The 56946-nt window shown below is 41.3% G+C and carries 59 protein-coding genes and 1 riboswitch (1 of these 60 only partly in view); of the genes, 25 read left to right on the top strand and 34 right to left on the bottom strand.

Annotated features, from left to right (window positions below):
* From L4C37_RS02320 to L4C37_RS02305, 4 genes are all read left to right on the top strand, one after another.
* Nucleotides 1–320: the final stretch of a membrane dipeptidase gene (locus L4C37_RS02320; RefSeq protein WP_273293528.1), read on the top strand. It extends 667 nt beyond the left edge of the window; 320 of the gene's 987 nt are visible here — the last part of the coding sequence; the start codon falls outside the window, past its left edge; the stop codon is at nt 318–320.
* A 232-nt stretch (nt 321–552) separates the two neighbouring features.
* Nucleotides 553–2163, top strand: a complete 1611-nt coding sequence (locus L4C37_RS02315) for a BCCT family transporter (RefSeq protein WP_137371763.1) — start codon at nt 553–555, stop codon at nt 2161–2163.
* A gap of 89 nt (nt 2164–2252) precedes the next feature.
* On the top strand, nt 2253–4079 hold the full coding sequence (locus L4C37_RS02310; protein WP_429767761.1) for a hypothetical protein: 1827 nt from the start codon (nt 2253–2255) through the stop codon (nt 4077–4079).
* Entirely contained in the window at nt 4076–4819 is a 744-nt protein-coding gene (locus L4C37_RS02305) for a DUF3726 domain-containing protein (protein ID WP_429767760.1), read from the top strand. The genes L4C37_RS02310 and L4C37_RS02305 overlap by 4 nt, the downstream gene beginning before the upstream one ends.
* 126 nt (nt 4820–4945) lie before the next feature.
* Here the strand turns inward: L4C37_RS02305 and thiE are convergent, their stop codons facing one another.
* The 18 genes from thiE to L4C37_RS02215 all read right to left on the bottom strand — a co-directional run bounded on the left by thiE (nt 4946) and on the right by L4C37_RS02215 (nt 20963).
* A complete protein-coding gene (thiE, locus tag L4C37_RS02300; RefSeq protein WP_429767759.1) occupies nt 4946–5569 on the bottom strand; it encodes a thiamine phosphate synthase in 624 nt (207 codons plus the stop codon).
* A 97-nt stretch (nt 5570–5666) separates the two neighbouring features.
* Nucleotides 5667–6455: a hydroxyethylthiazole kinase gene (gene thiM / locus L4C37_RS02295; protein WP_429767758.1), complete on the bottom strand. Its 789-nt coding sequence runs from the start codon at nt 6453–6455 to the stop codon at nt 5667–5669.
* Nucleotides 6456–6469: 14 nt separating this feature from the next.
* The gene (gene tenA, locus L4C37_RS02290) at nt 6470–7204 is read right to left on the bottom strand and encodes a thiaminase II (protein WP_429767757.1); all 735 of its coding nucleotides are present in this window, start codon (nt 7202–7204) and stop codon (nt 6470–6472) included.
* 93 nt (nt 7205–7297) lie between these two features.
* The gene (locus L4C37_RS02285) at nt 7298–8230 is read right to left on the bottom strand and encodes an ABC transporter substrate-binding protein (protein ID WP_429767883.1); all 933 of its coding nucleotides are present in this window, start codon (nt 8228–8230) and stop codon (nt 7298–7300) included.
* A 132-nt stretch (nt 8231–8362) separates the two neighbouring features.
* On the bottom strand, nt 8363–9178 hold the full coding sequence (locus tag L4C37_RS02280; RefSeq protein ID WP_429767756.1) for an ABC transporter permease: 816 nt from the start codon (nt 9176–9178) through the stop codon (nt 8363–8365).
* On the bottom strand, nt 9171–10097 hold the full coding sequence (locus tag L4C37_RS02275) for an ABC transporter ATP-binding protein (protein WP_429767755.1): 927 nt from the start codon (nt 10095–10097) through the stop codon (nt 9171–9173). The genes L4C37_RS02280 and L4C37_RS02275 overlap by 8 nt, the downstream gene beginning before the upstream one ends.
* Nucleotides 10087–10962 (bottom strand): bifunctional hydroxymethylpyrimidine kinase/phosphomethylpyrimidine kinase, encoded by an 876-nt coding sequence (gene thiD / locus L4C37_RS02270; protein ID WP_429767754.1) that lies wholly within the window; start codon nt 10960–10962, stop codon nt 10087–10089. Before thiD ends, L4C37_RS02275 begins: the two co-directional genes overlap by 11 nt.
* Before the next feature lie 99 nt (nt 10963–11061).
* A riboswitch (TPP riboswitch) is annotated at nt 11062–11173 on the bottom strand.
* A 115-nt stretch (nt 11174–11288) separates the two neighbouring features.
* Complete coding sequence (locus L4C37_RS02265) at nt 11289–12023, bottom strand: hypothetical protein (RefSeq protein ID WP_429767753.1); 735 nt, start codon at nt 12021–12023, stop codon at nt 11289–11291.
* A 30-nt stretch (nt 12024–12053) separates the two neighbouring features.
* Nucleotides 12054–12917, bottom strand: a complete 864-nt coding sequence (locus L4C37_RS02260; RefSeq protein WP_137371755.1) for a LysR family transcriptional regulator — start codon at nt 12915–12917, stop codon at nt 12054–12056.
* A 155-nt stretch (nt 12918–13072) separates the two neighbouring features.
* Entirely contained in the window at nt 13073–13894 is an 822-nt protein-coding gene (locus tag L4C37_RS02255) for a DUF1365 domain-containing protein (protein WP_429767752.1), read from the bottom strand.
* Nucleotides 13891–15156, bottom strand: a complete 1266-nt coding sequence (locus tag L4C37_RS02250) for an NAD(P)/FAD-dependent oxidoreductase (RefSeq protein WP_429767751.1) — start codon at nt 15154–15156, stop codon at nt 13891–13893. The genes L4C37_RS02255 and L4C37_RS02250 overlap by 4 nt, the downstream gene beginning before the upstream one ends.
* A 3-nt stretch (nt 15157–15159) precedes the next feature.
* The gene (locus L4C37_RS02245; RefSeq protein ID WP_137371752.1) at nt 15160–15882 is read right to left on the bottom strand and encodes an SDR family NAD(P)-dependent oxidoreductase; all 723 of its coding nucleotides are present in this window, start codon (nt 15880–15882) and stop codon (nt 15160–15162) included.
* Nucleotides 15882–16316, bottom strand: coding sequence for a nuclear transport factor 2 family protein (locus L4C37_RS02240; protein WP_137371751.1), 435 nt, complete (start codon nt 16314–16316; stop codon nt 15882–15884). Before L4C37_RS02240 ends, L4C37_RS02245 begins: the two co-directional genes overlap by 1 nt.
* A 56-nt stretch (nt 16317–16372) precedes the next feature.
* Nucleotides 16373–17827 (bottom strand): deoxyribodipyrimidine photo-lyase, encoded by a 1455-nt coding sequence (gene phrB, locus L4C37_RS02235; RefSeq protein WP_429767750.1) that lies wholly within the window; start codon nt 17825–17827, stop codon nt 16373–16375.
* Nucleotides 17824–18771: a YbgA family protein gene (locus L4C37_RS02230; protein WP_429767749.1), complete on the bottom strand. Its 948-nt coding sequence runs from the start codon at nt 18769–18771 to the stop codon at nt 17824–17826. Before L4C37_RS02230 ends, phrB begins: the two co-directional genes overlap by 4 nt.
* An 82-nt stretch (nt 18772–18853) precedes the next feature.
* Complete coding sequence (locus L4C37_RS02225) at nt 18854–19615, bottom strand: ChrR family anti-sigma-E factor (RefSeq protein ID WP_137371748.1); 762 nt, start codon at nt 19613–19615, stop codon at nt 18854–18856.
* On the bottom strand, nt 19608–20234 hold the full coding sequence (locus L4C37_RS02220) for a sigma-70 family RNA polymerase sigma factor (RefSeq protein WP_137371747.1): 627 nt from the start codon (nt 20232–20234) through the stop codon (nt 19608–19610). The genes L4C37_RS02225 and L4C37_RS02220 overlap by 8 nt, the downstream gene beginning before the upstream one ends.
* Nucleotides 20235–20303: 69 nt before the next feature.
* Nucleotides 20304–20963: an LON peptidase substrate-binding domain-containing protein gene (locus L4C37_RS02215; RefSeq protein WP_273293543.1), complete on the bottom strand. Its 660-nt coding sequence runs from the start codon at nt 20961–20963 to the stop codon at nt 20304–20306.
* Nucleotides 20964–21090: 127 nt separating this feature from the next.
* Here L4C37_RS02215 and L4C37_RS02210 point away from each other — a divergent pair, with 127 nt between their 5' ends.
* The 4 genes from L4C37_RS02210 to L4C37_RS02195 all read left to right on the top strand — a co-directional run bounded on the left by L4C37_RS02210 (nt 21091) and on the right by L4C37_RS02195 (nt 22925).
* Complete coding sequence (locus L4C37_RS02210; RefSeq protein ID WP_273293544.1) at nt 21091–21333, top strand: Rho-binding antiterminator; 243 nt, start codon at nt 21091–21093, stop codon at nt 21331–21333.
* Between the two features lie 166 nt (nt 21334–21499).
* A complete protein-coding gene (locus tag L4C37_RS02205; protein ID WP_429767748.1) occupies nt 21500–22018 on the top strand; it encodes a DUF2867 domain-containing protein in 519 nt (172 codons plus the stop codon).
* 73 nt (nt 22019–22091) lie between these two features.
* Nucleotides 22092–22505, top strand: a complete 414-nt coding sequence (locus L4C37_RS02200; protein ID WP_137371744.1) for a GFA family protein — start codon at nt 22092–22094, stop codon at nt 22503–22505.
* 33 nt (nt 22506–22538) lie between these two features.
* On the top strand, nt 22539–22925 hold the full coding sequence (locus L4C37_RS02195; protein ID WP_429767747.1) for a tautomerase family protein: 387 nt from the start codon (nt 22539–22541) through the stop codon (nt 22923–22925).
* A gap of 185 nt (nt 22926–23110) precedes the next feature.
* Here L4C37_RS02195 and L4C37_RS02190 read toward each other — a convergent pair whose 3' ends face one another.
* Together L4C37_RS02190 and L4C37_RS02185 are read right to left on the bottom strand one after the other, a co-directional pair.
* Nucleotides 23111–24772: a methyl-accepting chemotaxis protein gene (locus tag L4C37_RS02190; RefSeq protein WP_429767746.1), complete on the bottom strand. Its 1662-nt coding sequence runs from the start codon at nt 24770–24772 to the stop codon at nt 23111–23113.
* A 305-nt stretch (nt 24773–25077) separates the two neighbouring features.
* Nucleotides 25078–25893 (bottom strand): DUF4344 domain-containing metallopeptidase, encoded by an 816-nt coding sequence (locus L4C37_RS02185; RefSeq protein WP_429767745.1) that lies wholly within the window; start codon nt 25891–25893, stop codon nt 25078–25080.
* Nucleotides 25894–26144: 251 nt separating this feature from the next.
* On the opposite strand from L4C37_RS02185, the gene L4C37_RS02180 reads away from it, so the two are divergent.
* The 4 genes from L4C37_RS02180 (at nt 26145) to L4C37_RS02165 (ending at nt 29483) form a co-directional block, all read left to right on the top strand.
* Complete coding sequence (locus L4C37_RS02180) at nt 26145–26858, top strand: CatB-related O-acetyltransferase (protein WP_429767744.1); 714 nt, start codon at nt 26145–26147, stop codon at nt 26856–26858.
* Nucleotides 26859–26964: 106 nt separating this feature from the next.
* A complete protein-coding gene (locus L4C37_RS02175) occupies nt 26965–27321 on the top strand; it encodes a YibL family ribosome-associated protein (protein ID WP_137371739.1) in 357 nt (118 codons plus the stop codon).
* 308 nt (nt 27322–27629) lie between these two features.
* On the top strand, nt 27630–28856 hold the full coding sequence (gene gltS, locus L4C37_RS02170; protein WP_137371738.1) for a sodium/glutamate symporter: 1227 nt from the start codon (nt 27630–27632) through the stop codon (nt 28854–28856).
* 210 nt (nt 28857–29066) lie between these two features.
* On the top strand, nt 29067–29483 hold the full coding sequence (locus L4C37_RS02165) for a hypothetical protein (protein WP_240701680.1): 417 nt from the start codon (nt 29067–29069) through the stop codon (nt 29481–29483).
* A gap of 199 nt (nt 29484–29682) precedes the next feature.
* Here L4C37_RS02165 and norW read toward each other — a convergent pair whose 3' ends face one another.
* The 4 genes from norW to L4C37_RS02145 form a co-directional block, all read right to left on the bottom strand.
* Nucleotides 29683–30837, bottom strand: a complete 1155-nt coding sequence (gene norW, locus L4C37_RS02160; RefSeq protein ID WP_429767743.1) for an NADH:flavorubredoxin reductase NorW — start codon at nt 30835–30837, stop codon at nt 29683–29685.
* A 1-nt stretch (nt 30838) separates the two neighbouring features.
* A complete protein-coding gene (norV, locus tag L4C37_RS02155) occupies nt 30839–32335 on the bottom strand; it encodes an anaerobic nitric oxide reductase flavorubredoxin (protein WP_429767742.1) in 1497 nt (498 codons plus the stop codon).
* A 369-nt stretch (nt 32336–32704) separates the two neighbouring features.
* Nucleotides 32705–33361, bottom strand: a complete 657-nt coding sequence (locus L4C37_RS02150; RefSeq protein ID WP_429767741.1) for a nitroreductase family protein — start codon at nt 33359–33361, stop codon at nt 32705–32707.
* Between the two features lie 461 nt (nt 33362–33822).
* Nucleotides 33823–34689 carry a glycerol kinase gene (locus L4C37_RS02145; RefSeq protein WP_372265149.1) on the bottom strand — a complete coding sequence of 289 codons (867 nt, stop codon included), beginning with the start codon at nt 34687–34689 and terminating at the stop codon, nt 33823–33825.
* A gap of 653 nt (nt 34690–35342) precedes the next feature.
* On the opposite strand from L4C37_RS02145, the gene L4C37_RS02140 reads away from it, so the two are divergent.
* From L4C37_RS02140 to L4C37_RS02130, 3 genes are all read left to right on the top strand, one after another.
* Nucleotides 35343–37229, top strand: coding sequence for a PTS mannitol transporter subunit IICBA (locus tag L4C37_RS02140; protein WP_429767740.1), 1887 nt, complete (start codon nt 35343–35345; stop codon nt 37227–37229).
* Between the two features lie 208 nt (nt 37230–37437).
* Nucleotides 37438–38586, top strand: a complete 1149-nt coding sequence (locus L4C37_RS02135) for a mannitol-1-phosphate 5-dehydrogenase (protein ID WP_429767739.1) — start codon at nt 37438–37440, stop codon at nt 38584–38586.
* Between the two features lie 50 nt (nt 38587–38636).
* Complete coding sequence (locus L4C37_RS02130) at nt 38637–39173, top strand: MltR family transcriptional regulator (RefSeq protein WP_429767738.1); 537 nt, start codon at nt 38637–38639, stop codon at nt 39171–39173.
* A gap of 188 nt (nt 39174–39361) precedes the next feature.
* Here L4C37_RS02130 and L4C37_RS02125 read toward each other — a convergent pair whose 3' ends face one another.
* Nucleotides 39362–39760, bottom strand: a complete 399-nt coding sequence (locus L4C37_RS02125) for a DUF2061 domain-containing protein (protein WP_137371729.1) — start codon at nt 39758–39760, stop codon at nt 39362–39364.
* A 313-nt stretch (nt 39761–40073) separates the two neighbouring features.
* Nucleotides 40074–40874: a glucosamine-6-phosphate deaminase gene (gene nagB / locus L4C37_RS02120; protein ID WP_137371728.1), complete on the bottom strand. Its 801-nt coding sequence runs from the start codon at nt 40872–40874 to the stop codon at nt 40074–40076.
* Nucleotides 40875–41271: 397 nt separating this feature from the next.
* Between nagB and L4C37_RS02115 the strand changes: the two genes are divergently transcribed.
* On the top strand, nt 41272–41529 hold the full coding sequence (locus tag L4C37_RS02115; RefSeq protein WP_137371727.1) for a DUF3081 family protein: 258 nt from the start codon (nt 41272–41274) through the stop codon (nt 41527–41529).
* Nucleotides 41530–41664: 135 nt separating this feature from the next.
* On the opposite strand, the gene L4C37_RS02110 is transcribed toward L4C37_RS02115, so the two are convergent.
* A complete protein-coding gene (locus L4C37_RS02110) occupies nt 41665–42021 on the bottom strand; it encodes a MaoP family protein (protein ID WP_137371726.1) in 357 nt (118 codons plus the stop codon).
* 276 nt (nt 42022–42297) lie between these two features.
* On the opposite strand from L4C37_RS02110, the gene L4C37_RS02105 reads away from it, so the two are divergent.
* Nucleotides 42298–43188, top strand: coding sequence for a LysR family transcriptional regulator (locus tag L4C37_RS02105; protein WP_137371725.1), 891 nt, complete (start codon nt 42298–42300; stop codon nt 43186–43188).
* A 224-nt stretch (nt 43189–43412) separates the two neighbouring features.
* Here the strand turns inward: L4C37_RS02105 and L4C37_RS02100 are convergent, their stop codons facing one another.
* Nucleotides 43413–43616: a hypothetical protein gene (locus tag L4C37_RS02100; protein ID WP_137371724.1), complete on the bottom strand. Its 204-nt coding sequence runs from the start codon at nt 43614–43616 to the stop codon at nt 43413–43415.
* A gap of 223 nt (nt 43617–43839) precedes the next feature.
* On the opposite strand from L4C37_RS02100, the gene L4C37_RS02095 reads away from it, so the two are divergent.
* Both L4C37_RS02095 and L4C37_RS02090 read left to right on the top strand, forming a co-directional pair.
* The gene (locus tag L4C37_RS02095) at nt 43840–45309 is read left to right on the top strand and encodes a DNA-3-methyladenine glycosylase 2 family protein (protein WP_429767737.1); all 1470 of its coding nucleotides are present in this window, start codon (nt 43840–43842) and stop codon (nt 45307–45309) included.
* A gap of 91 nt (nt 45310–45400) precedes the next feature.
* On the top strand, nt 45401–45874 hold the full coding sequence (locus L4C37_RS02090; protein ID WP_429767736.1) for a methylated-DNA--[protein]-cysteine S-methyltransferase: 474 nt from the start codon (nt 45401–45403) through the stop codon (nt 45872–45874).
* A 166-nt stretch (nt 45875–46040) separates the two neighbouring features.
* Here L4C37_RS02090 and nhaD read toward each other — a convergent pair whose 3' ends face one another.
* Together nhaD and L4C37_RS02080 are read right to left on the bottom strand one after the other, a co-directional pair.
* On the bottom strand, nt 46041–47504 hold the full coding sequence (gene nhaD / locus L4C37_RS02085) for a sodium:proton antiporter NhaD (protein ID WP_273297476.1): 1464 nt from the start codon (nt 47502–47504) through the stop codon (nt 46041–46043).
* Between the two features lie 180 nt (nt 47505–47684).
* Complete coding sequence (locus L4C37_RS02080) at nt 47685–47855, bottom strand: hypothetical protein (protein ID WP_167493977.1); 171 nt, start codon at nt 47853–47855, stop codon at nt 47685–47687.
* A 478-nt stretch (nt 47856–48333) separates the two neighbouring features.
* Here L4C37_RS02080 and L4C37_RS02075 point away from each other — a divergent pair, with 478 nt between their 5' ends.
* From L4C37_RS02075 to L4C37_RS02060, 4 genes are all read left to right on the top strand, one after another.
* A complete protein-coding gene (locus tag L4C37_RS02075; protein ID WP_429767735.1) occupies nt 48334–49071 on the top strand; it encodes a nucleoside recognition domain-containing protein in 738 nt (245 codons plus the stop codon).
* Nucleotides 49071–49538 carry a YjiG family protein gene (locus tag L4C37_RS02070; RefSeq protein ID WP_137371719.1) on the top strand — a complete coding sequence of 156 codons (468 nt, stop codon included), beginning with the start codon at nt 49071–49073 and terminating at the stop codon, nt 49536–49538. Before L4C37_RS02075 ends, L4C37_RS02070 begins: the two co-directional genes overlap by 1 nt.
* An 807-nt stretch (nt 49539–50345) precedes the next feature.
* On the top strand, nt 50346–50732 hold the full coding sequence (locus L4C37_RS02065; protein ID WP_429767734.1) for an MAPEG family protein: 387 nt from the start codon (nt 50346–50348) through the stop codon (nt 50730–50732).
* 8 nt (nt 50733–50740) lie between these two features.
* Complete coding sequence (locus L4C37_RS02060) at nt 50741–51301, top strand: DNA mismatch repair protein (RefSeq protein WP_273297261.1); 561 nt, start codon at nt 50741–50743, stop codon at nt 51299–51301.
* Between the two features lie 100 nt (nt 51302–51401).
* Here L4C37_RS02060 and L4C37_RS02055 read toward each other — a convergent pair whose 3' ends face one another.
* From L4C37_RS02055 to L4C37_RS02045, 3 genes are all read right to left on the bottom strand, one after another.
* Nucleotides 51402–52049, bottom strand: coding sequence for an START domain-containing protein (locus L4C37_RS02055; protein ID WP_137371716.1), 648 nt, complete (start codon nt 52047–52049; stop codon nt 51402–51404).
* A gap of 90 nt (nt 52050–52139) precedes the next feature.
* Complete coding sequence (locus tag L4C37_RS02050; RefSeq protein WP_429767733.1) at nt 52140–53183, bottom strand: acyltransferase; 1044 nt, start codon at nt 53181–53183, stop codon at nt 52140–52142.
* 172 nt (nt 53184–53355) lie between these two features.
* A complete protein-coding gene (locus L4C37_RS02045) occupies nt 53356–54312 on the bottom strand; it encodes an AEC family transporter (RefSeq protein WP_137371714.1) in 957 nt (318 codons plus the stop codon).
* 271 nt (nt 54313–54583) lie between these two features.
* Between L4C37_RS02045 and L4C37_RS02040 the strand changes: the two genes are divergently transcribed.
* Both L4C37_RS02040 and L4C37_RS02035 read left to right on the top strand, forming a co-directional pair.
* On the top strand, nt 54584–55171 hold the full coding sequence (locus L4C37_RS02040) for a TetR/AcrR family transcriptional regulator (RefSeq protein WP_137371713.1): 588 nt from the start codon (nt 54584–54586) through the stop codon (nt 55169–55171).
* Between the two features lie 95 nt (nt 55172–55266).
* A complete protein-coding gene (locus tag L4C37_RS02035; RefSeq protein WP_429767732.1) occupies nt 55267–56115 on the top strand; it encodes an alpha/beta hydrolase in 849 nt (282 codons plus the stop codon).
* Between the two features lie 146 nt (nt 56116–56261).
* Here the strand turns inward: L4C37_RS02035 and L4C37_RS02030 are convergent, their stop codons facing one another.
* Nucleotides 56262–56873 carry a DUF2913 family protein gene (locus L4C37_RS02030; protein WP_167493979.1) on the bottom strand — a complete coding sequence of 204 codons (612 nt, stop codon included), beginning with the start codon at nt 56871–56873 and terminating at the stop codon, nt 56262–56264.
* Nucleotides 56874–56946: the final 73 nt, after the last annotated feature.

The raw sequence follows: 56946 nt of genomic DNA, 5'->3' as shown, positions 1-56946 counted from the left end.
ATTTTTGCCAAATGGTGGCGACTACCGCAGACCTTGTCGGTGTTGAACATTTAGGGATTGGTAGTGATTTATGCCTAAACCAACCTCAAGCCGTACTTGAGTGGATGCGTAATGGTCGCTGGTCAAAAGCGATGGACTACGGTGAAGGATCGGCAAATAACTCTGGTTGGCCTGATGCTTTACCTTGGTTTTGTGGAAGTGCGGGTATGGAGAATATTTACAACGGATTAATACGTCACGGATTCAGTGAATCTGAGGCGGGACAAGTACTGGGTGAAAACTGGTTTAACTTTCTTAAACAAGGGCTCAAACCTCTTTAACCAAAGGCTCAAGTTAGTTTAACTAAATGCAAAAACGATTTAACAAGCCGTTTTTGTGTCATAGACCTCTAGTGAAATGGCGGGCCTTTAGTGAAATTAAGGCGAATGCTTGTTTAAAAAGTCACCCGAACATGGACCTCCTGCTCAACAAAAAAATAATAGGGCAGGTGTTAAACACAACCTTTTGTAGCCATTGTTAATGGCGCTGCAAAGAAACCTCTGGAGTCAGAGTATGTCTGATTTAACCAATAGCGTGAAAGCTTCAAATGTAGCAAATGCAAATCTATCTGCGGCAAACCGTTCTGCCTCAGATAAGGCGAGCCAGCCTGAATCAACATCCGATAAACTGGGGTTAAGTAACCCTGCCTTATGGTACAGCGGCGGATTCATCGCTCTGTTTGTTGCCCTCGCTTTATTTGATGGGGAGCTGTTATCAAGCCTAGTGAACTCGGGGTTTGGATGGTCAGTCAAAGTGTTTGGCCCTTATTGGCAAATACTTCTTCTGTTGACATTTCTGATTGGTATTGGCTTGGCAGCAGGGCGAACCGGTAAGGTTATTCTAGGGGGAATCGCAAAGCCTGAAATGGATGGGTTCCGTTGGATGGCGATTATCTTCTGTACGCTTCTAGCCGGTGGCGGTGTGTTCTGGGCGGCGGCTGAGCCTATCGCGCATTATGTTAGTCCTCCTCCATTGTATGGCGCGCAAGAAAATACCCAGCAAGGTGCAGTTAACGCTTTATCTCAATCTTTTATGCACTGGGGCTTTTTAGCGTGGGCAATTGTAGGCAGCTTAACGTCTATTGTGGTCATGCATTTACATTACGATAAAGGTTTACCTCTTAAACCTCGAATCTTGCTTTACCCAGTACTTGGCGAGCGAGCATTGAAAGGTCATACCGGCGCTTTAATTGATGCATGTTGTATTGTCGCGGTAGCGGCCGGCACGATTGGTCCTATTGGGTTTCTTGGCTTACAAGTCAGCTATGCGTTGAACGCTTTGTTTGATATTCCAGACGGCTTCACAACTCAGCTCATCATCATTCTGTTTGCGATTGCACTTTATACGTTGTCAGCTTTGAGTGGTTTGAATCGCGGCATGCAAATGTTGAGTCGTTATAACGTTATCCTTGCAATGGCATTGATGATTTACATCCTGATTTTTGGTCCAACTAACTTCATCTTCAATGGTTACATTCAAGGTGTAGGCAGCATGATTGATAACTTCATTCCAATGGCAACTTACCGTGGTGATGAAGGCTGGTTAAGCTGGTGGACGGTGTTCTTCTGGGGCTGGTTCCTAGGTTACGGTCCGATGATGGCTATCTTTATCGCTCGTATTTCTCGTGGGCGTAGCATTCGCCAATTGGTCAGCACCATCAGCATTATTGCACCATTAGTTACCTGTTTTTGGTTCACGATTGTTGGCGGTACGGGTCTTGCGTTTGAAATTGCAGAACCAGGCACAGTAAGTAAAGCATTCGAAGGGTTTAACTTACCTGGAGCATTACTGGCAGTGACACAGCAACTACCTATGCCGATGCTGATTTCAATCTTGTTCTTGATTTTGACCACAATCTTCATTGTGACAACCGGTGACTCGATGACCTACACCATCAGTGTAGTAATTAGTGGTGAAACTGAGCCAAATGCTGTTATTCGAGTGTTCTGGGGTGTGATGATGGGGGTAACGGCATTAATCCTTATTTCCCTTGGATCTGGCGGTATTTCTGCCCTGCAATCATTCATTGTGATAACCGCAGTACCAGTTTCATTAATCTTGCTCCCTTCTCTTTGGAATGCACCACAAATAGCAATGAAGATGGCAAAAGAGCAAGGGCTATAAACGAAAAGCTGTATAAAAATTCGCTATAAGCCGATAGATCAGAGCTGCAAATAAGCAGCCAATGCAGGAGGCGGGATCGTCCGCCTCCAATGAAATCCAATAACGAGCAATACTCTATAACTATAAAGGTGGTGAGCAAAATGGATGCACATCGTTCTACTTACACTGAAGCACAACTGCGCAATGCAGACATCGTCATGGCACCTGAAAGGCTCGGTGCAATGCACCAAAACCGAATCAGTTTCGTGAGAACTCTGATTCGAAAAATGGCGCAACAGCAATGGAAAGTCACAAAGCATGAATGGCAGCTATGCCCACGCGGTTTTGGCCACGTTATCTACAAATTAGCGACCCCTAACCATGTTTATCATTTAGTCGTATTTTGTGATGAGATTGCCGACGATGAACGCAATGATCGTGTAATTGCTGAAAAGTGGGACGTAACTTTTGCCTTAGTCTATGGTGATGTTGATGTGAGCTTGCTGGAACAACTGCGAGCGAATGTACCGCTTCAAGAAGCGGGGCGTAATCCAAACAATGTTTTGGTGCTAGCGCGTGCAAACAAGAGTGTTCGTGTGTTTGAGCATATTGTTAGCCATTTAGCGAAAGGTGTTCAACCCACTACTAATGAACTTGCTGAAGTTGGGTATATTCTCCGCACAACCGCTGTATATGGTAATGGCAAATTCGGTATTGCTGACTTTAAGATTTTAGAAAATAACCCAGATTTCAATCAGTCATTTAGTGCTCAAATGTGCGCGGTGTATATGCTTCGTGAATTCAGTTTAGACTGGGTTCACTACTTGGCTGAGCAACAAGGTGGTGAGGCTGCCATTCCACTTCACCGAGGCTTACAGCGATACCTTGGTGTTGGTAATGCGACTGGTCTTGGTATGGCGCCTTATCTGATTAATCACCCAAGTGTTGTTGACCAATGGATGACGACCCGTGAAACCGCTTTAGCTGCTGTGCTTGCCTGTGAAAGCGAACCTGCACTGTATGATTCCTTGCTGTCATTGATTCAAAAAGGTATCAGCCATTTAGAGCAAGTCATCACTATCAATGAACACCAAAAAGAGCTGAACGCGATAGCGGTGCACGATTTAAAACAGTTGAATAGCAAATTTGATTCTTTCATGTCTACAAATATTGAATCTAGCCTTAGTTCTAATCCGAACCAAAGCCAAAGTTCAACTTGGAATGATCTTGTTAATAAAACACAGCATATGAGTTTGGAAGCCCAAGAAATCTTGCTCTCGTGCTTGATGGAATTGTACCCAGAATTAGTGGACGCCCATCAAGATAATATGAACTGTGATGAAACCTTGTTTCTACCAAGCGGCAAGAAAATCCAAGATCTACTTGTGACCTTAGAAGATAATTACGGTTGGGCAATCAATACTGATTTCACTAAGCCTGATAATAACTACTGGTTTTGGTATCGCTCACAAGATAAAGAAGAACCAAGGTTAGGAGTACGCGGCGAAGAGCCAGGTGAAGAGCGCGAGCTACCATTAGATATTGGTCGCCAAGCTTATCGTTTGTACCATGCTTTACAGGAACATGCGCCTGAACTATCACTTGCCGAGTTTCTAATACAGAGACCTAAATATCGTGCGATTGCTCGCCGAGTTTGGACATTGGGCCATAAAGCGATGGGTGATATTCAGATGAATGTGTTGCATCAGTCATCTCTACCTATGCATTTGCTACGTTGCAAATTAGCGGTATTTGGAGCCACGAAGTTTGATCCAAGATCGGACCGCTGGGTTCGCGTGACCTTCTTCCAAGGGGCACCATTACTGGATGAAATCAGCGAAGGTGAGTGGTTATTCCCATTGCTTCCGAGCAAGTTGGAATTAGGTCAACAACAGCATCAACAATACCAAGGTATCGTACCGGGGGCAGAGTTATGATTGTTTCTCACAATGAATTGGTGGCTGCGGTAAACAAAGCCTTTTTAGGTATGCGTCGCTCATGCGGTGAAGCCGATGTTATCGCCGGTATGGTGGCTGATCTACAAATGGTAGGGTTAGACGGTGTTCGCCATTTTAATAATGCGAGTGACTTTATGGGGTTGGAAGATGATTGCCCTGTCGATATTTCTGTCACTTCTGACAATGCGATTGAAGTCGATCTACACAAATGCAGCTTAGCGTGCCATTTGCCTGTAATAATGGACTATGCCATCGAAAAAATGATTGGTGTTAAAGCATTAAAGATTGAACTAAATAACTGTCACAACCGTTGGTTGGCTTACAGTGAACTAGTGAAGTTAGCAGCAAAAGGGATCGCATGCACAGCGAAGTGGGATAACGGGACAAGCCCAAAACGCACTTTGTATGTTTTGAACCGTGGTTGTGTTGCACCTGAACTGTTTCTATCTGATTTGGTTATGGAATCAGAAGAGAGCCTACATAATATGACGATTGAATTATCGGTCCATGATTTTGATGTGGTGCATTTATCAAAAGGCTATACGACTCATATAGAGTCTCATAAGCTGGCTGAAAAACAGAAAAAAGCGTGGAATGAAGGGATTTATATTGATGACTCTCAATGGAGTACATTGAAAGAAACCGCAACGGCTATCTTAGTGGAGTCGAGCCAACGTTCTGCACAAGGCGCTGGTGAGCTGTTCACCGCTGAATCCTAGCACTGAGCACTGAATTATAGCCAGAACGCTTATGAGAGCTTAGTTTCCCCTTAGCTAGGCTCTCACTTTGTGATTTAGAGAGTGTTCCTTACTCTCTTTTTTTATTTTATGTTTTTCACTTCCTACTTATTTCGATTTTTCTATCAAAGACAGTAAATGTTCAGAAGCAGATTTCGGATCTTCTGCGTGGCAGATGGCTGAAACCAATGCCAAACCATGGACGCCTGTTTGTGAGAGTTGTGGGATGTTGGATTCATTAATCCCCCCAATACCGACAATCGGTAATTGCGTCGCTTTTAGCGCCATTTCTAACCCTTCAATCCCCCAGTGTTTCTTGGTGTTGGTCTTGGTCGGTGTAGAGAAAATCGCACTTAACCCAATGTAGTCGATTGGCAAAGAATTGGACTCTTCTAACTGCTGCTCATTTTCAATAGACAGCCCAAGTATCTTATTTGGTCCTATTAATTGTCGAGCGACAGTGGCGGGCATATCCGATTGCCCTAAATGAACACCATCGGCATCAACGGCGAGTGCTACATCAACGCGATCATTAATGATTAACGGTACATCAGTGTTCGCTAAAATTGCTTTAACCGCTTGAGCTCGTTCAATAAAGGCGCGCACATCGCCATGCTTTTCACGAATTTGTACCATAGTGACACCGCCTTGCACTGCTTGTTCAATAACAAACCTTAAGGTATCGAGATCTTGTTGGTCATCAGTAACCAGATAAAGTGTGTAAGGGTTCATAGGGACCTTCAAGTCAAAGTTCTGAGAGATGCATTAGCCCTTTCCTCTTTCTAATTTAAGGAGCAGGGCTATATGATTAAGTGCTATTTATTGATGATTAATTTTGTATTTTAAGACGCTGTAGCAATGTTGCTTCATCAAGTTGATAAAGCTCATCAAGTAAATTCATTTGTAGGCTGCCTGGACCGCGAGATTGCTCTGCTGCGATTTCTCCCACTACTCCAAGAATTGCAGCCGCCGCTAGCCCAGTATCATCACCCACCGCGGCGAATGCGCCAGTTAGTGCTGTTAAAGTACAGCCCATACCTGTCACGTAGGGCATCAATTGGTGCCCATTGTTTAGCTTTACGACTTGGTCTTGGGTGACGACATAATCCGTCTCGCCAGAAATAACCACGTTAGCACCGTATTCTGAAACCAAGCATTGCGCAGCTCCTAACGCTGCATCGCTGCTATCTAGGGCATCGACCCCTTTGCTTTGTGCTTGCTCGCCGGCAAGAGCAATGATCTCAGAGGCATTACCCCGAATAATGAGTTTATTCGCTAGTCGAGCGATAGTACGTGCGGTTTCAGTGCGAAGTGCGCTTGCACCGCAGCCAACTGGGTCGAGAATGACAGGTTTATTGTGTAGATTCGCTTGCTCAACAGCGTAGCTCATGCGAGGGATCCATACACTGTCTAGCGTACCAATGTTGATCACCAGTGCGCCTGAAAATGACATCATCTCTGCCATTTCTTGAGTGGAATGCGCCATGATAGGAGACGCACCAATTGCCAATAAGGCATTCGCAGTATTGTTCATTACTACGTAGTTCGTAATATTAACGACCAGTGGCTTTTGTTCTCGAACGGCACTAAGTGCTTGAGTAATTTTTTCGATTAACACGGCTAGTTCCTTATTTATGAATTGCTTGGCTGAGGGTGCTCGGATTGAGCCTGAGATTGGATAGGATGAGACTGGCTGTTAATCGTGCTCAGTATATTGAGCCCTTGCTGCCAAAAAGCCACTTCCATGCGAGTTGCGGTTTTAAATATATGAACGATGTTTTGGCCTCGTTCGCTATCAATATCGATATCCGCGAGCAGCTGGTTGAAGTATTCCGCGCCAGTTGCTACTCCTGATTGGAACTCTTCACCGCCATAAAGGTTTATCCAGCTTGCGTATGGGTTACCTTCCTGCACCGTAGTGTCACTTTCTATTAACGCTTTTCCAATGACCGCATAGCCGATTGAGCAAGGCGCTAAAGCCGCGTAAAGATCAACCAAATCTCCCGTCATTCCCGCGTCTAATACATAGCGGGTATAAGCAACGGTACCGAAATCCTCAGGCTCATTTTCAAGATCACTTTCGGTTAAACCCCATTGCTCGCAGTAAGTCACATGATGGGCAATTTCAGAATCCAACAAAGCATGGACGCTAGGTAAAGCTCGGCGCATATCAGCCAATGTTTTTGCCTTATAAATAGCTAAGGCATAAGCACGCGCATACTGCTTCAGGAACAAAAAATCTTGCTTGAGATAATGTAAAAAACAAGGTTGTTCTAAGGTACCTTTCGCTAACTGAGTAACGAATGAATGCTCGGTATAGTCTTGCCAATCTTGTTCGCAAGCTTGAATTAAATCTTGGTATTTCATGGTGCTTTCCTAATCGAAGTAAGCACCGAGAGCCAGTTCTCGGTACTTATCCAGAATGATTTTATGAGTTCGGCTTAAATTATTGAGATCAGCTTAGTTAAACGTTGGTACGTAGCTTGACGCTTTAGGTAGAGATTTGATGATGCCTTTGTCATACATGAACTGTGCGTAGTCATCGTAACGCTTATGATCGACAGCCGACGGGCGCAAAGCGAAGCGAGTAAGTGTGTCGTTCCATGCGCGCTTGTTGAGTTCGTTGTTCAGTGTGTCTGGCGAGTAAGCTACAAATTCTTTCCACGATTCTTGAGGGTGGTTGACGATGTAAGTCGTCGCTTGTTCTAATGCTTTATTGAATGCTCGAATGGCTTTTGCATCATGTTTATCTGCATTGGCGACAAAAACTAATTCATCGTACGCAGGCACGCCGTGCTCTTCAGGGAAGAAGGCTTTAGCTTTAAACCCTTCTAGTGCTAATTGGTTGGTTTCGAAGTTACGTAATCCGCCCCAAATAGCATCCACTTTTCCAGAAGCAAGAGATGAAGACAGCGCCCAGCCAATATTGATCGTTTCAACATCTTCAAATGCGACATTTTCTTGAGCAAGCATAGTGCCGATCGTCGCTTCTTCATTGCCTGCTATCGCGATACCAATTTTTTTACCTTTTAAGTCGGCTAATGAATCATTCTTGCCGTTATCTAGCACCATTAAAGTATTTAGTGGTGTTGCGATAAGTGTAGAAGCGCGAACCAGTGGTAAGCCTGCTGCCACATCCATGGTTAAGCTTGGTTGGTAAGTAACCGCAAGATCGACGCGACCTGCTGCAACCAGTTTGGCTGGGGTACTTGGATCCGCAGGCTCTTGTATCTCAACTTCGATGCCTTGATCTTTAAAGTAACCACGTTCATGCGCAATAACGATTGGACCATGGTTGGGGTTCACGAACCAATCAAGCATAAGTGTCATTGGCTTTTCAGCTGCTAACGCGTGACCTGAAGTAAGAGAAGTAAGCAGGGCAATAGCACTCATTAGCTTGGTCTTTAATGGCTTAGTCTTTAATAGATTAGTATTTTTCACTTTTGTCATTTCCTTTTGCATTATGGTTGTCTGTGAGATATGTTCTGAGTTTTTACTTTTAAGATTGCTCGCAGCTTGGGTTTATTATTGGTTTTCCCAAGGTATTGCTTTTTTTAGTATTTTGTCGGTGATGAAATAAAGCGAGATGGATAGCACCGCCAGAATGAATAGTGCGGCAAACATTTCATCAATGATCATTCGTGCATTTGCTTGCAACATTAAATATCCGAGCCCGGCACTAGAGCCGACCCACTCGCCTACGACTGCGCCAATTGGGGCAATGACAACGGCGACACGTATTCCAGAGGCTAATGTTGGCAATGCGGCTGGCAATTGAATATGACGGAGTAGTTGCCATTTAGATGCGCCCATGGTTTTAGCAAGATCTAGGTAGCCCGTTGGCGTATTTCTTAGTCCGTCATAACAACATGTGGTGACAGGGAAGAAGATAATGATGGCTGCCATCACGACTTTAGAAGCCATACCATAGCCTAGCCAAAGCATCAAAACTGGTGCGATAGCAAAAACAGGAATGGCTTGGCTGGCAATTAAGATGGGCAATAACCAGCGTTTGAGCGGCTCAAACATCAACATCTGCAACGCGAAAAATAGCCCCATAGAAAGCCCAAGCAGTAAGCCGAATATGATTTCTTGTGCGGTCACCCATGTGTGTTTGAGTAACACGTCATGTCTTTCAATGAGCTTTATCATGACTTCTAGCGGGGCTGGTAATATGAAGCTCGGCATGGCAAATACCGTTACAACGAGCTGCCATAAACCTAACACCACGGTGCCACTTATCAGCAAACGTACCGCTGGGTGGGTGCCTTGTTTTTGGTTAAACGTCGTTTCAACTGATGCCGTATTCTGTAATGCGTTATTACTGGTTTGGTTACTCATAATCACGCTCCAGCTGATTGAGTATCGCCTGTTGGAGCTCTGCGCATTTCGCATCCAATATTCTTGGAGGACAAGTCGAAGGTACTGAAAGAGGGTGAGCATTAGCTGGAGTGCCTTGTAATACATACAAGTTATTTGCTAAACGGACCGCTTCTTGGGGATCATGAGTAATCAGCACAACGGTTTTATCTTGAAGCAATTCACTGGCGAGTGTTTGTAACTTATGTCTGGTGACAGCATCAAGCGCTGAAAATGGCTCATCCATCAATACGACGGGTTTGTCTTGCATCAGCGTTCGAGCTAATGCAACGCGCTGGCGCATTCCACCAGAAAGTTGAGCAGGTTTTGCATCTGCGTAGTCAGCCAGCCCGACTGCTTTTAAGAGTGAGAGAGCCTTTGCTTGAACATTGTTAGCAGAAGTAGCCTGTTTTGAAATATCGTGTTTAGAAGCCGACTGCTTAGAAATAGAGCCGTTAGACTGAGTCATAAAGCGCTCACTCAAACAGACGTTATCAATCACTGAAAGCCAAGGCAGTAGAAGATCTTGCTGCGCCATGTAGGCGATACGACCCTGCAAAGGCTGGGTGTCTGAGGTAGACAGTGAGCCATTCCATTCGACTTTGTCTTCTAGCAAACCAGCTAAATAACGTAAGACGGTGGTTTTCCCGCAACCACTTCGACCAAGTAGTACTGTCCATTTCCCAGCTTCAAGGTGTAAATGCAGGTTAGCTAAGGTATCCACAGCACTATCTTGGTAACGCAAGCTGGCATTATTTATTTCAATACCGACCTTGCTTATCTCGACATCTACCTTGTTTATTTCAATACCGACTTTTAACTGGCTTGTATGGTCTACGTGCACTGGTTTCTTTGGCTGACATTCAGGTGCTTCCTGTATGTCAGCAGTATTAGCGGACATTAGCATGCCCTGCATAGAAGTGGTTTACTGGTCCATGCCCTTGTCCAACTTGTAGTTCATCCGCGTGAGCAATCGCTTCAGATATGTATTTTTTACCTAAATTTACCGCTTGGCTTAGTTCATTACCTTGAGCTAGAAAAGACGCAATAGCGGAAGAAAGGGTACAGCCAGTACCATGAGTGTTTTTGGTCGGGTAGCGCTTTGCACTGATTAGAGATGAGCTACTTGGTAGTATGAGCAAATCATTACTGTTCTCGTCCTTCTCTAAATGACCACCTTTCAGTAAAACCGCCTTTGCGCCTAATGCTCTTAACTCTTCAACCATGTCTTGCATGTCAGATTCGCTTTCAGGCACTGGTTTCCCTGTTAAAGCGGCACCTTCCGGTAGGTTCGGGGTGATAATATCCGCAAGTGGGATCAGCTCTGCTTTTAATGTACTGATGGCCGATTCTTTCAGCAGTAAATCACCGCTGGTCGCTACCATTACTGGGTCGATAACTAAATGTTTTGGTTGGCACTGCTTAATTTTTTCGGCAACAATTTTGATAATCTCAGAGTCGGCCAGCATGCCGACTTTGACAGCCACAATATTTAGATCGGTGAAAACAGCGTCTAACTGGCTTGCCACGTGTTCTAAGGGGATGGGGAAAATGGCAGATACGCCTTGAGTGTTTTGCGAAGTGATAGCTGTGATGACAGAGCAAGCGAAGCTGCCAGTTGCAGACATGGCTTTGATATCAGCTTGAATACCCGCGCCGCCGCCACTGTCTGAACCTGCGATGGTTAAAACGATCGGTGTCGTTAAATCTGAAATGGTATTTTGTGAAAGGTATTCTGAATGAAGCGATTGTATTGGTGATGTCATGATGGCTCCTACTGTCGAAAAGACGCAGGAGAACAGGCATAGATCGATGAAAGGCGTGCAGTGAGAACAATGAGTGAAGACCCTATTGAAGTACTACGCAGATCAATGCTTATAGTTCCCTACGCCAGTGCTAACTGAATCAGGTTCAACGGGTCTCGAATTACGATCTCAGCAAATACAGATAACTGTATTTGCCCCCCGACTATTGAGCATAATCATAACAGTACTTCCTACCTTGGGGTACTGATTTTAGACAGCCTAAGTATATTAGAAAGTCTTAAAGTAGATATTCTAAATGGGATGATAAGTTTTAATTTACGTTTGATTTAAAGATAACCAATGGCGTTATGGATGTTTGAAAAAAGCACATCATTGACGATTTCATCTTTAATCATTTTTTGATTGTTCGCCAACTCAACATCTGAAGAGATCCTAAAGCGTTTCAGTTCTGAATCGATAAGGTTGTAGATATGAACCCCATTCGTTGTTGAACCATTCGTACTTTTAATTACAGACGAGCTATCAGACGAGATTGCCTCGAAATCAAAGCTATATGAAAGCGCATTTTTCCAGCTTTTTGAGTCGTCAGTGATATCAAAATTCAAGTTTTCGACATCATTGATTTTTGAACTGGTTGGGTAGTACAACATAGCGTCGATACCGATTAGGTTATCTTCTATAAGGCTGCGGTTAACGGTGAGTTTGAGGGTTGAAAACTCACCACGAGCATTGGCTTCATTTTGTTCGTCAAACTCAGAATAATGGATAGAAAAATCTTCAGTGGTTGGGTCCCAATGACAACTTAAATTGTATGCTGTATCCGTAGCAATGGCATTGGTGTAATTGGTGTGGCAGATGCTAATAATGTGCGCATAATCAATGCCTAAATGTTCAAAAACGTCTTGATAAGTCTCTTTTAGTTTATTGTCTATCTGGGTTTCACTTAGTTTATTTTCTAAAAGTGAAGCCTTGCTTTGAACATCAACATCGTTACATGCAATAAGGATAGGTAAGGCGCTAAGAGCCAGCAATTTTTTTAACTTTGGAGTTTTATTCAGCATTGGAGTCCAGGACGTAATTTTAAAGGCGATTTAGTAATGATTAATCAAATGACGTTTAAGCCATTGCGTTGCAACTCCGTTTGCCTTTAACTCTGGGGTGATAAGCTCAATTCTGAGTAAGTGCCCCTTTTCACTGATTTCCGATTCAATGATATCGATTCGTTCTTGATTTTCTAATGCGACTGATTTTGGAATGACTGCCCAGCCAATGTCATTTTCAACCAAGGTGATCACTGACTCCATATCACTAACATTCACTCTCTCGATATCCGGTAAATCTATGTATTTATGTTCAAGGTTATAGATACTAGAGCGTGAAACTTGTTTAAAACCAAACAAATCTGCATGCCCAACAGGTGTTTTGGTTAATGGATTACCCTTGGAGCAAATTAAGCAGGTTTCTATGTAGTCTATGGTTTGAAAACGTATACTTTTATCAAAGAACCAGCGTCCAGTCGCGAGCCCTACATCGACTTCATTTTTCTCAATAAGGTAAACAATATCTTGAGTCATTAACTGCCTGACCACTAATTCAACCGTTGGGAATGTTAGTTGGAAATCAACAATGAGTTGGCGCATCTTTTTAGTCATCAGCCAATCATCAATAGCAAGCACAATCCGATCTTCAATGCCGGAAGATAAATGGTGGGCGTGGCTGAGTAGCGTCGTTTCAGATGCGATCATGTTCTTCGCATGAAACAATAAGGCAGCACCTTCGTTAGTAATAGTTGGTTTATAACCACTACGATCGAACAATGATAAATTTAGGTCGATTTCTAAATCTGAGATAGCGTTACTAATCCAAGACTGAGCTTTGCCTTGTTTTTTGGCTGCTGCGGAAAAAGAGCCACATTCAGCTGCGTACACAAATGCTTTAATTTTATCGGTGTTCAAATGACTGTAAACCTTAATCGCGTTATACCATCAGTATTTGTGTAGATTATAGGCTAAAAATTGAGATTAAAAGATAGACACTATAACTATTTGTTATAGTTTTCGATGTTGAGGGGCTTGGAGGCATAAATTACATTGATTATTGTGTCTCAAAACTAACGTTGTGATGGCTCACTTTTGGTTTCAGGGTGTGCTACGAAAGGGACTTTTTTAATAAAGAGTTTTAGGGCTTGATAGTAAATACCAAATACAATTTTGAAGGTCATAGAAGGAATACTAAGTAAAGTATTCCATAAACTTTGCGACGAAATTGGTCTTTTGGATAGGGCTAATGTCGCATCGAATACCTTGCGTTCTATATTTTGGTCATTGGACTTTCGGTTTTCAATATGGACTAATGTGCTATGCGCTGGCGGTTTAATTTTCCAGTGGTACATCATATTAAGATCCATGAAAGGTGACACATGAAAGTCCTTTTTTACTTTCATCTCTTTCGCCATATCAATTAAGTAATAGTGCCTTTGACGCCAAGGAGTGTTACTGACTTCTGCCAGCATATACTGGCATTTTCCTGCTAAATCGTAACAAAAATAGCAATTTATAGGGCTAAAATAGAGCCCTAAGCAGCGGCACTGAACCAGCATTGTCACTCTGTTTGAAGTATCCCAAGTACCACCCAATAGTTTTACTTTATCTGATATTCTATCTTTTAAATTGCCGGGCTCGTTTCTAATGTAGTCGGATTCGACAAATCGAATTGGGTTAAACCACCTCAGCCCAAAAACAAGGCTACGCGATGAGGTTTTAGCCAACTCATCAAGATCAATACCCATCATGAACAGTTGATAGCTGAACTTATGGGTAATCTCACCGAAACGGCGGTGGCGTACATTGCCCCAATAGATGCCGCTGAACTCATCTTCGCTGCGTGCTGAGTCAGAGTGTGTCGAGCTAGAGTGTGCTGAATTCGTTTTCATAAACCGAGACCAAAACGTTTAGTCACATCTAAAGCACTGCGTACACCGTCTTCATGAAAACCGTTATACCAGTATGCGCCAGCAAAGTGGCAGCCATTTTTTCCACAAATTAGCTCACGCTTGTGCTGCGCTGTAACCGTTGTGGTATTGAGTACCGGGTGGTGATAAACGTAGCTTCTGATTATCTTACTTGGGTCAATCGCTTCGCTTTGGTTCAACGTGACACAGAAAATATCATCACTTTGAATACCTTGCAGGATATTCATGTTGTAGGTCACGCAGGCTGGGCGTTGGCTGTTCCCATCAAGCATATAATTCCAGCTTGCCCAAGCTAATTTTCTATCTGGAAGCAAGTTAAGATCGGTATGTAATATGACTTCATTTCGGCTGTAAGGAATCGAACCTAATACCTCATACTCTTGGGAGGTTGGGGCTTCAAGTAAACTCAGTGCTTGATCTGAATGACACGCAAATATGACTTCATCAAAGTTTTGTTTTTCACCGTTTTCAAATTCTATAACGATTTGATTTTCGCTTTCGGGTTCATTACGAATCACTTTTTTGATTGAGGTATTTGTCTGAACCGGTTTACTTAATCGTGACAAAATTACGTCTACATAAGAACGCGAACCTTTCGGAATAACATACCACTGAGGGCGGTTTACAATGTCTAGTAGACCGTGGTTGTAGAAAAATTGAATGAAAAATTTGAGCTCAAACTGCTCCATTTCATTCAAGCTAGTTGACCAAATTGCAGCGCCCATAGGCAAGATGTAGTGCTGGCTGAAAAAGTCAGAAAAACTATTAGACTTCAGAAAATCACCTAACGTGACATTTTCAGGAAAGTCATTCACCTCATAGGCTTGTTTACATAGCTTATTAAATTTGATGATTTCAGAAATAAGCTTCCAAAACTTGGGTTTGAAGATGTTACGTCTTTGAGCGAATAGTGAGTTGATACCGTGTCCGTTGTATTCAAACTTAGTTGTAGTGTTATGCACACTAAAACTCATTTCTGTCGGTTGGCGATCAACTCCTAGTTGAATAAGCAGCTGATTAAAGTTTGGGTAAGTTCTGTCATTAAAAACAATGAACCCAGTATCAATAGAATAGGCTTGCCCTTTATGTTCTATATCAACAGTTGCAGTATGCCCACCCACATAGTCATTCTTTTCAAATACAGTGACGTCATGCTGTTCATCTAATACATGGGCGCAAGTTAGCCCTGAAATTCCAGATCCAATAATCGCGATTCTTTTCATTTGCTAACCCATCCTTGTTGCGAGTTTTTGCCAGAGAGACGTTGGGAGAAATCGTAGACATTTCATGATGAAAATAAACTTTCTCGGAAAGCTGATATCTGCTTTACCTTGTTCAATGCCTTTTATGATTCTGTGAGTCGCTTGTTCGCTGCTTATCAGCATTGGCATTGTGAAAGTATTACGATCGGTGAGAGGGGTTTCAACAAACCCTGGGTGAACCAGAGTGACGTTAATATTGTGCTGAGTAAGCGTCACAGACAGTGTTTTTCCTAAGTAGCTTAATCCCGCTTTTGATGCACCGTAGGCTTCTGCTCTTGGCAAGGGCAGTAAACTCGCACTGGAGCTAACTAGAACCAAGCGTCCTCCTGGTTTTAGGTGCTTAAGCCAAGCTTGTAGAGCATAACCAATGGATATTAAGTTAACATTGATAATACGTTCAAACATTTGAGCGTCAAAGTTTAGCGGGTCGTCGATGTATTCGCAGTCCCCTGCATTGAGAATCAGTAAATCAATAGGTTCTTGATTCTCAAGAGAAGGGTAGTTGTGATAGTCGGTAAGATCGAAGCACAAAGGCGTGATGGTGGCATGAGAAGGTAGCTGTTCCATCAGCGCATCTAATTTAGGCTGGCTGCGCCCACATGCTATGACATCATGACCTTGATTTACATAACTCAGCGCTAGAGAGTGCCCTATCCCAGATGTAGCACCTGTGATCATAATACGCATTATTGGCTCGCTCTTTTTTTGATGGCTTTGACGGCAGATCCAAGCAAAGGAATATGCTCATAAAGCATGGCGCCCACATCAAGGTAGTCTTGGTGGAAGATAACTAAGCCATCTTGTTCTTTTAAATGAGAATGACCATGTACGGTTATCGGGTCTTGACCGTTTAATTGCTTATGAACAAAGGTCATTCTCCAATAAACAGCCGCTTCTCCACTTTTTGATTCAAATGTATGCTCAATAATGAAATTACAGCTCGTTACTTTTGTGTATATTTGCTCGAAATAGTGTGTCAAAGCTGGTAACCCATAAACGCGGTGCATTGGGTCTTTGAACTCAATCTCTGGGTGATAAACTGACTTGAGTGAATCAAAGTCAGTTGTACCAAGCTCTTGGTATACAACTAAAAAATTCTGTAACCAAACTGAATTATCCATAACCAGCGTTCTCAACTCTTGTTTGCCGTCACAGGCATTTATTTATAAGAAAGCTTCTATTTAAAGAAAGCTAGAGCTCTCAACCTGGCTTGCTTATGCTCCACTATTGGTGCCCAATACTGGTCTTGATCTGGATGCTTTTTAAGATAGTCATGAGGAAAGTGAATATCTTTATCAGGCAGATCGGCAAGCTCTGGTAGATATCTACGAATGAAAATACCTTTTGGATCAAATCTTTCGCTCTGAGTTATCGGATTAAATATTCTGAAGTAAGGTTGAGCGTCGCAACCGGTACTTGCTGCCCACTGCCAACCGCCATTGTTGGCGCTCAAATCACCATCAATAAGATGAGATATAAAGAAACGTTCACCCCATCTCCAGTCGATGAGTAAGTGCTTGGTTAGGAAGCTGGCAACAATCATTCTTAGGCGATTATGCATCCACCCTGTGGTGGTGAGTTGTCTCATAGCAGCATCAACAATAGGGTAGCCTGTTTTACCTTCACACCAAGCTTTGAAGTTTTGATGATCTGGGTGCCAGATTAAACCGTCGTATTTGGTTTGGAAGTTACTTCCTTTAGCAAGCTGCGGGTAATGGAACAACAGGTGCTTGTAGAAATCTCTCCAGATTAATTCATTGAGCCATGAAAATGCCGAATGTTGAGTGTCGAACAATACTTCCGGGTTCTGCTGAATTAATTGTATTGCCAGCCACCTTGGGCTAATTGCACCAATGGCGAGATAAGGGGATAAGCCGGATGTTCCTTTGATTGAAGGAATATCTCTGTTGTCGTGATAACTAGACACTTTGTTCGTGAGGAATTCCGGTATGACCTGCTTTATGACTGTTTCACTAAGTGGCCAGCGATCTGAAGATTCTCTAGGATAGCCTATATCGAAATTCCCACTCGACTCTGCACTTATATCGAGATGGTGGTTAGCTTTACTGTTTCCATCAATATCTGAATGGTTGCTTACAGGACCTAAAGTTGAGGTTGAATCACTAGGTGGAGAAGGGCTACATTCAATTCCTGTTTGCTGCACGCGCTTTAACCAGGCGTTTTTGAAAGGCGTGAATACCTTAAACATCTCGCCTTGTTTATTGAGTACTTTCCCTACAGGCACAATGGTATCGCTTTGGAAGAGTTCCAATGGTAAACCTTGCTCAATCACTGCCTGATCTCGTTTTAATTCATCGCATTCAGGTTCTGTATTGGCGAAGATTTTTTCGACATTATTGTTTGAACAATATGCCTGTAGCTGGGTGACTTGGTCTGTGAAGTCAGTGGCTGTAATGTGTATAAACTTTATACCTAATTCATCCAATTGTTCGGATAGCAGTTGTAAGTGGCGACACATTAAATCGGCTTTCATGGGAGCAAGATGATGCTGCTCCCATTGCTTTGGCGTAGATATGAAAACAGCGCATGTTGCGCCATTTTCTATTGCGGCTAGCAGAGCAGGGTTATCGTGAGTTCTTAGATCTCGTCTTACCCAAAGTATGTTGTTCAATAGCCATATCTCAGTTTGAGTTCTTGAGGGTGCGGGTTTAAGTAAACTTGTGTCTGTAAGTACTCGTTTGGATATTCCAACAGGTAATGGTTAATGAGCGTGAGTGGTACGAGCAATGGAATCAGCCCCTCTCGGAAATCATTAATTTGAGTTGAAAGCTCTTGTCTATGAATACTAGTTAGTTGCTTTTTAAAGTAGCCTTGGAGATGCTGCAAAGTGTTCGCATGGCTTCCTCGGTTAGCGTGGTGAGACAACGCTTCCATTAACCCTGTGATGTATTGATTGGCCATGGTATCTACATCAAGATCTGCGTTAGCAAGCAGTTGTCCAAGTTTTTTATATCCAGCTATGTGATGACTCATTACCAAATATTTGTGCGCACTGTGGAATTGAATGAGCTTATGTTTGGTGATCCCTTCATCTACCAAGTTCAACCATTTAGAATAAGTAAACACACGAGTCATGAAGTTTTCTTTTAGCACGGGGTCATTCAACCTTCCGTTTTCTTCAATAGGAAGTAGCGGATTTCCATCCATTAGCTGTTGGGTAAATAGACCAACACCTGTGGATTCAGATCCTCTCCCGTGATGATGATAAACTTTCACTCGCTCCATGCCGCATGTTGGACTTTTCTGGCACACGATGAAACCGGCTAGGTGCTGGCTTTTTTGTGAATGTTTCTGACCAAATTCAATTAGTTCTTGGGTGACGTCTCCTGTGCCATCCGGGCGAGAAACATGAATGACATCATCAAGGTGTCTTGTTTGACGAATGGTTGGTCTCGGGGTAGGTAAACCAACGCCCATTTCAGGACATACTGGTTCAAGTTCAACGTAGTCTGCGAGATCATCAGTACAAAAACGTGAGCGTTTATGACCAGTATCAAAGCGAACTTTTTGCCCAGCGACGCATGCACTGATACCTATTTTAATTTTCTTATCCATTGCTTCTCTCCCTCAAGCCAGTGTCATTCATAATTTAGTTGTTATATTGGTTTGAACTTCAAATCGACTGAGTACGTAATCATTAATAAATATATTTACCAAGAGGGTTAAATAATTGACTGACCCCTTTAGTAAAGTGGAGCGCGTCGCTAGATACAGTTAAGCATACGCAACCTTCTTGTGTGACTGGGTTATGAGTATGTTTTCCATCTAACCAAACGAAATCACCCGCCGAATAGTGCCCCATCTCATCATCAAAGCTGCCTTGCAACAGAAGTGTGATTTCGAATCCTTTATGTGTGTGTGAAGGCACTTGCCCACCTTCCGCGATATGCAGCAGGCTGGCATGGCGTGATCCATCTTCAAAGTCTAGTCGTGCTCGCGAAATTTTCCCTAGGCCTAACCACTCTTTCCGTACCACCGAATGTAGTGCTCTTGGCAGAGTGAAAGACTGCCCAGCTACCTCAACTTCAACGTTTTCGGTAGGGGACGTGGTTTGGACTAGATCTGTATTGGCTGTGATTTGGTTGATCATGTCTAAATCAAGAAGATTCAGCATGTCATTATTCTTATCAACCTCATCACCTTTACCTTGTGAAAAAATAGCGTCAAAGTTGATAGCTACATCCACATTGCTTTCATCATCTAGGGTATTTTCATTTTCCTGAGCCGCTTCGAGTGGCTCGAATAAAGCTTGCGCTGCTTGCTCTGTTAGTAGTTCAACGGTTGCTTGGCATTCGGCGCACATTTCTACATGGCTTGCGACGACCAGTGAAATGGAATCTGGAAGTGTTCCAGCAACAAATTCTTTAAGTACATTAAAGTTGGGGTGATGTTTAATCATTGTATTGGTCTCCCATTTGTTGCTTTAACTTGGCAAGCGCTAGACGTAAACGAGACTTGACCGTACCTAATGGAACATCCAGCTGTTGTGCCAGTTGCTCCTGAGATAGCTCTTGAAAGTACACGCCCTTGACAATAGTTCTCTGTGCAGGAGGAAGTGTATCGATTTGGCTCATCATATGGCGTGACATCAAATGGTCAGCGAAAGGAGAGGCTTCTTCATGACTTTCTGCTAAGGCTGCATCTATAGGCCAAATATCGTCAGCCACATTTTGTTCGGCTTTAGCTTTCACTTTTCGTAGCATATCGAATGCCGCATTACGCATTACGGTATATACCCAAGTAGTCGCCGCACCTTTGTCTTCATTATAAAGGTGCGCTTTTTTCCAAATATTGGTCATTGTTTCTTGAACTAATTCGTTGGCAGAAGCCTCATTGTTCAATTTCGTCATGCCGAAGCGTTTGATCTTCGGTGCGAAAAATTTAAACAATTGAGTGAAGGCTTGTTTGTCTCGCTTATTCGCAACGAGAACCAGCCAGCTTGAAAGCTCGGTAGGGACTTGCGATTCAGGGATGATGACGTGCTCCTTGTCTTTCCCAGTTGTTCTGATTGTTTCCATATTAAACCAACCACTCAGCGAATTTAGAGATCATTACGACGCTAGTACTAAAATGGATCACTTTTATTTTTAACTTATTTCATTTTGCATGGTACTTCCTGATACGACCTCGTTTAATAGCGCAACTAATGAAGGAAAACTTGTGGGGGAAAGAAAGGTTTCTTTTCTTCCGAGTGAAATAGGCAGTATCTCTATCAGTCTAGAACAAACCCAAATAGGATCATCGAACTTGGTGTTTGAATACAGTGATTGAATGAGTTCATGTTCTTGAAATAGTTTTTCTAAAAAAGCGGATAGTCTTGGTGTTGGTTCATTATTATCAAGTCTAGACCAATGGTTAGTCGCAAGTGCACTGCCTATCAACAAACCATCGTCTTGATAAGTGAAATTAGATATTTTCACCAACTCTATGCCTTCTACATCCACTTCAAGAATATTGTCATCCCCCATGTTGAAGTCAACAATGGCGACTTTAATTCCCCATGAACTGACTTGGTAATCTCGTTGTTTATCGGAACGTGCAATAACAAATCCTTCCCCCTTGGAAGCATTAGCTATCATTGATAGATATTTTTTCTCGAATATACGTAATCTCTGCCTGCCTTCTGGCAATAAAAAAATTGGTAAAGGGAACACCGCAAGATTATGTTGAACTTGCAGTTGTAAATGAGGAGGTTGATTAGTGCTTATCATTGCCTGTTGTGTATTTTTTGAGGTTGGTTCCTGCATATGCCACTCTTTTAAATAGGTACGCTTATTGGTTAGTACGCACTGCAGGTCGCACTCGATCAGTGCTGTCTGCTTTCTTTTGTTTTACAGTGTAAAGCTAAGAGAAATGATAAATGTTGGAGGAACGATGATCAGTTGCAACCAGTACGATTACATTGAAATTGTGTGTCTGTATCAATATGAAATCTTATTAACGCTAAAGTCTGGTGAAAGTATTCAAGGCATTGCGATGGACACAAAAAGAGATGATGACAAGCAAGAGTGTATTTTGATTAATCTGGATTCAGGTTCAAAGTTAGTGGTATTAGATGAGTTGTTAAGCTTAGAAGTGCTAACTCAGAACCCTAAGTTTAAGATGGTGACATTCTAAGACCAGTACCCGAATGTTTAGAGGCTTAATTAGCTTCATAACTCGTGGTGCTAATCTGTTGCTTAATTGAGACTGCAGGCGTTTAAATTGAATAAGGCTTTCTCTCATACAAAGGATGGGTAAAGTCGAAAAGGATACTTCTGATAGAAGCAATGATATGGAGAACATGACTGAGATGCATCAATTACCTGATAATGCCGATATTCGTTCACACCTAGAAGACGCCTATTTTGCTGATTCTTTTCATACCGACATTCAATACCATGGGCAATCCGCTATGGATGTTTATATAGACCTTATGCAAGCGACACCGAAATGGGTCACAACGTTAATGGCTTTGAGAAATAAAATCGTTGGGCTGTTTGGGTTGAAAAATTTAGGCAGTATGACTGAGATTGATAGGACGAAATCAGCGGCTGATTATCAGGTCGGCGATAAAGTTGGTATCTTTTCTTTGTATTCGAAATCAGCATCGGAAGTCATTGTTGAAGACCGAGATAAGCACCTTAATGTGAAATTATCTTTTACGATTGAACCTAATGGAAATAAAGCAAAGGTGCATGCAACATCGGTTGTTCATGTAAACAACAGGCTAGGTCGGGTCTACATGTTTTTTGTAGGTCCTGTTCATAAAATCATCGTTCCGAACTCTCTAAAACAGCTACCTTATGCCATATTGTCATAGGGAGATAAAGTGTGTCGCGAGCTTTTAACAAAGCGTCATACCATTTTAATGTGCGTAATTGAGGAAGTGATGAATGGATTATCCTATCGAAGGAGCCTGTCAGTGCGGGCAAGTGACCTACCAGCTTAAAGCTGAGCCGAAAATGGTGTTGGCTTGTCATTGTCAAGAATGTCAAAAGCTCTCTACCAGCCCATTTAGTGTCACGGCGATTGTGGCGCAAGGTGATATTGAGTTTCAAGGGAAGCTGAAAGAATGGAGCCGAATGTCGGATTCCGGTAATCGGAATACTGCGGCTTTTTGTCCTGATTGCGGCAACCGTGTTTATCACTACAATCCAGACGATCAAACCACTCTTAAATTAAAACTGAAGCCAGTCGGCTTTGAACATGACACTATTTTCCAACCGGTTGCGCATGTTTGGGTTTCGGAAAAACTGAGTTGGGTGGACCTTCCTGAAGGCGTTAAAATCTTTGATAAACAACCTTAACTGTTTAAACCTTTAGCACCTCAAGGAATGAATATGATTGTTATTTACGGCATTAAGGCACAACTTAACCCTATTAAACTTCAGTTGTCAGACATTTTGCAGTTTTGCTTAAACAGTGAAATGGGCCTACCCGATGATAAGCGAGCTCACCGCTTTGTCCCACTCGATAAAGATGACTTCTTTTATCCAGAAGGTCGCACAGGTGCGTACACTGTTATTGAAATAAACATGATGGAAGGACGAACGGTTCGCACCAAGAAAGCACTCATCAAGAGGATTTTTTCTGAGATTGAACTCAAGCTTGGGATTAAACCCATCGATATAGAGATCACGATTAAAGAACAACCTTCACACTGCTGGGGCTTTAGAGGGATGACAGGTGATGAAGCTCAAGACCTTAAATATAAGGTGAATGTCTAATCTTTCTCTATGTTGATCGCTATGCTGAAATTCTAATAGCTAAGCTGGAATGTTAAGAGCCATACTGGATAGGTAAAGGGCAAGCTGAACAAGCAAATTAAAGCAATAAAAAAAGGACAAGTATGGGAAACTACTTGTCCTTTTTTGATCTTTAAAGTGAATATCTCGGGTTTAGACTGACTGAGTTACACCGTAAATCTATCGACTAACTCATGAAGTTGGTGTGCTTTACCATTAAGGTCTTGGCTGCCAACTCGGTTGTCATTTGCCAAAGAAGCGGATTGGTTACTTTGGTCTGAGATAACAGTAATACGTTGTGAGATCTCTTGCCCCACATGGCTTTGTTCTTGAGTTGCGGTTGCTATTAAAGAGTTCATATCCATGATGATATCAATAGAACCTTTGATTTTTTCAAGTGCTTCTTTCGCTGAGTTTGCTTCGGTAACCGCGCTATTACTTCTAGACTGGCTGGTATCCATCGCTTTTACTGCATTATCAGAAGCCGATTTTAGCTGTTCAATCATTTGGTGAATCTCACCAGTACTTTCTTGAGTCCGGCTTGCCAGTTTTCTTACCTCATCTGCTACAACGGCGAAACCGCGACCTTGTTCGCCCGCCCTAGCTGCTTCAATAGCTGCATTTAACGCAAGCAGGTTTGTTTGCTCGGCAATATCTTGGATCACTTCAAGTGACGATGAAATATTTCTTACATCGCCTTCTAGTTTAGAAATGACTTCACTCGCTTGGGCAACCTCAGAAGCTAAATCTTGCACAGAATGAACTGCAGAAGAGACAATCTCATTCGCTTCATTCACGTTGTCTTCAGCATTTTTTGCTGAATCTGCAGCTTGATTTGCATTGTTGGATATTTCGTGGGCAGTCGAGGTCATTTCTGTCATTGCAGTAGCAACTTGGTCGGTTTCGAGTTGTTGGCCTGAAGCCAGTTCATCCACCTGAGTGGCTCTGCTAGACATGTTGTTGGTTTCATCTACGACTTGTTGGCTGACCAAACTTACTTTTCCAATGATGTCTTGTAGGCTTGCAACAAAGATATTGAAGTTAGTAGTGAGTGTTTTAAATTCTGGGACCGATGAAATATCCATGCGAGCGGTTAAGTCGGCATCCCCACTTGCAAAGGCACGGATTGAATCATCAAACTGTTCAAGTGGGCGCATGATACTGCGGTTAATGTACATGGCAAAAATCACTACAATCGCAGTGATTGCTAAACAAAACAGACCAATAGTCACTAGGCTTTTGTCTGCAATTTCTTTTGATTGTTTATCCATAATGGCGATGGTGCTGTCTACATCGTCAGTATAAAAGCCCGTTCCGATCATCATGTCCCACTGTGGGAAAAATACCGAATAACTCAGTTTAGGTTGCGGGATGGTTTGGTTCGGCTTGGGGAAGTAATAGGTTGTGAATTTATTTACTTTTGAGTTCTTCAGGAGGTCTTGAATCAGGTAATTGCCTTTCTTATCTTGTAGATTAAAGAAGTTTTTACCGATCCCTGCGTCAGATTGCCCCTGAAGAACGCGGACACCTTTTGATGTATAGCCAAAGATGTATCCATTTTCTCCAAAGTTAATTTCTTTAAGTGTATTGATGGCATCTTCTCTTGTGCCATTGTTTGCAATGATAGGGTTAAGAGCGGTTTTTGCTATATCAACATAAGATTTAAGCTCCGTCTTTTTAATTTCCATCATACTTTCATGAGTGGTTTGAATTTGTTTAGTGTTGAGGTTATTCAGCTCCATATAGCTCAAAGTCATCATGCCAATAGTGATAATAAGCAATGGGAATATGGACAGGATATAAAGTCGCTTGCGAATGGTAATACTCATCTTGTTTTCCTAATTGAGCTATAGGCAGTGTTCACTAACCTTATAATTTTAATAGTTATATAGTGAGCTTACTTGGAAATTATAAAATGAAATGTGAACAACTCGTTGTTTGTATGTTGTTACATGTATTTACAGTGTTAAGTGTTGGCTAGTAATAACTTTTTCTTTATTTTATTAATCTTTATATAAATAAAAAGCTTAAAAGAAAAACCTATCTAGCCAACCATTATTCTTTTAAATTAAGTGTTTGGGTGATATTTAACTAATTAACCATTTTAAATTGTGTGGTTTGTTTGGGTTATTGTTTATTTTTGCAAATTTAAATACTCTCCCCAGTTTTGACTGATAGTGTCGTAGTTAAAAATACAAAAATCTTTTCGGTCACTTAAGTAGTTGTTCTCAACTTCGTTCAGTAAATTGGCATGCTTTTCAGGGTCACTGCCGTAAACGAGACACAACGTTGAAAAGTAGCGTTGTAAGTCAAAACTATGCTCATCAATGTATTCGCCAAAGTCGTAATAATCGGGTCTATCGTCTGACTCAAAAGCAAACATATCAGCAGCACTAATGGCCGCATCATCTCCATCTTCAATATAGTTCAGCAATATGATGGTGGCGAAGTTGTCTACGGCGTCTTCTTCTTTGCCTAATATCGGAATGTTTTGGTCTTCAATATACGCATGTCCAGCTTCATGAAGTAGCGTATGTAAGAGGGTATCTATTGCCCCCAATTTAGCGGATTTATTGTATTTTTCGTTGTACTTGTTCTTTGTAAAGTAATCGATAGATTCGGCGTAGAAAGAGTATGGAATATGAATGGTATGAGTGTCTGGATCATACATCGGACCTTCATCAGTACCGTATTGCAGTATCAGAGTGTTATTAAAAGGGAATAATTGTTCGGAGAGGTCAATGAGTGTGCTGTTGATTCCACTTTGTTCGATTTCAGATTTCAGAGATGCTTCAAAGTTATCTTGCGAAGGCAAATATTCAACGATGACGCTTTTTTTTGCATCAGCGGCATTTTGAGAATCGCGCGTGCTTTCAGGAGCACTTTTGAACGCAGCCTGTAAAGGTGTACATATTAGACAACTTATCCCTGTGAGCCATAGTGTTCTCATATTTCTCTCTTATTTTATTGAGCAATTTAGCGTGGCTTTCTCGTATGTCTTTACTGAATATTGACATATAAGCGATACGGCATAGTTATAGTTTAGATAATAATGACAAATTCGATAGTTGAGTAAAAGATGTTATTTATTGCTTACCTTGTCCAACCTTGGGTTCATTAGCGGGCTACTTGATTAATTTTACAAGTAGCGCTGCAGTTTGATTCTGTAGCCGATATTTATTGCTAATAAGAGAATCTCACATGACTCAAAATACTTCGATTCATCAGAATCACCCCGTTCAGTCTAAACCAGAAGCCGATTCAAGCACGGTACCAACGCGAAAGCATTGGTCTCAATTTCAGTTACTTCATGACGTTGTGAAAAACCCTAATATTCATCTCAAAGGTACTCATAGTTATTACAGCGATTGTTGGGATAATGGGTTTGAAGACTCGGTTGTTCGATATTTACATGGTGATTGGTTGACTAAAGACCGCGAGCCGCGCTGGACAATAGATCAGTTGTATATTGGTGACTATGTCTGTATTGGGGCTGAAGCCGTTATCCTGATGGGAGGCAACCACACGCACCGTGCGGATTGGTTTTGTTTGTATCCGTTTATGGATTTCATTGACGAAGCCTACCAAGGCAAAGGTGATACTCATATTCATGATGGGGTGTGGATAGGCATGCGAGCGATGGTTATGCCAGGTGTCACTATTGGTGAAGGTGCGATTATTGCGGCTAATAGTGTGGTGACGAAAGATGTACCGCCTTATGCTGTTGTAGGCGGCTCTCCTGCCACATTATTGAAGTTTAGGTTTGATAAAGAGACCATTCAAACGCTCATGGAAATGGGTATTTATGATTGGCCGGCTGATAAATTTGAAGCGCTGAAAAGGCATCTTTGTGGATCAGATATCGAATCATTAAAGTCGGCTTTAGTTGCCTACCAAATGAATGACAAACAATAGGAAAAGGGAGTCTTGCAAGCAGGAATATAAATTTCTGTAGTGGCGTGCATTTATGCTATACTCCGCGCCCCAATCCGCATTGGCTTGCTAAATTTAGGAAATTATTATGAGTGGTACAAACGAACTTCAACAAATTAACAACCGTCTAGACAAGTGTCGCCACAAGTTAGCGGCTGCTAAGGCTCGTAATGATCGTCCTGTCGTTAATCAATTTGAAGATGAAATCAAAAAGTTAACGAAGAAAATTGCACAGCTTAAACATAAGCAAAGCTACGATGTGAACCAAGAACGTAAAGCTCTGGTTGATATGCCATTTCGTCGTGAAATTACGAAAGCTGAGCAAGCGGATATGGGTAAACTGAAAAAGTCAGTTAAAGGATTAGTGGTTGTTCACCCAATGACTAAAGTGGGTAAAGAGCTTCGCCTTGAAGTGATGACAGGGTTTGCCCCGAAAAAATTCTAATTACCGATACGGTAATGAAAAAGGAGCTAGTGATAGCTCCTTTTTGCTTTTTCACGGGTTAGAAACGTTACTTTGTGATGGCATTAGTTACGCTTAATTCAAATCACAGGTTTGATTGTAATCACAAAATCTTTTGTTTTTTAGAAAACTTAACTTGCTACTAACATAGGCTTTGACCTGCTAAGTAAATTAGTTTCTTTTTTTAACCATGATTATCTTATCCACTTGCATACAGGCAGAACAGAAACCAGTAACTGACAAATTGAACTCATTAGGGAAGATGAGAACGTAAAAAATATAGAGGTTATATGAATAATTTAATTTCAATAGGGCCACTAGAATCTTTCCTAATCGCGATTAGTGTGTTGTTTCTAGGTCATTTTGTGAACGCAAAGCTTCCAGTACTTAAAAAATACAATATCCCTGAACCCATTGTTGGTGGGTTGATTGTTGCTTTTGCTATCACAGGTCTTCATTTTAACGGTATTGATCTAGAGTTTTCTCTACCTTTACAAAAGACCTTCATGTTGATGTTTTTCGCGACAGTAGGTTTAGCGGCTAACTATACTCAGCTGATGAAAGGTGGAGCAAAAGTATTCCTATTTTTAGGTGTTGCTTCGGTCTATATCATCATTCAAAACGGTGTGGGTGTAACGCTCGCGACTGCTTTAGGTTTAGACCCATTAATGGGGCTTATCGCTGGTTCGATAACGCTTTCTGGTGGTCACGGAACGGGCGCTGCTTGGTCACAAACTTTTTCCGACACGTATGGCATTGCCAATACCTTGGAAATCGCAATGGCATCGGCAACCTTTGGTTTGATTATTGGTGGCATCATCGGTAGCCCTGTGGCTCAAAAGCTTATCAATAAGAATAACCTAGAATCGGAATATGGCACGGGTACTCATACTCACGAACGCTTCCCGGAACTTGTCACTTACAACGAATATGAAGAAGACAAAGTCACGGCGAAGAAGGTCATTGAAGTGCTGTTTATTCTTCTTATCTGTATTACGGGTGCTCGTTATTTAGAGCAGTGGGTAAGTACATTTGAAATTACTTGGTTGATGATCCCTGATTTCGTTTACGCGCTGTTTATTGGTGTGTTTATTACGAATGTATTCGAAGTCACTAAGATTCATAAAACAGACAGTGAGACTGTCGATATTCTTGGCACGGTTTCACTGTCGTTATTCTTAGCAATGGCTTTAATGAGCTTAAAACTGTGGAATATTTTTGACCTTGCGATTCCATTCCTTGCCATCTTAGCGGTGCAGGCTGTGGTTTTAGGTATCTTCTCGTACTTTGTGACGTTCAAAGTTATGGGCTCAAATTATGATGCTGCGGTAATGGCTGGTGGGCACTGTGGTTTCGGCTTAGGGGCAACACCTACTGCCGTGATGAATATGGGTTCACTTGTGAATCGCTTTGGTCCATCACCTCAAGCCTTTATGGTCGTTCCAATTGTTGGTGCTTTCTTTATTGATATTGTTAACTTGATTATTCTGCAAGGATACATTTCCTTTATTGGATAGCCTTAGGTTTTAGACCGGATATGACGGCTCCTTTTGTTGAGGTGCAGTTCGCTTTAAAAAGCCAGTAGCATTAGCTGCTGGCTTTTTTATGGGCAGTATTTCTTTCATCTTGAATGTACTTGCTTACAGGCACTTACACTTCTCGTTTGAAAATCGTGCTATTTTTGCAGCCATAAATAAGTCAATTTATAAATGATTGCGAGACAAGTGATGAAGAAATTTTTGTGTTTTTTAGCGTTATTTCCAAGCATAAGCTTCGCTGAACCAAATTTGTATTTTGGTGCTGATTACCTTACGAATGATTCTAAGTACGCATTACAGTATGGGTTTTATTTCAAAGCCAGTCCGGAGTTAGATTTCGGTTATGAATGGGAATATGCCCAATACAGTAACGACATGCACTCGCTTGGGATTAACATAAAACCATCCTTTCCTCATGGTGATTTCTATATTGCACCAATTGGCGGTTTTCACTATTTCAGTGGCAATGTTAATGCTGCTTTTGTGTACGGTGCTGAGGTGGGTTATAGATACAATGCGATAACGCTGCGAGCTGGTTATAAAGAAGCTTCTGAAGATTTTAAAAACAGTGACAATGTTTACGTTGGTGCTGGTATCAATTTCTAACTCTTATAGGCCCTTCTTGAGTTAGGTTTAGGCTGCTCTATTTATTTTATGTAAATAGAGGCAGCCAAATTTTTATTAGAATTAAATCCCCGTTCGGTGAATGAACTGAGCGAGCGTTAAGCAATAAGCAATAAGCAATAAGCAATAAGCAATAAGGATGAGATGTGTTATTCCACAATCTCAACCTCCTCTATAATGGCTAAGCCAATTGCAGTTCACGTAATAGCGGGAATGCAGCCTTGGAATGGTTACCAGCGACAACGAACCCAACGAAGCTATTCGCATCGTCAAATGCTTTAGCTACTATGCCATTTGGGGTAAATTCCGCTTCCCAGCGTGTTGCAGTGTGAATGTGCTTTCCTGACAACTGGATAGGATAACTCGGCGTTTTCACTTTGGTTAGCATCGGTGGTAAAGCTAAGTTACCTTCAGAACTGGTCAGTTGTTTAGCAAGTACGTTTGCTGACAAAATGGCAGGTTGTAAGTAAGCCATCACTCGCCCTTCAATTTCAGCGCAGTCTCCAATCGCAAAGATATTACTAATGCTACTAGAAAGTGTTGAATCAACCACAATGCCTTGATTAACATCGATTCCCGCCTGTACTGCAAGCTCTATATTTGGACGCAGACCAGCAGCGGCGATCACTTCATCTACTTCGATATTGGCGAGTCGAGCGGATACAGAAGAAGAGGCATTTAATACAAGTTCAGTTTCATTATGCTTAGCTTCTATGATCGCCGTGTTCGTCATAACTTGCACGCCACTTTTGATGAGTTCCCGTTCTAATTCAGCAGAAATAAACCTAGGCAAAAGGTTCGGCAACAAGTCGGAAGCCGGCTCGAATATTGTGACTTCTTTTCCCGCGACTTGTAGATCAAGTGCTAACTCAACCCCAATTAAACCACCCCCAATAATGGCTATTCGTTTTGCAGTATCAATGCGAGATTTGGATTGATGAAACTCGTCTAGGCTGTTTAGCGTGAGCACTTTACTATGGTCCAGCCCTTTTACTGGTGGGACAAAAGTACGCGCACCCGTCGCTAGCACTAGTTTTGAGTAGTAATGACGTTTGCCACTTGCTTCTATGTATTGCGCTTCGGCGTTAATGCTTTCCACATGAGTGTGGGTGTGAATGACGATATTGTATTGCTCTGCCAATGCTGCTGCACTATTTAGAGTAAGGTCCTTCACACTTTGATTCTTACTGAATACATGAGAAAGACTTGGCTTATTGTATTCAGTACCATTATCCGCAGTGAAGATTTCTATCGCCACTTGAGCATCGACTTTTCGTAGCATTTTTATAGTTTGAAGTGCAGCAAAACCGCCGCCTACAATGATAATTGGTTGCATACTACACCTCTACAAACACTTCTTTACCCAAACTACATTCAGGGCAAAGGAAATAGTCTGGTACTTGTGCCCAAGGTGTCCCGGGTTCTACATCTTGATTTGGCTCCCCAAGTTGAGGGTCATAGATCCATTCGCAAACCGTGCAGCGCCAACAAGTGCAGTCTGAGTTATGGCTTGATTGCTCAACCTCAAAATCTGAATTGCAAACGCTACTCTCAGCGTTCTGCTTAGTACTTGTTCCCGATTCTACAATTTGAACTTTCTTGCGCTCAACTTGCTTTGGTTGGCATACTTCATCAGCATCTACTCGCCATACATCCGCGAGTGTCATTCCGTAGTCGATGCACTGTCGTAGTGCTTCTGTATCAGGTTTCCAATGAATGTGTTGCGCAGGGCTAACTTCGAAGTTGGCTTCACGAAGGCGTGCATCAATGCGCTTTACTGCGCCGCCAGTCCAACCAGACGACCCAAATGCCGCCGCTCGTTTTTCAGCAAAGCGTAGACCGTGCATCTCTTCCAATAACGCGGCGATTTGCGGCATCATTACGTTATTCATGGTTGAAGAGCCAACTAACACACCTTTTGAACGGAAGATATTGGCGAGAATGTCGTTTTTATCGTGCTTAGAAATATTAAAAACTTTAATTGCTGTTTCTGGGCTGCTTTTACGAATACCTTTTGCGATGGCATCAGCCATCATTCGAGTGTTGTTAGACATGGTGTCGTAGACAATCGTAATACGATCTTCTTTATAAGCTTTAGACCACTCGTAATACTGCTCGACAATTTGGGTCGCGTTATCACGCCATATACAGCCATGTGAAGTGGCAATAACGTCAATAGGCACACCAAGGCTTAATACTTCTTCTATCTTGGCTTTTACAAGAGGAGCGAAAGGGGTCAGGATATTTGAGAAGTATCGGAGACACTGATCATGAAGTTCGACTTGGTCCAGTTGGTCATTAAATAGGTTTTCATCACAGTAATGCTGACCAAAAGCATCGTTACTGAAAAGCACTTCGTCGCTGGTTAAGTAAGTTGCCATCGAATCCGGCCAATGCAGCATTTTCATCTCAACAAAAATAAGCTGTTTACCATTACCAATATCGAGCGCGTCGCCTGTTTTTACGGTTCTAAAATTCCAGTCAGGTTTGTGGTGGTGACCAATGATGGAATTCACCCCAGCCTCAGTACAATAGATAGGTGTATTTGGGATCTTTTCAAGTAAAGCGGAGAGAGCACCTGAATGATCTTCTTCTGCATGTTGGCAAATGATGTAATCAATCTCATTGAGGTCGATTTCCATTTCTAGGTTTGCCAAGAATTGGTCGGTAAAGCGGTGGTCAACAGTATCGACAAGAACCGTTTTCTCTTCACGGATAAGGTACGAGTTATAGCTGGTACCTTTGTTCATGTGATATTCCTTCCCATGGAAGTGTTCAGTTTCCCAATCGTGAATACCAACCCAGTGAACATTGCCTTTAACGTGAATAGTCATAATGATAATACCTTATTAATGTTTTCTAAGGTCATCATTGCACTAGTTGTGCCATGTTTTTATATTATTGATTTTGCTGGTTTATTATTTTTAATTTTAAATTTAAGAGTCAATATGACTCTTACTTCCATTTGGTCTAATTGACGTGTTTGTGTCTTTTTGATCGGAGTGTATTCTATCTAGAGGATAAGAGGATAAGAGGATAAGAGGATAAGAGGATAAGAGGATAGCTAAAATTAAGTTTTGTATTTTAGCTTCTGGTATCAAATGCTTTATGCATTAAAAAGTGTTTTACGCATAAAAAAGGCCAGGCTGAGCCTGACCTAATATTTAAAGCTGTATGTCTAACACAAGCACTATTGCTTAGTATTAAAGCGTTGTTACCACTTCATCAAGAGCTAGACGAGCTTTTGGTTTACCGTGGTTGTAGTCTTCGCCTTCTTTATGGAAGCCGATTGCTAGCGCTACATCAACAACGTGACCTTCAAGTTCATCAGCGAACTCTTCACCGATCATTGCAGCGTCAACACCCTCCATAGGTGTAGATGAGATACCTAGACGAGCAAGAGTGTGCATGATGTTGCCAAGTGCAATGTAAACCTGAGACTTAGTCCAGTTACCATTAAAACCTGTTTCATCTGTGTTCATTTCTGCGAATGCGTAAGCACCTAGGAACTGTTCGTACATTTCCGCTGGTAGGTGACCTGAACTTACTTCAGTGTCAGCACGTTTAGCGAATTTTTCTTTTGTGTACTTAGGATCGTGAGCGAAAAGAATAGTGTGCGACGCTTCTTTTGCATGCGGTTGGTTAAACTGGAACATGTTTTCAAAAGTATTGTGGAAACGTTGCTTCGCTTCGTCACTCTCAATGATAATGAATTTCCAAGGTTGAGAGTTAATAGAAGAAGCCGATAAACGAAGTGCTTCTTTGATGATAGCCATGTCTTCCGCAGAAACACGTTTTTTAGCATCGTATTTTTTTGCAGTGTAGCGAGTGTTTAAATCAGTGATGATTGGATGAGTCATGTTGAATCCTAATATCTTTAATACTAAATGTTGAAGGGTTTAATGTTCAATGACGTTCACAATAAACAGACAGCCCATAAAATTTACAGAATCAATCATTCTGTTTTCAATGGGTATCGACCTTACCCAATTATCGAATCTCTGCGGTTGCTCAAGTCGATGAGCATAAGGTAATCGAAGTTGTGGATAAAAAAAATGGCAAAGATTCCTAATCACTATGGATAATTAAATCCATAATAAAGTGATTAATGTGATATTAAGTTGCCTTTTTGGGCGATTTTTCTTATTACTTACCAATTTATGTCCATATAAATCGAAGTGGTGGCTAAACTATCTTCAAAATGTTTGTTGGTTGTATAAGAAGGCGCTGTCGTAATAGGAAGATAGGAAGATAGGAAGATAGGAAGATAGGAAGATAGGAAGATAGAAAGGAAGGCTAAGCTTGGAGTAAAGCGTATAAATTAATACGCTTTTATACCATATTGACGAAGCTTAAAAGGTAGCACTTTATCTAGATTGGCAATGTCGTCTGGGAATAGTTCAATCAAAGCAAAGCCATGCTTTTCATAAATGAGAGTCGTGGCGATGCGTTTTTCATCATCAACCTTACCGCTGTCAGTGCCCCAATATTGCACATAGACTTTGCCAGATGGTAGATAAAAATCACTCATCACATCTTGCTCAATAGGAAGAGGGCGCTCATAAGCGTGTACTACGCCTGCCATATAGAGCCAGTTATCAATGATTAGCTCGCCTTTTGAACGAACATAATGACCATCTAGCGTTCGATGTTTGGCTTCAAATTTTTGTCTGAAACTAGAAAGTGAGGCATCAGTTGAATGGCTTTCAGCATCTTGACCTAAAAACTCTACAACCGACTGGCGAAGCCTTTTATGGCGAACAATCGTGTCATGCCAAACCACATATTGATTTTGGGTTTGCTTATCTTCGCGTTGCTCGCCGCCTGCTTTTAAGCCTGTTTCTGTGATTTGCCAACCTTGTTCACTTTTTACAATCCATCCTAATTCACTTAGGAGTAGGTTAATCTTTTTTGCACTAAGCTCGAAGTGCTTGGCAACTTGTGTGGCGGTGAAGTTTTTTCCAGATGTAGATGCATGATCAATCAGTAGGTTTTCTGGCCAGACGATAAATGTTCCGAATTTGCTGTGCTCGACATATTCCCCACCAAACTTCTCACCTCGTTCAGTAAGTACCCATTTATCTTTTGCTCTCACTATATACCCAGAGGCTTTGAGTTCACTAAAAAGCTGCTTTGCATCTATTTTTCTAAGCTTTGCCATCGAGGAAGTTGAGTGTTTTTCTGGCATTTAATATCCCTTTAATCACACGAGAGTATGGATTGCATTTTATCTAGAAAGTGTGGGTGAGTACTACACTACACTTCGTTTAGTTTCTGATTTATGAGCCAGTACTGTTGCTCTGTTGTATGAAGTGAAGCGTTGGTGGTGATCATATAAGACTTATATGGACCGTACATATCGAATATGTAGCGACAGATCACACTTTGTTGGTTCTATGCTTTTTAGGATTTTTGACAGCACGCTCAAATATACTGGGATTTGTGTAATTTTATTACATAAACATGTTTTTATAAGCAGATGGGCTCATATTTTATTCAAGTGTGCGCTGTAAATTTGCTCTTATTTTCCTTGTTAAAATATTGACATTATTATTTATGTGATGTTTGTCACTATTTATTTTTTAGTGGTCGATATGAAAGTGTGATGTGTACCAACATGTATTGATAATTATTATCGTTAATTTGACTTTGTAACTAACAAACATAGTGTTTTTGTGATCTTTAATTGTATGATTAATACTATTTGTCCATTATTTTGTGATTTGAGTCTCGATTTTTCTCGTTAAGTGCATTTTAGAAATCTTGTGATACATTTCAATCAACTTTTGATGACACATTTTTTGGCCACTTGGCCGTCCAAAACATTACGGGGTTCTACCTATGCTATCTCCAGAAGCGAAGATCAAGGTTCAAAACTTTGGTCGTTTTCTATCCAACATGGTGATGCCAAACATCGGCGCATTTATTGCGTGGGGTTTCATTACTGCTCTATTCATTCCAACGGGTTGGTTGCCTAACGAAACGTTAGCATCAATGGTTGGTCCAATGATCACATACCTACTACCACTCTTGATTGGTTACACTGGTGGTAAGATGACAGGTGGCGACCGTGGTGCGGTTGTCGGTGCTATCACCACCATGGGTGTTATCGTTGGTACTGATATCCCAATGTTCATGGGTGCGATGATTGTTGGTCCACTCGGTGGTATCGCAATCAAGAAATTCGATGAAGCTGTTCACGGTAAAGTGAAGAGCGGTTTCGAAATGCTTGTGAATAACTTCTCTGCCGGCATTATTGGTATGATCTGCGCCATCATTGCCTTCATGGCAATTGGTCCTGCAGTGAAAGTGCTTTCTTCTGGTCTTGCGGCTGGTGTGAACGTAATGGTTGAAGCAGGTGCTCTCCCTCTTGCATCAATTTTCGTTGAACCTGCAAAAATCCTTTTCTTAAATAACGCTATTAACCACGGTATTTTCTCACCACTTGGTATTCAGCAGTCAGAAGAACTTGGACAATCAATCTTCTTCCTTATTGAAGCAAACCCAGGTCCGGGTCTTGGTCTTCTTCTAGCGTACATGGTATTTGGTAAAGGTAATGCTAAGCAATCTGCGGCTGGTGCATCTATCATCCACTTCTTCGGTGGTATCCACGAAATTTACTTCCCATACGTGCTAATGAACCCTCGTTTAATCCTTGCTGTTATCGCAGGTGGTATGGCTGGTGTATTCACAAACGTAGTGTTTGCTTCAGGTCTTTTATCTCCAGCATCTCCAGGTTCAATTATTGCTATCTTGCTTCTTACTCCGAAAGCATCATTTGTTGGCGTAATTCTTTCTGTAATCGCTGCAACAGGTACTTCTTTCCTAGTCGCATCTCTTCTAATGAAGACACAAGGTGATGCTGGTGAAGATGAAGGTTCACTAGAGAAAGCATCAAGTGCAATGAAAGACATGAAAGCTTCTTCTAAAGGCCAAGTGACTGGTCAAGCGGCTGATATGTCTAACGTGAACGCTATCTACGTTGCTTGTGATGCGGGTATGGGTTCAAGTGCAATGGGTGCTGGTCTACTGCGTAAGAAAGTGGAAGCGGCAGGGTTAGACATTCATGTAACCAACCTTGCTATCAACAACTTGCCTGCAGACTCTCAGATTGTTGTGACTCACAAAGATCTAACTGACCGTGCTCGTAAGCACGCGACATCAGCGGTGCATATTTCATTGAATAACTTCTTAGACGGTCATGTATACGACAACCTAATTGTTGAATTAATTGAAGCGCAAACCGGTGAAGTGAAAGCAGTAGCTCCGGTTACAGAAGAAGAGCCTCAAGGCACGCTAACACTAACAAGCGATAACATCTTTTTAGGCATGAAGCCGACGTCAAAACAAGACGCTATTAAGTTTGCCGGAGAGCAACTAGTGAAGCTTGGTAACGTTGCTCCAGAATATGTTGAAGGCATGTTTGCCCGTGAAGAGCTTGTAACGACTTACCTTGGTGAATCAATCGCAGTGCCTCACGGTACTATCGAAGCTAAACAGTACGTACAGAAAACAGGCATCGTTTTCTGTCAATACCCTGAAGGTATTCAGTGGGGCGAAGATGAAGATGATATCGCTAAGCTTGTTATTGGTATCGCGGCTCAAGGTGATGAGCACAACATGGTGCTGATGGCTATTACGAATTCACTTGATGACGAAGAAGCAATTGAGTGTTTGAAGTCTACATCTAACCCTGAAGATGTACTTCGAATCCTCAACGGTAAGTAACCGAGCTTCTAGTCTAGGCTCCCGAGTGAAGAGACCAGTGTCCCCCCCACTGGTCTCATTTTGGGCCTAAATTGATTTTTATAGAGTGGTTACTTCAGCTAGTTAACCGCCATTCAGTCTGGATAGCTGACTGCTTAATGCCACGAGATTGATGGCATGTTGTTGAGTCGTTATCTATGTAGATTCAATCTTTATAAGGTTTAAAATTATGAAAGCGTTACATTTTGGTGCAGGTAACATCGGTCGCGGTTTTATTGGTAAATTACTAGCAGATGCAGGCATCGCAGTAACATTCGCAGACGTAAATGAAACGGTTGTGAATGCACTAATTGAACGTAATGAGTACCCAGTAAAAATCGTTGGTGAAGAGTGCGTTGTCGAAGTGGTTAAAAATGTTACTGCGGTTAATTCAGCAACTGGTGCCGTCGTGGACAGCATTGCAGAGTCTGATTTAGTTACGACAGCGGTTGGACCTACGGTTCTGAAAATCATTTCAAAATCGATTGCTCAAGGTATCGAGAAGCGTGCTGCAGCAAACAATACGTCACCAATGAACATCATTGCTGCTGAAAACATGGTTCGTGGTACGAGCCAATTAAAAGCTGCCGTTTTAGAGCACCTTTCTGATGAAATGAAAGTGTTCACTGAAGCACACATTGGTTTTGTTGATTCAGCAGTAGACCGTATTGTACCGCCTGCAGAAGCGGGTGAAACCGATCCCCTAGCAGTAACCGTTGAAACATTCAGCGAGTGGATTGTTGACCAAACTCAATTCAAAGGTGAGATCCCAAACATCCCTGGAATGGAATGCACAGATAACCTAATGGCGTTTGTTGAGCGTAAGCTGTTTACTCTTAATACTGGTCACTTAATCACGGCTTACCAAGGTGTATTAGCCGGTCATGAAACGATTAAAGATGCGATTGAAGATGATGTAATTCGCGCAGAAGTGACGGCAGCAATGGAAGAGAGTGGCGCAGTATTGATTAAGCGTTACGGTTTTGACCCAGAAGCGCATGCCGCTTACATTCAAAAAATCCTAGGTCGTTTTGCGAACCCGTTCTTACGTGATGAAGTAGATAGAGTTGGTCGTCAGCCAATTCGTAAATTGAGCCCTCAAGATCGTTTAATCAAGCCATTAAATGGTACTCTAGAATACAACCTTCCGAATGGGCACCTCTTGAACGGTATTGCAGCTGCATTCCTTTACAAGAATGAAGATGACCCTCAAGCGGTTGAACTTCAAGCAATGTTTGCTGAAAAAGGCTTCGTTGAGACATTAGCTCATTATTCTGAGCTGAATAGTGACTCAGAAGTTGTTAAACTAGCAGAACAAGCTTACTTAGCCTTGAAATGATAGTTCACCAAAGTGCCACGAACGTGGCATTTTTCCATTATAGAGCCGCTATGCCAATACAACCGAGCCATGAAACTGAATTATTAGAAGCGCTATCTGAAGCCGATAGCGCTTCTGAGTGTTTGTTTGCAGCTTATGATGCGCTGGATGATACTGTGGATGCTTTGTTGCACAACATCTTCCATAAGGATGATTACGCAGTTAAATTTGTTGTGGAGCCTCTACTGAGCAACGATGGTCCGCTTGGTGACATTATGGTGAGAGGGAAACTTCTGCTAGGTTTAGGGGTAATCAGTAAAGAAGTGTATGACGACATTGAAATTTTTGTCACACTAAAAGAGTGGGCAAAAATACAAGATAACAATGTGAGCTTCACTGAAGTCGATGTGTTGTTTGAATTGAATAGAGTCAATGCAATCCAGAAAATTATGCCTATCGATTACGACGAAGACCTAGTGAAAACCATGTCAGGACCTATGCTGGAAATGTTCTTAGGTCGACACCATCAGAAAGTTCAGTCAACCATTGTGTTGGCGATTACCGATATAGTAAACCTGCTTTGCAGAGAGAATGCTTTGACCTCTTAATCGATATACCTGAACTTAGCTTTTGTCTTAGAACTAAGTTCTCCATTTGGTATTCTATTTCACCAATTTTAGCCAAGAAACTATTCAATTGAGGCATCTCACTCTAATCTTATTGTGTATTGAATGACTGCCTCAATTTATTGATAATTCAAATTTGCATTCAGTTTTAATTTAATGAATGTATAGAGCTACGCACAAACCATCCCATTGCTAGCAAACCCCTTCTCTTGCTTTCTTTTAAGCCATACTTTTTCATGGAAAAAATACGCGACTGAATTAATTGCAGGTTCAATAGTTGCCATCAGTCCACCAATAAAAGCATCGCCTGTTAATGCGTAAGTTACAGTAAATGCAACGCTAAAATGAATGACAGCAAAACTTGCGGTTTTTATTTGAGTCATTGATTCATGACGCTTCAGATAAGGTACTTTCTGCCATGCTTTTTCATGCAAGTAAAAGGCGACGGTATTAATGGATGGTTCTACCATGGCAATCAAACTGCCTAGTAAGAAGTCGCCTGTTAACGAAAAAGCGACCAAGGTTGCAATGGTAAAATGGATTGCTGCAAACGTTGCTGTCTTGATCATCGTACTATCCTCATAAATCATGCTCTGTGTCTATATGGATATTATTGATAATTATTCGCATTGGTTGAAGTGGGGAATTCCTATTAAGTTAATAGGTTTTTGCGATTGGATTGATGTCTATAATTTTGAAGAATTGAAAACGTATAATTATTGCCAGTAATAGGATGAAGCTATTTTCTTTCCCTACTGCTTTATAGATATAAAAAATCCGATATTGAGAGTTCAATATCGGATTTTTTTTCATAAACGTTTAACCATGATCTTAGATCTCGATTCAACGCTCATGCGAGAGGTGGTCTCAAGCCTAATAAAATTATAGGTCTTGGATGTTCTCAGCTTCTAGCTCTTGGAAGTAGCGTAAAGTCTTAACTTTAAGCTCTTGTTGAGCTGGCTCATCAGCAACGATGATAGCTTTACGGTGCATCTGTAGAGCAGTAACTGTCCACATGTGGTTTACAGAACCTTCGATAGCCATTTCAAGAGCTTGCGCTTTGTTGTGACCTACAGAAAGGATCATTACTTCTTCAGAGTCAAGAAGAGTAGCAACACCGATAGTTAGTGCGTATTTAGGAACTTGGTTGATGTCGCCATCGAAGAAACGAGAGTTCGCGATACGAGTATCTTCAGTCAATGTCTTGATACGAGTGCGAGAAGATAGAGAAGATCCTGGCTCGTTAAATGCGATGTGACCATCAATGCCTACGCCGCCCATGAACAAGTTGATTTTGCCGTAAGAACGGATTTTTTCTTCGTATGCTGCACAGTGAGCATCGATGTCGTCTGCTTGACCATCAAGAAGGTTGATGTTTTCAGCTTGGATATCGACATGGTTGAAGAAGTTCTCGTGCATGAAAGTACGGTAAGATTCTGGGTGGTTAGGATCAATGCCTACATACTCATCCATGTTGAATGTTACAACGTTTTTGAAGCTTACTTCGCCAGCCTTGTACAGTTCAATTAGCTCAGCGTAAGTAGTTAAAGGAGTACTACCTGTAGGAAGGCCTAGAACAAACGGACGCTCAGCAGTTGGAGCGAATTTGTTGATAGAATCTGCGATGTGACGTGCAGCCCATTTACCTACTTTTGCTTTGTTGCTTAATGGAATCAGTCTCATTGATGTAGCCCCTAGATATAATAAATTTTAGTATTCTGAAACATTAATTCGCATTATAAAATAAGTTGATGTGATCTGCTATTGTTTTAAGTCAAATTTTTACAAATTAGCGTGGTAGATGTGCGAATTAGCTCAAAACTTAATCTGTCTATATATGGATAATTGGCAGAGTTAAAGAAGAATTAATGAATAATAAATGGTCGATATATCTATTTGCCAATACAAGCTTCAAACCTATACTTAAGCAAACATTGCTATAGTCAAATATAGCTTCAGTAAAATGTTATTCCCGTAAACAGAGCTTCAAAAAACAGAGCTTCATAAAAATTGCTTAAAAAGAAAACACGGCTTCAGTGAAATGATTCATCAATGAAGATAGCGGAGTGAATAGTCAACTATGGTTTACAAGATTAGCCCGAAAGAAATTTTTCAAGCTCATTCCCTAATTATGCATCTAGGCAAGGACACTGCTCTTGGTAAAATGTATGAAGGTGTTGAAAGTAGCTGGAATGAAGATAAAAAAGAAATCCGTATGAGAACGGAAGGGGCGCAATTAAAAGTAAAAGACCTAAAACGCTATCATATTGATTATGCCAATGAAGATAAAAAAAACCGACTATTCGAAAAGCTGCACAAAATACTAGAAGAGCATTAACCTGGTTGGAATTTCAAATTACGCGGTAAGACAAATCGCTCAATATTGTATGGTTTTTGCTTTTCTACTATGCAAGGACAAGGCTAGAAATGAAGTGCCCGCTTTATTTTGGTAAAGCAGGCACTAGCAAAGAGCTTAATCTTCTTCTAAAACGAGGTCATTCTCGTACTCTTCCCTAAAGCTGCCAGCGCGCTTGCAACCATTCAAAGTATGAAAACGTCGACGTCCGCGAGCGAGCCTGATGTACTTAAGCCACACTTGCTCTAATTTTGACTTAGCTTTATGCGGATGAGCTAATACTCTTAAAAAATGTTTTTCTTCAGAGTTGGTAGGTAGCAGCTCCCCAGTCTCAAGCGCAAGCATAGTATCGCCAAACAAGGTTAGGATTTCTTCTTCTACAAGAGTAAAATCGCCTGACTTGGCAAAACCTCGTGGGAATTTATTGGTGTCATAAAAACGTTTTTTTCCGTGTCGGAATTCAGTCTCAGACATATCAGCCTCAATATATGGTTAGATATAATATAGTTAGATAGAAAATTGTGTGTTTGTTCACGTAAAAACTAAGCTTTGTATAAGTAACTGCTGTTTACACAAAATAGTTGTTTACATGCCGCTATTGTTCGCATGAAATGATGCCTCACGAGAAAGCAATAGTGGTTCACGCGAAAATATTGTCAAAAGGCAAAAATGAAAAACAAAACGTTTTTACCTTTACGATAAACAATCCTAGATCGGCTATTTAGCAGATTTATTACAGAGATGTATTTGATGGATGTGAAAGTATTTAGAACCTTTCTTGAGGTTGCTAGAGTGCGACATTTTGGTCGTGCTGCAGAAAATTTGTACCTGACTCAAGCGGCAGTAAGTGCACGTATCAAACAGCTAGAAAGCTACTTTGACACTCAGCTTTTTATTCGTGACCGTAATAACATTAAGCTCACTTCTTCTGGTGAGCGTTTGATCGGTTACGCGGAAGTGATGGTCACCACTTTGCAGCAGGCAAAATTTGAGTTGTCTTTAGAAAGTGGAAAAGCACTTCAATTAACGTTGGGCGGAACCCCTAATATTTGGGATGCGTACTTACAAAATTGTTTAAGTGTGGTGACTGACTCATTCGGTGGGTATGGTTTCATGGCTGAAGTGATGGGGCGAGAGCAACTGAATAGAAATTTGCTGGAACGCACTTTAGATATGGCGTTTGCTTTCGACCAAATTAAAGCAGAAGAACTAAATTGTAAGAAAGTGGCTGATCTAGTTTTAGTGTTGGTGTCGACAAAGCCTGACAACTTGGAATCTGTATTCGAACATAAATACGTGTATGTCGATTGGGGCACCCGTTTTGGTTCTGAACACGCTGAGCGTCACCCTAAAGTACCCGCACCTTACCTACGTACTTCAACTGCTCGTATTGCTTTAGATTTTATTTTAGAAAAAGGTGGCAGTGCCTATTTACCAGCATCTTTAGTTGAGCCATTTATAGCTTCTGGTCAGCTCTATAAAGTGACGGGTGTAGAAGATTGGTATCGTCCAATTTACTTAAGCTACCGTAAGAGCAGTACTTCTGTAGAGGCGATAGTGCAAGTTGAAGAGCTGGTGAAAGAGATAGACCCTTCTACAGCTTATACGTTACAACAAGCTGCAGAGCCAGCCACAGATTAGAGGTGAAAGTATCCTTAGTGGGCTTACCGCCAAAATAAGCCAGTCTAAGAATACTATTGCTTTGAATACGAAAATGGCTCCTGTCGGTAGGAGCCATTTTTTATACCTGAAATTTCTTATTCGAATTCATTTCGAGCTAATGAACTTTATGATTAAAAAGCTTCCGGACTAATGAACTATAGTCTGGGTGATTTGTGCCCTATTGGACTTACACATTAGCGAAATTAAAGGTTCATTAGGTTTTCTAGCGACTCTTCTAATGAGTGAGATTGATAAGAGTAAATTTGATGCCCATCGCTTGCATCGATTTGAATTTGAGAAATTCCGTTATCACCCAAGCTTTCTAGGTGGAGGAGAGATTGCTCAACTGACTGGCAGGTAAGCACTTTATGGTTTTTTAAAACAATTCTGCAAGTGTGTAGATTCATAGCCAATATCCTTGTGAATAAGCGTGTCTTCGCATCTTTTTGTGCAAAGTACCCACTTCCTGACGGTGTTAGAAATAAATTTATGACTAAGTAAAAATAGTTAACTAATCCCAAAAAATACAATTTTTCTTTAAAGCTACCGATTATTCAGTTCCGAAAGTGGCTAGTGTTTAGGTGGAATAACGATACACTTTCTATCAACAGTGTTTAGTAGAGCTTCACCATGACGCAAACAATTCATGACTATAGCGACCTCACTAATGAGCAATGCAGTCTAGCTAGGCATGCTAGAGATGCACGTTTTGATGGGGTATTTTTTATAGCGGTTAAAACGACGGGAATATTCTGCAGGCCCATATGCCCAGCTAATCCGCCAAAAGAGCAGAATGTTGAATATTATACCAATCCAGCTCAGGCATTGAAGGCTGGCTATCGTCCTTGTTTACGCTGCCGTCCTGATAGTGCGCCTTCATCATTTGCTTGGAAAGGTGTTGAAACGACCTTTCTACGTGCCCTAAAGTTGATAGACGCTGGCAGCTTAAGCTCTGGCAGTACGGTTGAACTATCAGAACGGTTAGGTATTTCAGACCGATATTTAAGGCAGCTATTTGACACCTATTTGGGTGTATCCCCTAAACAATATGCCCAATACTTACAGCTCATGTTTGCTAAACAATTGTTGCACAACAGCCAAATGAGTATTACTGATATTGGTTTTGCCAGCGGCTTTAATAGTACCCGTCGTTTTAATGATGCTTTTAGTAAAACGCTGCAACTATCCCCCACACAAGTGAGAAAATCTAAGCCTATGGAAAGCGTATCAAACCATATTCAATTGGGGTTTCGTCACCCATTAAATTGGCAGCATATGCTGAATTTTTATCGCGTGAGGCAGATAGCTGGTGTCGAGCTGATTGGAGAAAATGACTACCAGCGTACAGTGGTCATTAATGGTGTTAAAGGTTGGTTTAAAGCGACTTTAATTAAAGACAACACACTCGATATTGAATTTCAACTCAGTGATATTAGCCAGCTGAGAAGTTTGACTTCGTCCATAAGAAGAATGTTCGATTTAGATGTCGACATTTCAAAAATTGAAGCCTTTTTTAAATCCATTGATCCGCAGTTAGTTCGACAAAGTGGGATTAGAATTCCTGGTGTATTGAGTACATGGGAGGCTGGTGTTCGTGCCATTTTAGGGCAACAAGTATCAGTCAAAGCTGCGATTGGTCAATTGAATCTCTTGGTTGAAGAACTATCAGTTAATGGTTTAGCCGTTAATCAATCATCAGCACCTAGTGAACTCTCAAGTACGAGTGATCAAGCTTATGAACAAAGTAAAGGTAATGAGGGAGATAAAACTGATGAATGTCTTTTTTTTCCTACTCCGGAACAGGTCTCTGCTGCTGACCTGAGCTTTTTACGAATGCCTAACAGCCGAAAAGAAACTTTAAAGCGATTTGCGGAATACATGGTTGAAAATGACCATGAACACCCAAGCAAATGGATAGCATTGAAGGGGATTGGTCCTTGGACGATTCAATATGCTTTGCTACGTGGGTTAGGTGAGCCCAATCATTTATTATCTGGGGACCTTGTGGTTAAGAAATTTATTGAGAATAAACCAAACATTACTCCAGACAGTGTGTCCCCTTGGGGAAGTTACGCCACTTTCCATTGTTGGAATCAGTAGTGCTTGTATTTTTAATACCTTGTTTGAATCTATAACGCCTAGTTTGAATTTTATTACCTGGCTTGAATAGCGATTGAAAGAGAATACGAAAATGAATCGATTCACATATTACCAAAGCCCATTGGGGCAAATGACTCTACAAGCCAACGATGATGGTTTATTGGGTGCTTGGTTTGAAGTTCATACGACTCAACCTGAAGAGCTCGGAATTAGAGATGATTCGTTCCCTGCGCTACTGCAAACCATTCTTGAACTTAGCCAATATTATTCGGGTGAGAAGGTAGAGTTTACTGTGCCTATTGCCGCGAAGGGAACGGAATTTCAGTTGTCGGTTTGGCAAGCATTGTTAGCGATCCCTTATGGTGAGACATGGAGCTACCAACAAATTGCAGATTTCATTGGAAACCCAAAAGCAGTGCGTGCTGTCGGGTTAGCAAATGGAAAGAATCCGGTTTCCGTTATTGTGCCGTGTCACCGAGTGATAGGGAAGAATGGTAAGTTAACGGGTTATGCTGGTGGAGTAGAGACAAAGCAAAAGCTTCTGGAATTAGAGAAAGCGATCTAAACGCTAATTTAAGAATAAAAATAGTTCGATTTGGAGAGCACTAAGCCGCTTACTGATGAATAAGCGGCTTTTTAATTCGTGATAAAAGTAATTGCTACTCGTACTTTGGTTATTTAGCCAAGCTCAGATTTGGATAGCTGTGGCAAGGTATTGCATCAAACAGAACTTAACTAAACAGTGCTTGGTTCAACATAAGGTGTATTACGATACTTGCCGCATAACCAATTGCAATCACCGGCATCCATTTTAAATGCCCAAAAAACGTGTACTTACCATGTGCCGCGCCCATAAGTGCTACGCCAGCAGCACTACCTATTGAAAGTAAGCTTCCGCCCACACCTGCGGTCAACGTTACTAATAGCCAGTTACCCATCGACATTTCAGGTTCCATTGAAAGCACTGCAAACATCACCGGAATATTATCGACAATAGCCGAAAGTACGCCTATCGCAACATTAGCCCAAATCGGATCCCACTGGTTATACATGATCCCTGAAGCCAACTCTAAGTAACCCAGTAAGCTTAATCCTCCCACGCACATAACCACACCATAGAAGAATAAAAGCGTGTCCCATTCGGCATGGGATACTCGTCTAAATACGTCAAATGGCACAACGGAACCTAATTTTCTTAATGCTCCCTCATCATGGTTAGCAATGGCGAGTGCTTTCTTTTTCGCTAAAGAGTTCGGCAAAGAGGTTCTTAGGTAATAGCCAAAGAATTGCAGATAGGCGAGCCCCATCATCATTCCCATTACAGGAGGGAAGTGAAGTACTGCATGGAATGCTACTGCTGTCGCAATTGTGAATATAAATAACAGAACAATACGTTTAGCACCGCGTTTTAGCTCGACATGCTGATGAACCGTATCAGGCTGATCTTTTGGAAGGAAGAAAGACATGATCAACGCTGGAACTAAATAATTAATAACGGAGGGTAAAAATAGTGGCATAAATTGAGAAAAACTGACGTGCCCAGCCTGCCATACCATCAGGGTGGTTATATCACCGAATGGGCTAAAAGCACCACCAGCATTGGCTGCAATAACGATATTAACGCAAGCAATGTTGACAAAGCGAGTGTTGGAGCCTGCGACCTTTAAGACCACTGCACACATCAATAAAGCGGTGGTTAGGTTGTCGGCAATAGGGGAAATAAAAAAAGCCAGAAAGCCGGTTAACCAAAATAGGGACCTAAAGTCGAAGCCTTTTCCAACCATCCAAGCTTGTAAGCCATCAAATAACCTACGCTCTTCCATCGCACTTATGTAAGTCATCGCCACGAGTAAGAAAAGTAAAAGCTCAGCGTATTCCAATAAATTATGCTCAAGTGCTTGCTGTGCGACTTCAGTAAGGTCGTGCTCTTTATAGACAAAACCAATGATGATCCAAATTAAACCTGCAGCAAGCAATACAGGTTTTGACTTGCGAAGTTTTAAGTACTCCTCAAGCATGACAACCGTGTAGGCAATGGTGAAAATGACTAACGATAGATAACCATAAAAAGATTGAGTCAGATTGAGCGCTGATCCTGCGGATGATATGGCTGTAGTGGGTGTTATTGATGAAGCAACAGCCAACGATGAAACGAAACAAGATGAGAGAAGAACCGTTAGCTGAATGCCTTTCATATACGCTCCAAGTTAATAGGGAATTAACACGCGTAAAAATAGTAGACGTAAATCAAAGGGCTAAGTGTGATTGATATCGAAAATAAGCCGATAAGCTGAAATGAAAAAGCTCCACCATAAATTGGAGGAGCTTAGGAAGATAAGCTTAATTGTTCAGGAACCTAAAGAAGTCATACCGCTTTAAGCTGCGTTCTGATCGACTTCTATAGGCATATCTGCCGAGCAAACCTCCACAGGCCAGCCATATGATTCATATTCGGCGGCAAGTTTAAGCGCGACAATACGAGATACGGTTGCTGAGATCCATTTACCGCAGCCCATTACTTGATACTTGATTGTGTTCATTTCCATAGCAGTTGTCGCCTTTCTTAATACTATTATTTGAGCGCGATTTTATATAATGCCTGAAATAGGGTATTTCGTATTGGGCTCAAATACTTCTTGTATGAGCTCAGTACCTAAGCTGTAGTCTATTGGCTATATACCGTATGGAATTTGCATTTTAATTGTTACTTTTTTATTTATTAAGTTGTTGATTTTTAATTATTATTGTAATGGTTGTAAATTTCAGTGTGAGAGATCTCTTACACTAACAAAGGATATTTGATATTGATAATGTATTGATTCAATACTAGTTATTAGTTCTATTTATCTGTGATTTTATGGTTGTAAATTTCCAAATTAACTCGAAATCACAGTTTTATATATTAATTTGTCTAAGTTGTATGACTTTATCATCTTGTTGATTTTGGTCATAAGAAGGTGGTCTGATCTCTAGCACAATGCATAAGTGTTCTGTTCCACATAAACAAGATGTATAGAGGTTTTTATGACTAACCCTGTTAAGTCCGATCGTAAAGTTACCATCGGTTGTTATATTGCGTTGGCGTTTGCTGTCGTATTTTTTTCTGGACTAATGAAATCAAATGAATGGTATGGAGTGTTTGATTTCACTACGTTGAATGGTTCATTTGGTCAGGTCGCTTATGATGTCAGTGAAACGGCGGATGGTGTGCAAGCGGCGACGACTTCTCTGCGTGGTAATGGCGGTAGTGGTGCCCGTGATGGTTTCATTTTTGCTTTAACTTTGATTCCTACAGTCATGTTCGCGTTAGGTATGATAAACGTACTTGAGCATTATGGTGCACTTGAAGCTGCCCGTAAGCTTCTTACTCCTCTTCTTCGACCACTAATGGGTATTCCAGGAAATTCTGGTTTAGCGCTTATAGCCTCATTGCAAAGTACCGATGCAGGTGCCGCAATGACTCGTCAACTCAAAGATGAAGGCCACCTAACGAAACGTGAAACGGATATTTTTACCATGTTTCAGTTTACCGCAGGTGCTGCCATTGTGAATTTCTTCTCTTCTGGTGCGGTGTTATTCACGTTAACTGCAATTGATGGGTCTTTAGCGGTGACTTCTTCTATTGGTTTAGCAGTAGTGGTGATGTTTGTATTCAAATTTGTAGGTGCAAACATATTCCGTATTTACCTCAATATTACGGAAGGTAAAGAAGATAAATCTCAGCTAAAGAAAGATGAGAAACTGACAGAGGAGACAGCATAATGAGCGATGTTAAAGCGAAAAAGCCTATGGTGACCGATATCTTTGTAGAAGGTGCGAAGAAAGGGTGGGTGATAGCCACAACTTCTACTGTACCAAATGTGCTTATGGCTTTTGTGATAATTAAAGCGCTGCAGATTACAGGTGCCCTTGAGCTTATGGGGAACGTATTTGCACCTATTATGGCTGTCTTCGGTCTACCTGGAGAAGCTGCTGCGGTTTTGATTGGTGCTTGGATGTCGATGGGAGGCGCAGTTGGTGTTGTTATTACGTTATTTGACCAAGGGATCTTGAATGGTGACCATATTGCGATTCTTGCGCCTGCCATTTACCTTATGGGCTCTCAAGTTCAGTATATGGGTCGTATAATGGGGCCGATTGGAACGGAAGGTCGTTATATCCCAGTGATGATAGCGATATCAGTATTGAATGCTTTTGGTGCCATGTTCTTAATGAACATCATATTGTAGAGCAGCCTTGTATCTAATTAGATATGGATATTAGCTTCTTAGAATAGATGCTAGGTAATAAGCTGCTTAAAATAGAAAACCCCGCTTGGCTTTCACCAAACGGGGTCTATTCTTTTTGTAGCTATCCTGCTACTGACGCTGTTACTTATTCTTCAATAAGGTAACGTATGCTCCCTGCATCGTTCCTTGAACTGGTTAAATCCGTTAACCTTTCCTATCCATCGCCATCCTAGCGGTGTCCTTTAAGCCTATCTTCCTGACTAGCAACTCTTTCCTAGAGCATTACATCCTTGCTGATAACTCGTCCTAAGCCATCAAATCTTCATCCTGAAGATACTTAATCCGTTAGGGTTTGTCCTGTTCCTGCCAACATCCTGTCGACCCATTAATTAAACACTCTATTGAAGTTCTTCACAATGGTTAAAAAATAACAAAAATATGCACTTGGTTGTTTATTGTGATTATTAACATTTATGTATCAATTGGTTAGAGGCTAACTCAACAAAAGGATCACGGTAAGAAAGCGTCATATCCTACATGCCGTGTGCGAGATCTCTTACAAATCTAATTATAACCCTTTGTTGCCTCATCTAAAGATCATGCCGATTTAGATGAAAAATGGGCTGTGATAACTCTACTTGTTCAATTAAAGAGAATAAAAATCAGATCAGCATTAGCGGTGAACCATATATTAATGAATAGAGTCGTGACTTAAGTAACACTGTTTAAGTTAGTGATAACTTAAATTTGCTGATCGACGGTGAGTTGGCTAGATTGACCAAAGAAATGAATTAATTAGGAAATATTATGGTAACGGCACTTTATGCATCTTTACTCACCGTGTTAATGATTTGGCTAGCATTTGAAGTGATTAAGCAAAGAAAGTTGAATCAAATTGCGCATGCCGATGGTGGTATAGAATCATTGCAAATTGCGCGATCGGCACAAAGTAATGCCATGGACTACATTCCTATCACTGTAATTCTTATGGGGCTGTTAGAGATGAATGGCGCTAATGTATGGTTTATTCATGCAACAGGCTTGGTATTTATTATAGGGCGTATTATCCATGCAAAAGGGATTCTTGGGCGCAGCCTCACCGGGCGTAAAAAAGGCATGATCATGACGCTTTTAAGCATGGTGAGTTTGATTGTTCTAAACTTGGTTTACTTACCTTTTGATAAAATGTTTTAGGGAATTTTATGGCATTACGCCTTCCGCCTGCATGGATGATTGTTTTATCTGGGTTAGTTCTGAACATTATGGCGATTGTGCTATCTAGTTTGGTTTTAGATGAATTAGTCTCTGAACAGGCGGCGTTTGGGGAGAAAAAAAGCAGCAATATATATTCGATACAACTGGCTTGGAATTCGATTGAAACATTAGAGCGCAAGCGTGAGTCGATTTTACTGCATTTAGATAGATCCCCCGTTCATCCTCCTAACTCTCCTTCTTCTCTTTATTCTTCTCCTGTAAGAGCTTCTGCATTGAGCGATGCGTTACGGGGACAACTCTCGGTTTGGGTTGGTGGTAACGTACCGGCTATTGAGATTTCCAATCTTTCTGAAATCATGATGCTGATCAACACAGCCCAACAAGCAGAACGAACAAGAATAGATGATTTCTATCTAGAGAATTTAGGGCTTTCCGAAACGATGCAGCTGTTGGAAGATAAAATGGCGTTTTACAAAAATATTGCCTTGTTTCTACAAATTTTCGGATTAGCTTTAATTCTAGCAAGAGACCTTGCCCGTAAGTCCTAGCTGGCGGCTAACTATTTATTAGCTATTAGCTGCTTACGGCTAGAAAGCCTTTTATATTCTTTGCCTCTCCATTCTTCCTTTAGCTGTGCTCCCACCATCATCACTCTATAGTTACCTTTTCTTTTGGTAAATTAGGATGTTGTTTGTTTTGATATTTGGGCAATTGTTCTTTTAGCCCTTTAAAGGTCGATAGTGCGCCTGAAACAGATAGTTTGTTCGACAGCCAGTCTGGTAATGCTCCGCCGGGATCGGCATAAGCGGTGTAGGTGATGTGCGTTGTGCCATTATCTAAAGGTTGTAAAACCCATTGGGCTTTAACACCAAGAATTCGAATATAGCTGGGTTGTAAGGGTAGGTAGCTTGATGCGTCTTTGATGGTGAGAACAAACTGACCATCTTCGATTTGGTATCGAGAGTAGGTCACCATATCTCTATCTTTTGCTGGCCAAGGAGCGAGAAACTGAGTATAGACAATATTTTCATTTGCCGATATTTGCTGGAGAACATAACTGTTTTCGACATTATCAATCCATTTAGGCACATTTTTACTGTCTTCTAATAATAATAGAAAGCCGGAGTAACTGGTTTGAGCAAAGGTTTGTGCCCGTATTTCAATTAGTCCGTCTGTATGATGACGTTTGTGTAATGTAATTCCGTTTTCGCTTGTTTCAAACAGCCATGGTAGGGGAGTTTGAGCAAAAGCCGGTAAGCAGAAAAAGCATAAAAGCAACAGTGGGTTAGCGGTCATATTAATCCATCAATAAAAAGCTATACCGATTCAGTTTACATCAAAATCGGTAATAGCTTTTATGTGAAGGCTAATAAATATGATGATTGATTAGCGAAGTAACCATGTCTTCGTAGGTGTTTTTTCAATTGCTGCGATTAATAAAAAGCTGATGATTAATGTTGCTGGGTACACAAGTAGATCTTTAGCGATCCCTTGTATTTCAAATACGCCTGCGATATTGAACATAAGGATCACCACCAATAAATGGCTAACGTATATGCCTAGCATTCGGCTTGAAATCGAGTTTACCCACGTAGATTGTCCGAAGTTAGGATTAGCAAGCAACCACATAAAAATACCAGTGCCCCATAAGGCGGTTCCAAATAAGAAATCATGGGTGTTGAATGGGCTATTTACAAATGTCAGAGCATAAGCTTCTGAAAAGTGGATGAGCATTCCGATGATAACCATCAGAATGGCTTGACGAGATGATAGGCTCCAATGATTCTCTCTTGCGGAGAATCCAATAACCACCATTAACGTACTAAAAAAGGGTCCATTGCGAGTGAAGAATGGTGAAGGCAATTCAGTTATGTTGACGTAACTTCCAGCCAATACACCATAAATATAGAGCCCTATCGCGATAGGAAGTACAAACTTACCTAACTTCATATCTAACAAAATCGTGATGATAAGCACGGCACATATCAAAGCTGGTAAGAACCACAAATGAACCAAGCCACCTTCCATCAATGAATTCAGCGGGTTCGACATGAGGTACCCCCAGTAGCCTTCACGTTCGCCCAAATAACCATGCTCAATAACATTTTGAATATTAAACGGGGTAGCTAAACAAATGATGCTCCATACCACCCACACTTTCAGCAATGGTTTGGAGTAGGAGGTGAGAGTTTGCCAAGGAGATTGAGCGAGTTTAGGTTGAATTAGGTAACCCGCAATCAAGAAAAATAGAGGTACAGCAAATCGAGATGCTTGGTTCAGTACATAACCCACCCAAGGAATGCCATCCACTTGCCAATAGGTAAGAGCCATTTGGCAATGTAAGCCAATAATGGCAAATATTGCGATTACGCGTCCAAATTCAAGGCTCGCAATTTTTTGACGAGTTGGCGATAAGGAGGATACTGACATAATTTTTCTCAATATAAATAAGGCGGAAATTTCCCTTGTGAATCAGGAGTTCGTTGGGGAAACAAAGCTAGAATATGAGTTAAAAGTTATCAGTATTTCTTCTTTAGTTGTTGGTTTAAATCATGGTTTAGGCGCTTGGGAGTGCGATATCACTCCCAATTTGTAAATGAGATCAAATCAAATTAGCCGTAGATAAAATAAAGATACCGACAGTACAGGTGATAAGAGATACCGAGGTAGTGAGTGCAATAATATTGGCCGCTAAGGTCGAATTCCCCCCCATGGCTCTTGCCATTACATAGCTGGCTGCAGCGGTTGGAGCGGCGCTCATCAAGAAGATTAACCCTAGGTCTAATCCCTTGAACCCAAAGGCCAAAGCTCCAAGGGTAATGGCTAATGGAGAAAGGATCAGTTTGTAGCCAGTAGCAAACCAAGTCGGTCCTTTATCATGTTTTAGTGAGCGAATATCCAGTGACCCACCAGTACATAAAAGAGCAAGTGGCAAGGTCATATTGGCAAAGTACTGACCTGCGTCAGCGACCATTTTGGGGACGGGTATTGATAACGAATAAAACAGAACTCCACAGGCTATCGATATAATTAAAGGGTTACGTGTGAGTGTTTTGATGATCAACTGAATGGCTTTTCCGCCAGACTCTTCGCCCTTAGGTGTTAAGGCTATGACGGCTTGAATATTGTAAAGCACCGTTGTTGAAGCCACGTAAATCGCAGCAAGCGCAACGCCTTCATTTCCATATATATTAGCCACGTAAGCTAGGGCAATAATGGCGGTGTTTGCTCTAAATCCCCCCTGAACAATCACCCCTCTGTCTCTAGGATCTTTTATCGCCAGTTTAGTTGTGAATATGGTGAATAGAAAAAAGAGAAAGTTAGCGATTAATCCGTAAATAACCAGCTTCGCGCTTGCTGAAAAGTCATGATTAGATTGAACAATACTGAGGAATAACATGGCAGGTAAAGTGACTTGGAAGACAACTTTTGAGGCAACATCAATAAAATTTTCATTAATCAAACCGACTCGTTTCAGTATGACTCCCAAGACTAGCATTAAGCAGATAGGACCGGTTATAGAGGCTGAAAAAGCAAACTGCTCCCATAAAGATGTCATGAATATTCCTTATAAATGAATTGGTGGCTAACTTAAATTCAATCCAATGAGTTATGCGGCTTAATGCTTAATGACAAGGCTAAAATTAAGTACCTTGCCACTACTTAGTGCTCAGTTTTTGTATGAATACTGTCGCATTTTTCCACAATTTAGACTTTCAACAAAGTAATTTGGGTATTGAGGTAAAGAAAATTTGCAAAAAAGTACGAACGTGCTAAAAATAACATCATTAAGAATAAAGTGACCGGATGAGCAATAGTTTTGGTGAATGATGAGTAAGGGTAAAATAACTAAAGAATACATTTTGAGCTGTGCATTTGAGTTAGCTAGTGAGAATGGTTTAGAAAGTTTAACCATTGGTGAGCTGGCAAAAAAATGTGGCATGTCGAAAAGTGGTCTTTTTGCTCACTTTAACTCAAAAGAAAACTTACAAGTGTCGGTTTTAGAGTATTCAAACGCCATTTTTACCCAGCGTGTTATTGCCCCCGCTCGTGTGCTAGGCGATACAGACATTGAAGCCAAGTTAAAGCAGTTATTAGAAAACTGGCTGGGCTGGAACCATTCGTTTCAAGGTAGTTGCATGTTTATTGATGCTTGGAAAGATGCTTCTAGTGAAAGCTCTCCTATTCAAAAGGCGTTGCAAGACACCATTGCTGTTTGGATTAAATATTTAACGATTCAAATTTCTAAGGCAATAGAAAGCAAACAGTTTCGAGCGGACTTAGATGCAAAACAAGCGACATTCGAACTTTATGGTTTGTATTTGAGTGCAAATTTATTCTATTCGCTTCAAGGTCAACAAGCGAGCCATCGCCACTTCTGGCAAGGGGTTGAACGCCTTATTGCCAGCTGGAAATAAAGCAGAACAAGCATAATAGGGAGGCATGTACTCCTTTTTTAGACTAATAAAAAGCACGGTCGTTCGTTTTGGGCGGTTGGCATAAGGACAGAGTCATGAGTGAAAAAATCTACTTTAATACTTCGAATAAATTCAGCTTTAAACGAAGCTTGATAGGCGCGACAACGAACCTGCATTATATTTTAGCGCCATCTCATGCCAAGAAAACGGCCCGAAAGTTGCTGCTTACGCCTGTGCGAACAGAAGCAAAAAATGCAGAGCCAAAAGGTTTAGTCAAAGCTGAAGTGGTTGGGCGTGATGGAGTCTTAAAAACCTACTCTCTTGGTTCTGGACCTACTTGGATATTGACTCACGGTTGGTCAGGTACTGCTAGCCAGTTTTACCCTTTGATGGAGCATATTGCTAAGCAAGGTTTCACTGCTCTTGCTTATGATCACCCTGCTCATGGCGGCAGTGACGGCGTTCATGGTCATATACCTGCTTTTGTTAATGGCTTGGAAGCGATTTTAGATTCAGCGGATGAAGTGGTGGGTTTAGTTGGGCATAGTATGGGAACAGCTTCAGCATTAGAGTGCAAACACGCAAAGCTTGAGAATAAACCGCTACTACTGATTGCTCCTGTATTGGACTATTTAGATAACCTATTTGGCAGCGTTGCGCGTTCAGGCTATTCCATGAAACTATTTGAAGCGGTGGTAGGGGAAGTTGAAGAGCAGTTTAACTACCCAATTCAATCTGTCGATCCATATGGCAAGTTAGCGCTACGGTCTTCTCGTACTATCATCGTTCATGATGAAAAAGACAAGTTCACGAAGTTTAGTGTGTCACAGCGTGCTGCGAATGAAATGGAAAAGGTCAACTTGGTTGCCACTCAAGGGCAAGGCCATGGGCGGGTAATGAAATGTCAGGAAGTGTTTGAGAGTTTCGATAATCTGATTAAATAAGGTCTACCTATTCCCTCTATTCTTATCTGCTCTTTTGCAAGGCAAGCAGCACGTATAAAGTAGGTTGGACAATGGGTTTGGCAGGAATGTAGCTAAGGGATTGAAACGAATGGCATGAGCCTATGCCATTCGTATATTGAGTTATTTTATTTAGCTACGTTTTTGATGAGATCGAAGCGCACAAAATTATCGTCTTCATATTTAACTTCATACGAAAAACGATTAAACATAAAGACGGAATTGAATACCTTGGTACGATCATACTTAGACAGTTTGCCTAAAAAACTGATTGTTGATTCAAGGTGACCTTCGGGCGAGAAGTGGCGATTCAAATCATCAGCCAGTACGCAAATGAAGTCTTTGCCACCTTTGTAATCAAGATCCACTTCGTTAGGTGAAGACAGCATGACTGTGCTGTTCAGTTCCCTTTCTATGGAACGAACCAGTAATAAGTATTCTTCTAAATCGGCAGCTTTCACTTCACTATGAAAGTTGATCACCTCTAAAAAAAGCACTTCTAAATTCACTTTTTGATTATTGGTTGCACTTAATAGTGACTTCAATTTTTTCTTTAAAAGTTTGTATTTAGATGTGGTCGACTGCTTTTTTAACCAAAGCTTTAAAAGCAGGTTTTTGTCATTTAGAGAAAGGGGTGATTTTTTTTCAAGCTGTTTGAATTCCAGGTGCAACAAAGCACTTAGAGATAGCTCTCTAAGTAGAAGGTGCGCTTGTTCTTCTTTAGATAATAGTGATTTCAAATCTTTCTTTATTCATGGTGCCGAGAGAGGGACTCGAACCCTCACACCCAAAGGCACTAGCACCTCATGCTAG

The sequence above is a fragment of the Vibrio kagoshimensis genome (assembly GCF_050337535.1).
In the GTDB taxonomy this organism is placed as follows: Bacteria; Pseudomonadota; Gammaproteobacteria; order Enterobacterales; family Vibrionaceae; genus Vibrio; species Vibrio gallaecicus.
This window is presented reverse-complemented; position numbering and strand designations above follow the sequence as displayed.

What these genes read in the sequence shown, in the direction of transcription:
- L4C37_RS02315 (WP_137371763.1), top strand. Translation starts at nt 553, where the DNA reads ATGTCTGATTTAACCAATAGCGTGAAAGCTTCAAATGTAGCAAATGCA.
- L4C37_RS02310 (WP_429767761.1), top strand. Translation starts at nt 2,253, where the DNA reads ATGAAATCCAATAACGAGCAATACTCTATAACTATAAAGGTGGTGAGC.
- L4C37_RS02305 (WP_429767760.1), top strand. Translation starts at nt 4,076, where the DNA reads ATGATTGTTTCTCACAATGAATTGGTGGCTGCGGTAAACAAAGCCTTT.
- thiE (WP_429767759.1), bottom strand. Translation starts at nt 5,569, where the DNA reads ATGAACCCTTACACACTTTATCTGGTTACTGATGACCAACAAGATCTC.
- tenA (WP_429767757.1), bottom strand. Translation starts at nt 7,204, where the DNA reads ATGAAATACCAAGATTTAATTCAAGCTTGCGAACAAGATTGGCAAGAC.
- L4C37_RS02285 (WP_429767883.1), bottom strand. Translation starts at nt 8,230, where the DNA reads ATGAGTGCTATTGCCCTGCTTACTTCTCTTACTTCAGGTCACGCGTTA.
- L4C37_RS02280 (WP_429767756.1), bottom strand. Translation starts at nt 9,178, where the DNA reads ATGAGTAACCAAACCAGTAATAACGCATTACAGAATACGGCATCAGTT.
- L4C37_RS02275 (WP_429767755.1), bottom strand. Translation starts at nt 10,097, where the DNA reads ATGTCCGCTAATACTGCTGACATACAGGAAGCACCTGAATGTCAGCCA.
- thiD (WP_429767754.1), bottom strand. Translation starts at nt 10,962, where the DNA reads ATGACATCACCAATACAATCGCTTCATTCAGAATACCTTTCACAAAAT.
- L4C37_RS02265 (WP_429767753.1), bottom strand. Translation starts at nt 12,023, where the DNA reads ATGCTGAATAAAACTCCAAAGTTAAAAAAATTGCTGGCTCTTAGCGCC.
- L4C37_RS02255 (WP_429767752.1), bottom strand. Translation starts at nt 13,894, where the DNA reads ATGAAAACGAATTCAGCACACTCTAGCTCGACACACTCTGACTCAGCA.
- L4C37_RS02250 (WP_429767751.1), bottom strand. Translation starts at nt 15,156, where the DNA reads ATGAAAAGAATCGCGATTATTGGATCTGGAATTTCAGGGCTAACTTGC.
- L4C37_RS02245 (WP_137371752.1), bottom strand. Translation starts at nt 15,882, where the DNA reads ATGCGTATTATGATCACAGGTGCTACATCTGGGATAGGGCACTCTCTA.
- L4C37_RS02240 (WP_137371751.1), bottom strand. Translation starts at nt 16,316, where the DNA reads ATGGATAATTCAGTTTGGTTACAGAATTTTTTAGTTGTATACCAAGAG.
- L4C37_RS02230 (WP_429767749.1), bottom strand. Translation starts at nt 18,771, where the DNA reads ATGGATAAGAAAATTAAAATAGGTATCAGTGCATGCGTCGCTGGGCAA.
- L4C37_RS02225 (WP_137371748.1), bottom strand. Translation starts at nt 19,615, where the DNA reads ATGATTAAACATCACCCCAACTTTAATGTACTTAAAGAATTTGTTGCT.
- L4C37_RS02220 (WP_137371747.1), bottom strand. Translation starts at nt 20,234, where the DNA reads ATGGAAACAATCAGAACAACTGGGAAAGACAAGGAGCACGTCATCATC.
- L4C37_RS02215 (WP_273293543.1), bottom strand. Translation starts at nt 20,963, where the DNA reads ATGCAGGAACCAACCTCAAAAAATACACAACAGGCAATGATAAGCACT.
- L4C37_RS02210 (WP_273293544.1), top strand. Translation starts at nt 21,091, where the DNA reads ATGATCAGTTGCAACCAGTACGATTACATTGAAATTGTGTGTCTGTAT.
- L4C37_RS02205 (WP_429767748.1), top strand. Translation starts at nt 21,500, where the DNA reads ATGACTGAGATGCATCAATTACCTGATAATGCCGATATTCGTTCACAC.
- L4C37_RS02200 (WP_137371744.1), top strand. Translation starts at nt 22,092, where the DNA reads ATGGATTATCCTATCGAAGGAGCCTGTCAGTGCGGGCAAGTGACCTAC.
- L4C37_RS02195 (WP_429767747.1), top strand. Translation starts at nt 22,539, where the DNA reads ATGATTGTTATTTACGGCATTAAGGCACAACTTAACCCTATTAAACTT.
- L4C37_RS02190 (WP_429767746.1), bottom strand. Translation starts at nt 24,772, where the DNA reads ATGAGTATTACCATTCGCAAGCGACTTTATATCCTGTCCATATTCCCA.
- L4C37_RS02185 (WP_429767745.1), bottom strand. Translation starts at nt 25,893, where the DNA reads ATGAGAACACTATGGCTCACAGGGATAAGTTGTCTAATATGTACACCT.
- L4C37_RS02180 (WP_429767744.1), top strand. Translation starts at nt 26,145, where the DNA reads ATGACTCAAAATACTTCGATTCATCAGAATCACCCCGTTCAGTCTAAA.
- L4C37_RS02175 (WP_137371739.1), top strand. Translation starts at nt 26,965, where the DNA reads ATGAGTGGTACAAACGAACTTCAACAAATTAACAACCGTCTAGACAAG.
- gltS (WP_137371738.1), top strand. Translation starts at nt 27,630, where the DNA reads ATGAATAATTTAATTTCAATAGGGCCACTAGAATCTTTCCTAATCGCG.
- L4C37_RS02165 (WP_240701680.1), top strand. Translation starts at nt 29,067, where the DNA reads ATGAAGAAATTTTTGTGTTTTTTAGCGTTATTTCCAAGCATAAGCTTC.
- norW (WP_429767743.1), bottom strand. Translation starts at nt 30,837, where the DNA reads ATGCAACCAATTATCATTGTAGGCGGCGGTTTTGCTGCACTTCAAACT.
- norV (WP_429767742.1), bottom strand. Translation starts at nt 32,335, where the DNA reads ATGACTATTCACGTTAAAGGCAATGTTCACTGGGTTGGTATTCACGAT.
- L4C37_RS02150 (WP_429767741.1), bottom strand. Translation starts at nt 33,361, where the DNA reads ATGACTCATCCAATCATCACTGATTTAAACACTCGCTACACTGCAAAA.
- L4C37_RS02145 (WP_372265149.1), bottom strand. Translation starts at nt 34,689, where the DNA reads ATGCCAGAAAAACACTCAACTTCCTCGATGGCAAAGCTTAGAAAAATA.
- L4C37_RS02140 (WP_429767740.1), top strand. Translation starts at nt 35,343, where the DNA reads ATGCTATCTCCAGAAGCGAAGATCAAGGTTCAAAACTTTGGTCGTTTT.
- L4C37_RS02135 (WP_429767739.1), top strand. Translation starts at nt 37,438, where the DNA reads ATGAAAGCGTTACATTTTGGTGCAGGTAACATCGGTCGCGGTTTTATT.
- L4C37_RS02130 (WP_429767738.1), top strand. Translation starts at nt 38,637, where the DNA reads ATGCCAATACAACCGAGCCATGAAACTGAATTATTAGAAGCGCTATCT.
- L4C37_RS02125 (WP_137371729.1), bottom strand. Translation starts at nt 39,760, where the DNA reads ATGATCAAGACAGCAACGTTTGCAGCAATCCATTTTACCATTGCAACC.
- nagB (WP_137371728.1), bottom strand. Translation starts at nt 40,874, where the DNA reads ATGAGACTGATTCCATTAAGCAACAAAGCAAAAGTAGGTAAATGGGCT.
- L4C37_RS02115 (WP_137371727.1), top strand. Translation starts at nt 41,272, where the DNA reads ATGGTTTACAAGATTAGCCCGAAAGAAATTTTTCAAGCTCATTCCCTA.
- L4C37_RS02110 (WP_137371726.1), bottom strand. Translation starts at nt 42,021, where the DNA reads ATGTCTGAGACTGAATTCCGACACGGAAAAAAACGTTTTTATGACACC.
- L4C37_RS02105 (WP_137371725.1), top strand. Translation starts at nt 42,298, where the DNA reads ATGGATGTGAAAGTATTTAGAACCTTTCTTGAGGTTGCTAGAGTGCGA.
- L4C37_RS02100 (WP_137371724.1), bottom strand. Translation starts at nt 43,616, where the DNA reads ATGAATCTACACACTTGCAGAATTGTTTTAAAAAACCATAAAGTGCTT.
- L4C37_RS02095 (WP_429767737.1), top strand. Translation starts at nt 43,840, where the DNA reads ATGACGCAAACAATTCATGACTATAGCGACCTCACTAATGAGCAATGC.
- L4C37_RS02090 (WP_429767736.1), top strand. Translation starts at nt 45,401, where the DNA reads ATGAATCGATTCACATATTACCAAAGCCCATTGGGGCAAATGACTCTA.
- nhaD (WP_273297476.1), bottom strand. Translation starts at nt 47,504, where the DNA reads ATGAAAGGCATTCAGCTAACGGTTCTTCTCTCATCTTGTTTCGTTTCA.
- L4C37_RS02080 (WP_167493977.1), bottom strand. Translation starts at nt 47,855, where the DNA reads ATGGAAATGAACACAATCAAGTATCAAGTAATGGGCTGCGGTAAATGG.
- L4C37_RS02075 (WP_429767735.1), top strand. Translation starts at nt 48,334, where the DNA reads ATGACTAACCCTGTTAAGTCCGATCGTAAAGTTACCATCGGTTGTTAT.
- L4C37_RS02070 (WP_137371719.1), top strand. Translation starts at nt 49,071, where the DNA reads ATGAGCGATGTTAAAGCGAAAAAGCCTATGGTGACCGATATCTTTGTA.
- L4C37_RS02065 (WP_429767734.1), top strand. Translation starts at nt 50,346, where the DNA reads ATGGTAACGGCACTTTATGCATCTTTACTCACCGTGTTAATGATTTGG.
- L4C37_RS02060 (WP_273297261.1), top strand. Translation starts at nt 50,741, where the DNA reads ATGGCATTACGCCTTCCGCCTGCATGGATGATTGTTTTATCTGGGTTA.
- L4C37_RS02055 (WP_137371716.1), bottom strand. Translation starts at nt 52,049, where the DNA reads ATGACCGCTAACCCACTGTTGCTTTTATGCTTTTTCTGCTTACCGGCT.
- L4C37_RS02050 (WP_429767733.1), bottom strand. Translation starts at nt 53,183, where the DNA reads ATGTCAGTATCCTCCTTATCGCCAACTCGTCAAAAAATTGCGAGCCTT.
- L4C37_RS02045 (WP_137371714.1), bottom strand. Translation starts at nt 54,312, where the DNA reads ATGACATCTTTATGGGAGCAGTTTGCTTTTTCAGCCTCTATAACCGGT.
- L4C37_RS02040 (WP_137371713.1), top strand. Translation starts at nt 54,584, where the DNA reads ATGAGTAAGGGTAAAATAACTAAAGAATACATTTTGAGCTGTGCATTT.
- L4C37_RS02035 (WP_429767732.1), top strand. Translation starts at nt 55,267, where the DNA reads ATGAGTGAAAAAATCTACTTTAATACTTCGAATAAATTCAGCTTTAAA.